The following is a 57671-nucleotide window of genomic DNA, read 5'->3' on the forward strand; positions in this document are numbered from 1 at the left end:
TTAAATTACGATAATTTGATTCGTTTTTCTGCACAGCCACAATTTGAACCCGAAGAAAATCGCACACTGACAACAGTTCGTTTGAGCTGGCGTAACGCCAATGAAAAACTTCGTTTTTCACTTTTTACCTTCTATTCTCCCTCAGATGAAGACACTTACTGGCGAATTCAATCCAGTTATCGACCGAATGATCGCTGGCTTTTTACTCTAGGAATGAATTGGTTTGATGGCGCCGCTGAAGATACTTTTTTTGGTCAACTCACGGACAATAAAAATGCGTATCTAAGATTGAGATTGAGCTTTTAACAAAGGGTTAAAATTGGCGCCACAATGATGATTTTTATGAAAATGGTGTTAATATAACTTCGGGGACTATATTAGAGTGAAGATAGACAATTATTGATTTAAACACTAGCTTAACTTAATAAATATCTTTTATTGCGCATTGATAGCTGCAAAAAATGAACAAAAAGCAAGGGCTAAAATCAATATAAAAATATAACGGTCTTCATATAACCCATAAAATATAGGAAGCTTGTTAAACTCAATACCAGACAGGTAAAGTGTGATGGAAATGCCAAAAGAAATGCCAAAACTACCTGAGGAAGATGCGGCAAAAGCTGCCGAATTTCTACGATCTTTGGCTAACGAATATCGACTGCTCATTTTATGCCGCTTGGCAGAGGGAGAAATGAACGTCGGTCAACTACATGAACCCTTCGATTTAAGTCAGTCGTCGTTTTCACAGCATTTGTCCGTGCTTAGAAAACAAGGCCTTGTTAAAAATCGTAAAGTTGCCCAAACCGTTTATTATTCTCTTAATGATCCCGATATCGAAAAAATCATGATGATCTTAAAAGACAAGTTCTGTCCGGATCTATAAGAACAGTTGATTAACTCTTCTGCGATTTAATCAGAGGGCAGAAATTGCAAACATAACTTTCAATTTCTTCGCAACTTCAATCACTTATTGTTATTGAAGTTGGCGGCACGTCCTTACATTGCTAGAAACTCAGGGTTGCTCCGAGTCTTCTTTAATAAATTCGCAGCTTCTATTTTTACTGAAAGAAATAACACCTGACTGATTTTTAAGGTAAAAATAGAAGTTTTTAACACTCTTTATTTTAACGTTGCGCGATTGCCTAAAAATAGATCGGTTGCCGATTCACATAATTTATTTATGTTTAAAAACAGTTATTCTCACAGCAGCAACAAACCTACTCGTGCTTTAACTTATCTTAAATTAACGAACACCAACATTTATTAGCCTGCAATAAATCGAACAACAAGTAATTTTCTAATTTCGGTTTTTCGCAATAGATTAAACCTCACAAAAAACCACAAAAAAATTCTTTTCGGTAAGCAGTTTGTAATAATTAGCTTTATATTTGAACAAACTTTACCCGACATAAATTGTTTTTTTAACGTCTTCTAATAGCATTTTTCAATAATTATAAAAATGACTTAACGTTTCTATTTTAATTAACCGGAATTTTTTGAACTATCGTCAAGATCACTTACGTCCTGTTCTTGCAGCCATACGTAAAACTCTAAATCTTCTTGTAATAAAGGAAGATCCTCATTTACAACCACTAAATTCAATTCATCCACTAGCTGGCTGGAGTCGTCTAGGCTGCTTGATGAGTTAAATACCACAGCCACGGCAACCACAAACATAGCCGCAAAAGCTGTTACACCGACTACCCAAGAGTTGTTTGATAGAAATCCAAAAAACTCACGGCTGGATTTATCCTGTTTAAAGTTCAACGCCGCATTACGTGCGACATTAAGTCGCACCTGAATGTGTGCTGGAAGAGCCTCTGCTTCTTGATCAAGTACGCTAGAAACTTTTTTAGTTAATTTTTTTTCCGCGTCAGAAGTTTTATCAAGCGGATTTTTTGGAGATTTCATAAGTCGCTCCCTAAGTGCGCGAGCTGATCTTGTAATGCCGATAAGGCTCTAGAGAAGTGTGTTTTTACGCTGCCTTGACTACAACCCATAATTTCGGCGGTTTCTTCGGTGTTATGTTCCCACCAGGCTCTCAAAACAAAGGCTTGTTGCTGACGTTTGGGCAGTTTTTTCAACGCGGTTAAAATGTGCTTTTTATATTGTGTATCTGCCAAAGATTGAACCGGTGTGCTTTGCTGAGTTGAACCTTCATCTATATCCAACTCTTCTTCACTTACCTCGTGCTGCTGCCACCAGAACATCACTTTACGAACCTTTTGACGTCGATACCAATCGCGAATGGTGTTTTGCAATATGCGTTGGAAAAGACCACCCCAGAGTTCTGGATCAGCATCGCGATAACTTTTTACCATTTTTAGCATCGATTCTTGCACGATATCTAACGCATCATCTTCGTTACTGACGGCAAGTTTTGCCGTAACAAAGGCACGGCTTTGTACGGCTTGGAAAAAAGCATCTAAGGGGCTATGGCGAGCACTCACGATATCAGTCCTTTACCATTGATAACGCAGTGATAGTTCTCCATACACAATGGATTCATCAATTGACGACGAACCCAATGCACCCATAGTCCAGGCATCTGACAGCGCGTAGTCAGCGCCAAGAGTAATGCTGGTTTCTTGTTCTTCGATGATGGCAAATTGATATTGGGAAACCTGTGAAAATAAGCCCCAATCACCCAGTACGTATTGAGCACCAGCGCTCACTTGCCAGTCGACTAAATCAAACAGTCCAGAAAGGTTTTGCTGAGCAACCAGCAACACAAATTGTCGCTGTGCTAGATTCACTGGAAACTCTTCGTCGTAGTCGTAAACAATACCGTCAATACTCGCACTGAAATTATTCCAATAGCGTACAAAGCGCAGTTGATAACCGGTGCGATCAAATTCTCGACTGCGACTGGGTAAGCGCTGGAATCGTCGCAGCACACCCTCACTGGTGATAGTTCCAATTGAAACGCCGAGCTCGGCAGACCAAGAACCGGGAAAATAACGAAGGTTAACACCAACATCTTCCGTTTCAACCGAGCTGTCGGACTTGGTTGTTGTGTAGTCGAGGCCAAATCCCCAGGTTTTTATGGGATCGGTGCTAAATCTGAGGTAGGTTCTTTCGCTGTGTTCGGATTGCTGAGCAAGGTCGAATTCAGACTCACTGTAGCTCGCCTCAAATAAGTGATAACCGGGCAATTCAAGGACTAAATCTGCGGCATACAAGCGCTGGTCTTCGGAGTCTGAGCCAATTCGCAGGGTAATATCGTTGTGTTTTGCGTCCGAACCCAACCATTCGTCGTCGGCCCAGCACAACCCCGGCAATAAACACAGCCATAAAAGGCGGTAGCGCATAATACAATTCCTATTGACGACGATTCTTTAGTTTCTGAAAAAGCTCTTGTCGTTGTTGTGGCGACAAGCTTTTAAAACGCTGTTTAAGTGCTTCACGTTTTTCGGGTGGTAGCGATTGAAATCGATGAAACTGCTTGCGAATTTTTTCTCGATCGCGCTCGGGTAATGCTTGAAATTTTTCAAAGCGTTCGCGCACGGCTTGCCGTTGCGGTTCGCTCAAGCTTTGCCACAATTCGCGTCGTTCTTGCGCTTGTGTACGCTCCTGTGGCGTCATTTGCTGCCAAATAGATGCTCCTTTTAAAAGGCGCTGCTTTTGTTCCTGTGAAAAACTCTGCCACTGGTCTTGTACCGCCGCAAGAGCGGTCTGTTGTTGCTCGTTGAGCTCGGCCCAGCTCTGCGCCTGTGCTTGGTTTGCGGTGAACACTAAGGCACACAAACATAAGCCATACAACGGTTGCAATAAACGATAAATAGTCATGGTTCTTTACTGCCCTGCGGTGTCGAGTCTGCCTCAGCTTGAGGCCCAGCTTGTTGCTTTTCGTAGTCTTCCAAGCCGTGGTACAAAATTACGTTGAAAGTTAGGTCGTCGGTACCGGAGAAGTCTGCTAAAAACTCCAATAACGCCTGCGACGGCGCCTTGGTTGACAAAGACTCCGAAGTTTTTACCTCACTGTCAGAATCATCCGCCCATACGGGTAATGGTGTCAGCGACAAGCACAAGAGTGCGTTAACTACCCGCATGTGCCGTTTTTTTCTGTCTGTCATGTATAAAACCTAGCGATCCAATCTAAGATGATATGCACCTGAATAACCTACTGGAAATGGACTGTTTTGATGGTCGACTCTTGCAGTCTTTCCGTGTTCGTAACTTAAAGGAACCTCTGATTAACTCATCCTTGATTTAATCAGAGGGCAGAAATTGAAAATGTGATTTCCAATTTCTTTACAGTTTCAATCACTTACAGTTCTTGAAATTGGCGACGCATCCTTGTGTCGCGAGAAACTCTAGGTTAATCAGAGTTTCCTAAAGCTTTAGTAAGCGACCGTTTTCTCTGCTTCAAATAATTCTGACGCTTTTACCCAAAAACCATTTGCGTTAAAAAAACCCTAATGATTTATTTAAAATGCATTTTTATTGTAAATGCAGGTCATCTACCTGTCAGACAGTTAACCATGCCAATCACGCAATCGGCAATACAGTCACTCAACCAGTAATACAGCCACACGACCAGCAACATAGCCTCACAATTATCAGCGGGATGATGAGCGGCGGCTTGAAAGCCAATCAACCACATTTACACCATGATCCACGTCTAACTAAAGAGCTCATAGCAGGGCTTTGGAAAATACGCTTTCTGATTTGCTCAATCTCTTAATGACTCGCAGGAATCGACGTCAACGTATCCGTTCTTGTATACCATAAAACTCGGGCAAATCAGCGTTGGCGGTAGGCGAATGCCAATGACATCAATAGAATCAATCTGATGATAAAGATTAAATATGAGGTTTTTCTAATAATGAGATCGGAAAAATAACAGGAGAGGAAACTTGAAAACAAGACGATTAAAACAGCAGTTGTTGGTTGATCGTCTTAAAAATAGAAAACTCCGACAAACCTAGAATTTTCAATGCAACTCGTTCAATGCAACTCGTTCAATGCAACTCGTTCAATGCAATTCATTCAATGCGAAAAAGATGTGTCGTCAATTTCAAGAACGATAAGTAATTGAAATTTTGAAGAAATTAAAATTCGCATTTTTCGATTTCTGTCCTCTGATTAAATCGTGAAGGAATTAATCAGAGGTTCGAATACGCATAAAACCAGAAACTTACATCATTAAATCAACGCCGCACTCAAGCTGCTCAAACCAATTCAAGAATTGTCTGACTTGGTCTTTACCAACAAAAGGCTTGCCGTGTTGAGGCAAAATCATTTCGATGTCTAGATTTCTAACACGATCTACCCATGCTCGACAGGCTTTGTTAGAGGCCATATAACGTCGATGAAATCCTTCCATTAACGGTACATGCTCTGCGAAATTAGTCACCGCCATATGATCTTGTCCCGGTGTTACCGCAGCACCCACATCGCCCGAGAATAAAATCTTTGAGATAGGATCGTAAAAATGGAAATTACCCACAGAATGTAGAAAATGCGCTGGAACCGCTTGTATGTGGGTTTTTCCTAATGGAATTTTGGCGCCTTTGTCTGGAAGCTCAATCATTCTATCGATTAAAGATTTATTCATTTTTCCAGATACGAAACCAGACACCAAGTGTGGTAAGAATCGTGCCCACAAACGCGAGGTTACCACCTGGCAGTCTGTGTGCATTAACCAACGTGGTAAAGACGAAATAATATCGGGATCTTGGTGAGACGCAAAAATTAACTTCAAGGTTTTCAGTGAAATATGTTTGCTTAACTCAATAGATAACGGGGTATAAGTTAAATCACCACCTGGATCAAATAAAGACGCTTCGCCATGATCCACAATCACTAACTGGTTACTTGGAATTCCCTCACCGTCAACGAGGCCAGTAACGAACAAGCATACATGCTCGTCTTGATCATAAACTCTAACCACTCGTTCAGACATAACTCTCCACCACCTGTTTCAAAAACACAGCCTGCCAATTTGATAGAAAAAATATAAATAGAAGCATCTTAAAGGAAGGATGCATAAAAACGATTCTTGCTATTTGCTCGACCTTTCTACAAAGGTTAGGCATTTAAGAATTTAAACATCGGCGGAAAAACAAATACATAAAACCGCTAAAAACGATGTTAATTATGTATTTAAAAGCTTGCTCATTGTTGTAAATAAAATCAACCCGCGAACATTACCGATAGCCCGAAAATATAACAGCCTATTTTTTCGGGGTCGGAATTGTAGAACATTAGAAAAAGAAATGTGACAAAAATTTTCTTAAACACCAACATAAACTCAGGTGTACACATTTAATTAAGGCAAATATTTGTCTTGATTAAAATAATACGTGCGAATTATTGTTTATTGTACAAACTCACCATTTTTTTGATTTAAAACAAATGTGATCGAATTATCGTCAAAACTTTACTGCTTTTTGGAACCGATTTAATCAAAGTGAATACTAACTGATAATTTTTCCGCCAAATTAATCAATTTTTTTGAAAAATACGATTAACGTCAATTTTTGCTCAAAAACTTGACTACAAAAACTTTTAAAGCGATTTAAGTTCACTATCAATAAAACTCTAAAATAATCAATTACGTAATAGAAACTTGGCTTGTTAAATTAAATTCAATGTTACGTTAAAGATTTATCTTATCTTATTTAGACTGAATAATTTTAAATTATAGATACATTTAATAATCTAGTTATTAATGCAAAGACTAGTGAATTAGAAAAAATTAATTTAACAATATAAATATAGCAAAGAAGTGTAATTGAGATAGGAGATATAAAAATTTATTCGAATTATACGAGGAGGATTCTTACGGCAACTCTGAGTTTGCTGAAAGTCGCCATCAATACAAAGACATGTCGTCAACGTTGATAAACGATTGTAATTGCCGGACAGATCTGAGCTTACAGAATCCGCCTCTGATTAAATCAAAGCTGAGTTAATCAGAGGTTTCTAAACAGAATCTTTTGTTGATTCAATTTAGCGAGATTACAAGGCGTCTTAATATTCCGCGTTGTGATAAACGTTTTGGACGTCGTCAACGAAGTTCAGCATATCGATAAACTTCTCGAACATTTCCAAATCTTCGCCTTCGATGGCGGAACGCTCGTGCGGTACGAATTGGATTTCGTCGACATCAAAATCGATGTCACCAAACGCTTCGGTTAACGCGGAGCGCGCTTTGGCGTACTCGGTATGAGGAACAAACACACTAACTTTTCCGTCTTCGGATTCGATGTCTGTAACTTCTACATCGGCTTCCATCAACGCTTCTAGGGTTGCTTCTTCCTCACCGGAAAACACAAAAACGCCACTGTGATCAAAACTGTGACCAACAGTACCTTGGGTACCGATTTTTGCTTTGCACTTGGTAAAGCATTGGCGCACATCACCAAAGGTTCGATTGGGGTTATCGGTTAGGCAGTCAACGATTACCATGATGCCACCGGGACCAAAACCTTCGTAGCGAGCCGATGAAAAGTCTTCGCCAGCCCCACCTCGGGCTTTGTCCAGCGCTTTTTCAATAACGTGACCGGGTACTTGGTCTTTTTTTGCGCGATCAATTAGGCCGCGAAGTGTTAGGTTCCCGTCTGGCTCAACGCCGCCCGCTTTTGCGCACACATAGATTTCACGACCGTATTTACTGTAAACCTTCGCTTTCGCATCGGAGGTTTTCGCCATTGACTCTTTTCGGTTTTGATAGGCTCTGCCCATTGCGTCCTCGTCGATCTTCCAAAAGTTGGCGATTTTAACTTCAGGCCGCGAATTAGTGAACCCATCTTATTAGTCAGATTTTAAATCAATAGAGATTTTATGGTTTATTGTGGATTATTGTTGAGCTTTACCGTAGGCCTCGACCTTACTCCACACTCGTAATAGGTTGCCGCTCCAGATTTTTTCGATGTCTTCTTTGCTGTAACCACGGTTGACAAGCTCTTCGGTGATTGCCGCACTTTGGCTGATGTCGTCCCAACCTTCAATACCGCCGCCGCCACCAAAATCAGAGGCAATACCGGCGTGATCGATGCCAACAAGCTTAATAACGTACTCAATGTGATCAACAAAGGTTTTTATGGTAGCTCTTGGCCATTGCGCGTTTAAAGCCGCTACCGCGTTTCGGAATTCACCCATTTGGGTTTGGGTGACTTTTTTGTACCAATCGGCACCCTCAAAACCCATTTTTGCTTTAATAGCTTCGATCTCTGCTTTGGCTTCATCGGGAAGCGCGCGTAAATAGCTATCAAAAGCTACCAGCTGAATTACGCCATCGTACTTAGCGATGGTTTTAATTTCTTCATCGGACAGATTGCGCGGATGATCAAACAGCGCCTTCACACCAGAGTGCGAAGCAATGACCGGAGTGCGTGAGAATTCCGCCGCTGCAAGCGTGCTTTCTTTTGAAGTATGGGAAACATCCACCATAATTCCCCAGCGATTCATCGCCGCAATAAGCGCTCTACCCTTCTCACTCAAACCGTGGTTAACGGGTTCGGCAACACCTTCTTGTTCGCCTTTGGGGCCAGAACTATCGCCAAAATCGTTGTGACCGAAATGTGTTAAAGAGATATATCTGGCGCCGCGGTCGTAGAATTCTTTTAAATGCTCGTAGTTAGAGCCAAGAGAAAACGCATTCTCAACACCAACGGCAACCGCAAACTTACCGTCGGCCACGGCCGCTTTTAGCTCCTCTGGGTTTCTCACCAAAGCAACATCGTTGGGGCTGTTCGCAACCATGCGCTCAATCGCGGTAAACTTTTGCTGGGCTTCTTCGTACGCGGTTGCATAACCTTGTTCAGACACCGGCCCTTGGGCAACATACACAATCAAAAAGCCCGCATCCAGACCACCAGACCGCGTCTTAGGCAGATCAACCTGCATGGGGCTTAGTTCGCGAGGATCTGCGTCATCAAGTCCAAGGGTAATGGGAATATCAATGTGCGTATCAATAGTCAGTAAAGACTGGTGCAGTTGTGAAATGTCGGCAGCATCAGCGGCCGATTCAGAAACACTTTTTGGTTCAGAAACAGTTTGTTCAGATGAATTCGTTTGTTGGACATTTTCTTCAGACGCCGGTTGTTTGGCATCACAACCCAATAATGCCGCGCCAACAATGCACATCGCCAACAACTTTTTTGGGCCCAACAATTTCTTCGAGCCCAACAATTTTTTCGAGCCCAACAATTTTTTCGAGCCCGAAAGCGGATTTGAGGCCAAAAACTGGGGAAAAATAACCGATGTGGATTTCATCAAAGCCTCTTTTTATTGCTTAACAAACATTTATTGATCGCCAAAACACTGAGTGCCTATGCACTCAAGTATGTTTAAACCAAATTTGCACAACCACGTTGAGAACAGGAAACTCTGGCTAACCTAGAATTTCCAGCAAGACAAGAATGTGTTGCCAATTGAAGAAACTATAAGTGATTGAAATTATAAAGAAATTAATAATTGCATTGTCAATTTCTGGCCTCTGATTAAATCATGGATGAGTTAATCAGAGGTTCTAATGTGATCGCGCGCCGCTGGTCTTAAAAAACCGCTGCGGCATCATCACCACGCTTGTCGGCGCCGGTTTCATAGGTGCCATCGGGTAGACGCAAAATCGCATCAACCTTACCAATAACCGGTGCTCGACCGCGGTTCACTTGGTAACCTTTTGCTTTTAAGCCTTCTAAAAGCTCCTCGCTAAAACCCTCGTTTTCAAACAACACTAAATCGGGCAACCATTGATGATGGAAACGCGGCGCATTAACCGCTTCTTGCATACTCATTTCAAAAGCTGTGACGTTTAAAAATGTTTGTAACACAGAGGTAATAATGGTTGAACCACCCGGCGCACCCAAGGCCATAAAAAACTCACCGTCTTTTTCGACGATGGTTGGTGTCATGGAACTCAGCATACGTTTACCGGGTTGAATGCTGTTGGCTTCGTTACCAATTAAACCAAACATATTCGGCACACCGGGTTTTACACTGAAGTCATCCATTTCATTATTAAAGAAGAAACCGAGTTCATCGCTAAACAGTTTTGAACCAAAACCACCGTTAATGGTGATGGTGGCAGCAATAGCGTTACCGTATTTATCGACGATGGAGTAATGGGTCGTTTCCATGCTTTCGGCAAAATTAATATCCCCGGCGCTAATGTCAGAAGATTTTGTCGCCTGATCAAAACTAAAATCGGCCATGCGATTTTTAAGATAATTAGGATTCAGCAATTTATCTTTAGGAATATCGACAAAATCCGGATCGCCCAAATATTCGTTACGATCGGCATAAGCGCGGCGCTCTGCTTCAACAATAATTTGCGTAGAAGGCAAACTATTGTGATCGTATTGACCCACGTCGTAGGGTTCGATCATGGTTAAAATTTGCTGTAAGGTCACACCACCGCTGCTTGGTGGGCTCATCGAAATAATGTCGAAGCCGTTGTAAGAAAAACGCACGGGTTCGCGCCAAACGGCTTTATATTGCGCCAAATCTTCTTCGGTAATATATCCACCTTTTTCTTGAATAAATTGGGCGATCTTCTTGGCCGTCTCGCCTTTATAAAATTCATCACGGCCGTTGGCGACGATTTTTTTCAAGGTTTCTGCGAGCGCATCACGCTTAACTATTTCACCCACCTGATATTCACGGGCAAATTTAGAATCGCTGCCACTGATTTCCGCAATCAAAGGACGACTGCTATCCAAACGGCTTTTTTGATATTCAGTAACAACCACACCTTTTTCAGCCAAATCGATAACGGGCTGTAAAAGCTCGGCAATGGGTTTAGTTCCAAAGCGTTCATGCATCGCAAAAATACCGGCGATTGTGCCAGGCACACCTGCCGCAGTTGCGCCGTTTCGGCTCATGCCCGAGATAACTTCGCCGTTCTCATCGAGATACATATCTCTGTGTGCCGCCAGAGGCGCTTTTTCACGAAAATCCAAAGCACCTACCGAACCATCTGCCTGACGATACACCACAAAACCGCCGCCACCGGGACTACCGGCAAATGGATAAGCAACCGCTAACGCCATTTCAACCGCGACCATGGCATCAAACGCAGTGCCGCCCTTTTTAAGAATTTCTAGGCCAACTTCAGAAGCTTCAATGCGTGCAGACACCACAGCGGCTTCATTCGCTATAAGACCGGTAGGTTTTGCATAAACAAAGCTAGAGCCTGATGAAACAGAAGATGATTCGACAATTTCGGTAACACTTGAAGAAGTTTCTGTGGAGCTGGTTTCAACGGGAGGCGTTTTTGCTTGATCGTCACTACAGGCAGTAATTGCCACGAACAAAGAGCACAGTAGAGGTAACTTAAGATTTGTCATTAATGTATTTCCTGGGCGAATTTCGCTTTGGGTACCATTTAAAAATAGAAATTAAAAAATTGAGACCGTTTTTAACGCTAAAAAAACTACCGTTAAAACAGATTTTGTCTAAGAAGCAGCTGCAATCAGGTAAGAATATGTAGCCGAAGTAGGTTTCAAAATAAAAAATATTTCATTAAACACTGATGCATTGATTATTTGCTAACACATTTATTTGCTGACATATTTGCTCAACTTCATCCGACCTAGACATTTTTATCAGCTCAGACGTTAAAAAAACTTTGTTCTTTATGCAACCGTAACAATACGCAATTTAACTTTTCAGAAATTGCACTACTGTCATTGCAGAACTTTTAACGCAGAGTATAGGAAACTCTGATTAACCTAGAGTTTCTCGCGACACAAGGATGTGTCGCCAATTTCAAGAACGGTAAGTGATTGAAATTGTGAAGAAATTGGAAATCACATTTTCAATGTCTGCCCTCTGATTAAATCATGGATGAGTTAATCAGAGGTTCCTATAGGGGTTATCCACTTTTGATACTCTGTTACCCATAGATAATTTATAGAGCATGCCTCAAATAAACCACGTTTTGAAACCTCCGATTAACTCCGCAATAATTTAATCGGAAGACACATCCTTGTGAGCTGGAAACTCTAGGTTAATCAGAGTTTCGAACGGTAAGAAACCAGTAGCAAATGCTATTCCTAGAAATGTTAAGAAGTTTTAGTGTTTAGTTTTTCCAATCGATCTAGCTCACGAGCAACGTGTTCCGGCGACGTTGTTTTTTTGGCGAGCAACTGATAAAAACCTGGCACCACATAAAGCGTTAACAGCGCAGCGAAGGCAACACCAAATAAAACCACAATGCCAAGTACATTACGACTCGCCGAGCCGGGACCCGCTGCCATTACCAATGGAATTGCGCCAACCACGGTAGACACTGTTGTCATTAATACTGGGCGCAATCGCAAACGGCAGGCTTGGGTTATAGCATCTTTGAACGCTATACCTTCGTCGCGCAGCTGATTAATAAACTCTACCAGCAAAATACCGTTTTTGGTTGCAATACCAATTAACATTAAAAAGCCAATTTGGCTAAAAATATTAAAGGTCGAATTGGTTACATACAAACCCAGTAAACCACCGGCAATGGCTAGAGGTACGGTAAACATAATCACCGTTGGATGCACAAAGCTTTCAAATTGTGCAGCCATTACCAAAAATAAAACTAACAGTGCAAAACCAAACACAAAGAACAAACTGTTGGTGGATTCTTTAAATTCTAAAGACTCACCTTTGTAATCAATTTGCGCCTGATAGGGCAGAGCCGATTTAACGGTTTCTTCTAAAAAGCTTAAACCCTGTTCCAAGGTAACGCCCGGAGACAAACCTGCGGTAATGGTTACTGCACGCAAGCGGTTATAGCGCTGTAAATTAGAAATGTCGGCAGTGTTTTCAATTTTTACCAAATTAGCCAAAGATATTAATTGACCACTGTTTGACGAACGCACATAGGTGTTAGAAATATCGTCGTTGTTATCACGCTGATTGGCTTTTACCTGCAAAATAACTGGATATTCCAAGCCGTCTTTTACGTAACGCGAAACTTCTTGGTCGGCCATTAATGCCTGTAGAGTTTCACCAATGGTTTCGATAGATACACCTAGCGCAGCGGCGCGGTTTTTATCCACCGATAAATGCACCTGCTGCTGTGTTTCTTTTAAGTCGGAATTAAGGCCGGTAAACATACCACTCTTACGCGCCGCTTCCATGACAATATCACGCCAAGCAATGAGGTTTTCGTAGCTATCACCTTGAATAACAAACTCGATGGGATTGTTACCGCCGCCACGACTTAAACCATTGGGTACGAATACACCGGCGCGAATACCGGGAATATCACGCCATTCCTGCATTAATTCTCTTTGAGTTTCAAATACAGACTTGTCGCGATTTTCCCAGTTGGTAAACGAAATTCGAGAAAACGCCGAAATGGGATTTAACGATCCAAACGATGGTGACACAAACAAAACCCGTGTTAATTCCCCAGACTCGACCCGGCTTTCTAAACTGCCATTGAGCTGATTAATGATTGAGCGCATTTTTTCGATACTGGTACCTTCTTCAGCACTCACGACGGCCATTAAGGTGCCTTGATCTTCCGAAGGCGAATATTCTTGTTCGACTTCGCCCATAAAAAAGTACACGGAAGCACCCGCGATAATACACAACAGAACTGGCAGCAGAACGAACTTCATTGAGCCACGCAGCGAGCTTTCGTAGCGATTACTCATGCGATCCATTGCCGAATTCATCCAACGAATAAAACCAATTTGTTTTTCGTTGGAATGCAATAATTTACTGCACATCATCGGCACGATGGTCAGCGCTAAAATCGTTGACGCGATAACAGCCGCCGAAATCGCAACGGCGAGTTCCGAGAAAATTTGACCGGTGTTATCGCCCAAAAAGCTAATAGGCACAAATACCGCCACTAAAACCACGGTAGTGGCAATGACCGCAAAGCCTACTTGTCGAGCACCATAATAGGCAGCAACCAAAGGCGGTTCGCCTTCTTCAACACGGCGGTGAATGTTTTCGAGAACAACAATCGCGTCATCAACCACCAAGCCAATGGCCAGCACCATGGCCAACAAGGTAATCAAGTTGATGGAATAACCAAACGCATAGAGAGCAACGAAAGATCCCAGTAGAGATAGAGGAATACACACCACAGGAATTAACAGTGCCCGCAAACTGCCGAGGAATAACCACAACACAAATGCCACAAGTAAAACTGTGGCACCGATGGTCCAGTAAACGCCATCAATGGCGGCTTGAATAAATTCAGAGGCATCACCCGAAGCAGTGATCTGTACCTCCGGCGGCAAGCTTTCGGCAATTTTGCGCAACTCTTCGTGGACACCTTCAAGCACTTCAACAGTATTGGCGTTGGATTGCTTAACAATACCAATAGCCATACTGTCGCTGCCATTGGTCAAAAAGATTCGACGGAGATTTTCGCGATCAATTACCACATCGGCAACTTCGCCTAAACGAACCAAGTGGCCGTTTTCACCGCGACGAATAACCAGTTGCTTAAAGTCTTCAGGGTTTTGGTAGTTACGGATAATTCGCACCGGAAACTCACGCGAGAAGGATTCGATGCGACCCGCGGGTAACTCTACGTTCTCGCGTCGCAACGCATCGACAATATCCAATACCGTTAAGTCACGGGCGGCGAGTTCTTGGCGATCAATCCAAATACGCATGGATGGATTACCACCACCAAAAATATTGACCGAAGAAACACCGGGTACAACGCTGAAGCGATCTTTAAGATAACGCTCGGCATAGTCGGTCAATTCCATGATCGACCAAGTATCGGAAACCAAGCTGATAAAAATAATCGGACGCGCGTCACCATCGGCTTTGTTAATCACAGGATCTTCAGCTTCTTCTGGAAGTCGCCGCTCAACCCGTGAGACGAAATCACGAACATCGTTGGCAGCCTGATCAATATCGCGATTAAGATCGAACTCCATGTTGATGGTCGAGCGGCCATCGATACTGGTCGAGCGAATCGATTTAATTCCTTCGATACCACTCACTTCGTCTTCAATAACCTGAGTAATACGATTTTCAACGATGTCGGCGGCGGCACCAGGGTATTCTGTACGAATGGAAATCTGTGCCGGTGAAATATCTGGGTATTCGCGAGTTGATAATTGCTGAAAAGAAAAGACACCGAAAACAGCCATCAACAATGCAATAACGGAGGCAAATACCGGTCGTTTGATACAAATATCAGATAGCGTCATAACCTACTCAAGCGACTGAAGAATCTGCGACAAATACGCAGACAGGAATAAATATTCGATGAGCCAAATTAAAATTTATCGGCTCACCGCGTAAGAAGATTTGTTTAGGATTTATCCCGATTGGGACCTAGCGAATTTCCCGATACTGATGATTGCTCATCTTCGACAGCGTGCACTTTGGCGCCGTGCCTTAAGTTAAGAGTACCATCGACCACAACACGATCGCCGGCTTTAACCGCGTCGCCAGAAATCACTACCTGTCCGGGAATGCGTTTTACTAAGGTCACCGGTGTTTGTTGCGCATTATTGTCTTGGTCAATAATAAATACTGAGGCACGACTACCGGTTTGTACCAGCGCACTCTCTTCTACCACCAAACCCAAATATTGACCCGAATAGAGCGTGACATTCATCAGCATGCCGGGACGCAATTTAAGTTCGGGATTGGGAATTTCTGCACGAACAGAGATGGCACGGGTAACAGGATCAACGCGAGAGCCCAAGGTGACTACACGACCAGAAAACTCCTGGTCTGGCCAAGCCGGGCTAATACCAGTGACGAGGTTTCCGGGTTGAACCTGAGCCAGATACACTTCGGGAACCGTAAAATCGAGTTTAAGGGTTTGAATATCATCAAGAGTAGTGATTTCAGTCCCCGGAGTCACCAAGGCACCAACACTGACCTGGCGAAACCCGAGTACGCCAGAAAATGGCGCGCGGATAATACGGTCGTCTAAACGTGCCTCTATCGCTTGTAGTCGTCCACGATTGGCATCAACCGCGGCGTGGGCAAGATCGATGTCAGACTGCGATGCTAAATTTTTGCCAATGCTTTCTAAGCGCTCAAGCTGGCGAACAGAGTCTTTTAAATTGGCACGAGCTTCGTCTAATTCTGCTACTTGCTCGTCACTGGTTAAGGTGACCAGAACATCACCCTCTTTCACCAATTGACCGTCTTTAAAATTGACCGATGAAACATTATCGGTCACCGACGAGCTGATCATGACTGATTCAAAGGCCTCCATGGTGCCAATGACTTCAATCTCATCAACTAAAAATTGCTCTTTGATTTCACCCAACACCACTGGCGTTGGAGGGCGGTCACCAGCACCTGGACGCAAACCGGTCTCTGGACCTTCTTTTGAACACGCCGACAAAGCCGTTATACAGCCCACCAAAATGATCTTACGGATATGTTGGGAACATAAAGAATTAACGATACGGGCTAAGCCCTGCACTAACATGGATAGACACTCGCATTAAAATCGGAAGGTGGTATCAACGAAACAATTCGATCTAAACCACAAAATCAAATTGGGTAATTATAAATAATAATCTTGATTTCTCAGTTAAAAAATAATTCCCGCCCAAGTAAATACTTACAGTATTTAACATGCAAGACCAGCAAAAACACCACCGGTAAGTTACACAACGAACAGTAACTAAATTCCCTGAGTGTATAAGAACTCTAATTAGCAGAGCTTCTAGTAATACAAAGATGTGCCGCTCATTTCAAGAGCTGTAAGTGATTGAAATTATGAAGAAATTAAAAATTGTATTACCAACTTCTCTCCTTTGATTAAATCATCCAGCAGTTAATCACATACACTCACCGTTCTCGAATTATTTTCACGGTCGCCGCTAAAGATATCTTGTATGAAAATTTTAAAATGCTGAATGGAATTAAAATACGCCTCGACAAAAGCTCCAGATGAATTACACATTGGAAAATTTTGCTCCAAATTAAGACATTATGGCTATAGGAACCTCTGATTAACTCATCCCTGATTTAATCAGAGGACAGAAATTGAAAATGCGATTTCCAATTTCTTGACAATTTCAATCACTTACCGTTCTTGAAATTGGCGACACATCCTTGTGTCGCTGGAAACTCTAGGTTAATCAGAGCTTCCTATAGTGCAAATATTAACGACCTAAGCAACGATAGATAGAAAACCTTTCTAACCCATACGAGCTTTTTATTCGTTAGATATAAAAAAGCCTTTCCAGAGGAAAGGCTTAACAGTCACGCATTGAGATTAAGATCAGTCAGCAGGGTTAAGCACTAACCCTGCTTAAGCAGAAATTAGAAGTCTGCTTTCAAGCGTAGGTAGTAGTAGCCACCTTGCCAATCAACGATGGTGTCAGATGGGTAGATACGACCGTTACCGTAGTCACCGATTTCGTCTTCATCTGGGAATTCATCAAAGATGTTACGACCACCCAAAGAAACCGTGAAGTTATCGTTTACGCGGTAGCTAGCTTCCAAGTCCACGAAAACAACTGGATCAAAGTCTTGATAAGTTAAACCGTTAGGATTATCCGCAGTAACTTCACCATTGTTGTTTGAGTTTTCAGATTCACCATAGTAGTTAGCACGAGCAAGTAGAGACAAGTCACCGATGTGATGAACAGCCGTCAAGGTTGCACGCCATTCTGGATCGAAGTTCTCGAAGTCGAACTGGTCTTCTGGATTTAAGAATTCGCTTGGGTCAGAATCGAATTCGGTTTTGTTGAAGTTAATAGACGCAGTGAAATCGGTAGATTGACCGTTGCTCCACTCGTAAGGCGCAGTTGCTACGATATCAACACCCGAAGTAATCGTGTCGAAAGCGTTTGCAAAGAAGAATACGCCGCCGATGGATTCAGCACCAACAACGCCTGCGTTTTGTAACGCTTGGAAGTTTGCAAAAGCGTCAGCATCAGTTGGATCGGTAGAAACGTTACGAGTTGATACCGCGAAGGTACGGTCTTCGATTTCGATACGGTAGAAGTCAACAGTTAAGCTGAATGCATCGTAGTTAGCGGTGAAACCGAAGGTGTAGTTCAAAGAGGTCTCAGCATCTAACGGAGAAGCACCCAATGCTTGTGCTACGTCACTGCTAGCTGGGAACAGACCCGTGGCAACTGGGAAACCGTTTGGCAAACGAGTTGATACGTTGGTGGTACCTTGCTGACCAGGAGTTGGTGCACGGAAACCGGTACCGATAGAAGCACGGAAGCCCCATACGTCGTTAATGTCGTATTGCGCAGCGATCTTACCAACAAGCTCGTCACCGAAGTCAGAGTAGTCTTCGTAACGTAAAGCACCTTGTAGGAATAGCTTGTCGGTGACGTCTTTGCTCACATCAACATATACGCCGTAAGAGTCACGGCTGTAGGTATCAGAGAAGTCCGGAGAGAAACCTGGGAAGCCGTTAGAACCAACACCTACGATATTGTAAACAGCATCCTCTGGGTTGTCACAATCTAGAGTTGAACCATTGGCAATAACTGCAAGACCTGCAGCAGTTTCGTTACCATTGTCATCACAGAAACCGAAAGGGTCGGCACTTGCGTAGGGGCCCGCTTCGTATGAACTCAGCTCACCGGTAGAAATATCGTATTCTTCATCTAAGTAGGTAGCACCGAACGCAACCACTAAGCCGCTATCGAATTCTTTAACAAAATCCGCTTGGATCTGGAATTCTTCGTTACTTAAAGAACCGGGTTTAAAAGAAGTTGGAGAATCTGGGCCCAAAGATGGGTTAATGGTGTTGCGAAGGGTGTACTCAATTTCGTTGTAACCGTAACGAGCGCTAAGATCGTAGGTAAAGGTAGAATCGAATTCACCTTTGATACCACCGGCTAAGGAGTAGTCTTCAATCTCACCGAAGAAGCGAGGAGTGAAACCGCCCGGGAAGATATCTAACGGGTTGTAAATATCACCGTTTTCGGTACGCAAATCTTCAACAGTGCCGTTGAATGGGAAACGGTAGAAGAAGCTGCCGTCACCTTCACTCTGGGTGTAGTTACCAAACGCATATACCTGAGTGCTATCACTTACGTCATAACCAGAGTTGAAGAACAACTTAGTGCCTTCAAAGTTTGGCTGCCCCCAAGGCTGTACAACATCGCCTTCCAAAGACGCGTTGCGTGATGCAGCAAGAAAGTCTGGATCTTGAGCTAGAGCAATACGAGCTTCTAAAACTGGATCATTCGTTGTGTCTTGGTTAATAAACGTTTCGTACAGAGGGTTAGAAGGATCTAAACAGAAGAATAACTCACAGTATTGCTCGCCACGAGAAGTCGCTTCGTTATCGGTGTATTCACCAGAAATACTTAAGAAGCCGTTTTCGCCCAGTGCAAAACCAATGTTACCCGAAAGAGTAGCTTGCTCGCCGTCGCCTTCGTAGTATTCACCGTAGTTAACAGAGAAAGAACCGCCTTCACTGTTGTCTTTTAAGATGAAGTTAATTACGCCCGCGATCGCATCTGAACCGTACTGTGCAGCAGCACCGTCACGTAAAACTTCAATGTTTTTCAACGCTTCAGCAGGAATGGTTGCAACGTCTGGACCTTGAGTACCAGAACCGCCAATTTCAACCAAAGACGCACGATGACGACGCTTAGAGTTAACCAATACCAAGGTTTTATCGGTTGGCAGGCCACGTAAGCTTGCTGGACGAATAAAGGTTGCACCGTCGGCAATTGGGCTACGGTCGGCAGAGTAAGAAGGAACAAGAGTTTGGAGAATGTCGTTGGTATCGCTGTAGGAGATTGATTCGATGGTTTCAGCGTTAAAAACATCGACCGGTACTGGAGAATCTGAAACTGAGCGAGGCTTACCACGCACACCCGTTACTACCACTTCCTCCAAATCCGAACTTTGCGCGTACGCAACGTTTGTGATTAAAGCACTTTCTGCACAAATTGCTGCTACAGCAACAGAAAGTAATTTTGTCTTAAAATGCTTCATATAATCTCCAAAGCTTATTCACCTAAGGTCTACAAATTCAAATAAAAGCGATACGGATCGCCGAAATCACGGCAACACCAATACATTCATAAAGTGTTAATCTTGATTTGGTAGCATGAACACATCATGCATTAAGTCACCTTAGAAATTTACTAAGGAACTAATGCTTTGCTACGCGTTCTGAAAACGTAGGGAGCAAAGCGCATACCATTTCCTGACTAATTTTTATTAGCCAGTTAGTTATAATTAAAAAAGTTCCTTATACCGGGTAAATTCAGATCAACCCGGCCAGAAAAAAAACGGTTTTTTTGGAAATAAGCAGAAATATTTTTCTCAACATTTCGTTCAAATTAAAATTGTGCTCTCAAAAAACACATCACACAGTACGCTAAAGTAAGGTACGCACTATACAAGTGCAGAGAAATAATCTTATTCAGAAATTCTATTTTCTTAAATAATTCCTTATGGTGAATAAAAATAAATCACCCAGCAAAATTATTCACAAAGCCCTATAAAAAAGATCGACACAAAATTATTTATTGAATTTATCTTCTAAAATCCAACACTTAGCGCACATCAACAACGGTAATTAACGAATTTTATTTTTATAAATAATCGTGCATCAGCCGCTTACCATGACCCAATTTAAACCATTCTACAATGCCGAAAAAAGTTTTTTGTGATAACAAAACTTAAACAAACTATTTATTTCGGTAATTTCATGCACACTAAGCAACTATTAAAAAAAAGCAAAAAGCCACCTATTTTAATCAAAGTGCTAATTCTACAGGGCCGTAAAACTTGATCGGAGTCTGAAAACACTTTTAAAGAATTCAACAAGCGAGGAGGAATAAACCGCCAATCGCCGCAAGATACAATTTCCTATTATTCGATCTTATATGTCACGGAGAGAAATTGATTGAGAAAACTGGGCGATAAATTAAAGTGAAGGAATAAAAATCTCAACTATATAATTGCCTGACACTTTTTGCGGTTGTATTTATGATCGGTAAATGACTTGGAAGAAAACTAACAGATACATCGAGGATTTATTCAGTTGTAAAATTTAACGATGAGTTTTTGGAAAATAATCTTTTACCAAATTACGGAAATTATTTTCAGTATTGAAAGGTAAAACTCTCTAACCAATGAAAATACTTTTTATTAGAAAAGACCAGAGTTGTAGACTTTGAATGGACTCGGAAACCGTCCAGGAGATCGGAAATTGCCGAAGAGCATAGACACAGAAGGTTCGCCGAGAAACTCAAACTAGTGACAATATCGATTAAGCTTATTGATATACTTTATATAGGTGAATTAAGCGCAACAGGTATCTATGAATGTCAACTTGAACTAGCCCAGCTTGCAGACAGCACTAACTAGAAAATAGAAGTTAATTTCCAATTAACCTAATTTAGGAACACCCAAAACTTTGCAAGTAAAAAAAGTCGCAGACATATCGGTCAGATCAGTAAAACAACGACACAGTAATTGCCTCAGACAACAGGGTAGCTCACCTGAACACAACTACCGCCATAAGAATATTCCAAACGTGTACATAAAGAGCGAATAATATCGAGCCCTCGACCAAAGCTTTCAGACTCGTCAACGTCCTTGGATTCATCAGTATTAAAACCCGCACCACTGTCATGAATTAGGATGTCCACGTTACCATCGACAAACGCAATTTTTATTCGTATCCAACCGTCAGTGAGCATTTCTAAACGCTCGGCCCTTGCGCTGTAGTACTCTAAAAAACCTTCGTCGGTTTTCTTAAGCTGCGAATCCAATCCGAGCACGCCATGCTCAAGCGCATTGCTGTAAAGCTCAGAAATAATCGTTGATAAAAAATCCTGATGAACATCTAACCCAATCGCATTAGATAGTAGGCGAATAATTTGCGGAGTAGGATTTAAAGACCGTAACTCTTTTGCCGTTAGATAAATATCTAAACTCCAAGGCAGGGCAACGGCTTGTTTGTCTCGCTGCTCAGACTCCAGCTCAGAACCCGTGTCGTCACATACCAATTCAACAAAGACCGAATCAGTGTTATCTGAACGCTGAGCGATTACCTGACACATACGCGAAAATGCGGTACCAATATCCGATTTAATGACATCCAGTAGATCGTTTTCGGTAAATGAGATACCACCGTCGATATTGGTTTGATCTAAGCTATCAGTATAAAGGTATACGCGATCACCCGACTTTAAAGAATAAACATTAACGTCTTGGCTAAAATCGATTTCCGACACAACGGTTAGAGGCGCATGTTTAGGAACAATTTTTTCACGAAATTCACCGGTTCTCGAAACAATTAATCCAGGAGGCATTCCACCAGACCAAACCGTAAGCCTATCGCGATGGCAGCTTAATTCTACTATACACACCGCCATTAACATATTGTCCGGCAACATTGTCAGCAAATTGCGATTCATCTCGGCAGCAATTTTACCGACCGGTAAACCTTTTTTTGCCATGGTACGAAACGTTGTAAATGTCGGTAATCCGCCGAGCGCCGCCGGTAAACCTCTTCCAGAAACATCCCCAATGACAATATAAATACTTCCGGTTGGCCCGGTTTGCGTAATAAGGATTTCGCCATTTAACATAGCTTTAGCAGACACATTGGTAAAAATGTTACCCTGCTCAATTAAATGCCGAGCACAGTGAGTATCAAATATTTTTTCGACAATATCCTGCTCTAAAATAATGTTTTGACGATATTCTTCATAAGAATTAATATCTTTGTTGGTATTAACAAATCGTTTTATTAATCTATTTTGCGCTGCCAATCGTGCCTTTAATAAATCCGGATATTGCGAGCGTAAAAATATGTCATCACCCACCGACAAAAAGCGATCCAAACAGTTAGACTCACAGTGCTGCTCAATAACAAAATTAATGATTACATAACGTTCATCGGCACGGCTGCGAACCTCTTTGGCTAATTCAATACAATCAACATCGGTTACATTATCGGCAATAACAACTAGAGTCGGCCAATCTTTATCTTGATCTAAAAATTGTAATAGCTCAGCACCGGTAGCCGCAACATTAACGGCCGCTTCTAGATGAGACAGTAGCTCCAACGAACGACAGCGTGATTGTTCGTTACTATCCACCAAAAAAATTGACATGTTATTTTATTTCAAATTTACGTTGAAAATTCGAGATTTTTAAGACTTTAAGAATTTGTGGCCGACAGTTAATCAATTTAATAGAGACGTTACCATCACCGAAGTATCTAAGCATATTTAACAACATGCCTAAACCAGAACTTTCCATATAGTCTGTATTGCGAAAATCAACTTGATAATTAACGCTTGGATTATTGACATAAGCACTACGAAATGAGTCAACCGACTCAAAATCAAAGCTATTACCCAATGTGATGGTAACAACACCATTGTCGTTACGGACAGAAATTGTCATTATAATTACCTTTACCGGTGACTTCTATCATTAACCAAAAACATTTATTGAAATTTTGATCTACCTTAAAACAGCTCGACTTCACCCTCGTCCATACTGTTTTGCTCGACTTTCTGAGCAAGGTTCTGCGCCCGAAAATCTTGTCGCATTTTATCCAATCGTTCGGCAACGCTGTGCAATTGTGGTATATCTTGGGCTTGCGCCATGTCAACGTGGCTGACCGAAGCAACCTCTCTAATATGGCCCAAACGTTGTTGAATATGATCAGAGAGCTGACTGATAATATCTTCAAACTGCAATGCGCGAATGGAATTATTGATTTCAACTTCAATTGAAGACGTCGCCTGGGTAAGATTACCTAACATTGCCTCCGTTTTACGGTTAAACGCTTCTATTTTTGTCAGCATACTATCGATATTAAGCCGTCCTTCAATGGCAGAGTTAATATCAAGTGATGCAATGGCCCCAACCTCAGCATTTACATCTGCCATGCTGGTTTTAGCCATTTGAATTTTAATACGAATTTCATGATTTAATGATGCCGAGGTCACCGATAAAGATCGAACCTCGTCAGCAACTACCGCAAAACCGCGCCCTACTTCACCCGCACGTGCGGCTTCGATCGCGGCATTTAAGGCTAAAAGATTAGTCTGCTCGGCAAGTTTTTGAACACTGTCAAGAATCGAAAACATGCTCTCCATATGCCGAGTCATATCATTAATTTTGTGAATAGCCGAGATACTTTTATCGCTAATATCCACTAATAGCTCGACATAGCCCTGGAGAATTTCGTCAACATGATTGACAAAGTTTTTAAAATTAAACGATTTTTCAGCATCATTTGCCGCTTCAATCTCTTGATTTTTACCTAAGCCTTCAACAAAACTCAAAGCCATATTCGATTGTGATTTTGTTTGGCTTACTACATTGGCAAAACTTTCCTGGAGAAGAAGCGTAGAGTCCTGAATCAAGCCGCGAATACGATTGATATGTTCATGCACGTGAGCGGATTCTTCATTTAAGATACTTTCAATTGCATCGCCGATTTTTTTCATTTCAGATTGAAAGGCAACATTCATATCGGCCTCAAAATCAGTATCCGATAAATTATTTCGCCCAGATGCATTGATAAAATAGATCGCGAGAAACCAAGAAAAGGTTGTAACAATAAAACCGCCAACCAGCAGCCATTGAGTCAAATCAATCATCAACAGTCCAAGAAACACGATGCTCAAGATCGCGGGTATTGCGATCTGTTTGACTATTTTCGAAGACAACATCGTCTCTCCTAAACCAACCTCATTTTCGTATTAATAAATACCGTAATAACAACAACGATATAACTATGAAAAACTCCAAATAAAATAAAGGAACTTTCATTAACCTTGAACTTTCTGCGGCACTATAAAGCGTTGCCAATTACAAAAAAGAGTAAATGATTTGCCAACATTAAAAATCATGTTTTCAATGCGTTCACCCAGATTAAATCATGGTAGAGCTAATCTGAAATTTTTAGAGTCTTCCATAACTCAATAAAAAATGTCTTTGACGTTAACCACAAATGCTCTAATTTGTATAACATTGGAGCTACGCCGAAAAATTCCGATCTGTCGTTTTGTTTATGATACTTAAACCTAAGATACATAGACCTAAGATACCTAAATAAAAAACTCCTAGAGCCAGCCTACAGAACAAAGCTGTTATCCTAAACTTCACCACTGAAGTAATAGACCAATTTTTTATTTACAACAAAAACGAATAAAAAATTTTCTGGCACACTTATCAAAAACTTTAGAAGCAGAACCTAAATTATGCAACGTATTATAAACTTGCACGATTAATTTGCTTTTAACAAAACATACGCTACGCACACCGGTCTACCAGAAACTGTGCTATTTTATTCAGCGGTAAAACATAATCGACGGCATCATTTTCAACAGCAACTCTAGGCATACCCCATACAACAGAGCTTGCCTCATCTTGCGCTATCGTCATCACACCTTTTTTCTTGAGGCGCAACATACCCATAGCGCCATCGGCGCCCATTCCTGTCAAAATCACACCAATAACTTGATCATTGCACCAACTGGCAACCGAATCGAACAGAACATCCACCGACGGTTTATGGCGATTTACCGGTTCAGTATCAACCGCTGAGCCTTTTAATCGACCAGCAATATTTTTCACCGTAAAGTGCTGATTACCGCGTGCGATATAAATGTGGTCTGGCTCCAAATCGCATCCGTCTTCACTAAATTCTTCTACAGAAAGCTCACAACAATTATCTAGCCTTTGCGCAAACGATGCCGTAAATCCTTCGGGCATATGTTGAACAACGGCAATAGGCGGCATACCTTTCGGCAGTGCGGTAAATACCTGTTTTAGCGCTAAGGTACCACCGGTAGAAGCACCTATTACAATGAGTTTGATATGACCCGATTTATTTGAACTACCTTTTATCACGGCTCTTTTAACCGGTTCTGCATCAATATAGTTTTCAAAGATTGCCGAATTAACGCGCGCAGCTTGTTTTATTTTCAGACAGATGGTTGCCGCCATAGCACCAAGGCGCTCACCAGGCATAGATTTGGGCTTGGGAATAAAATCTACAGCGCCAATTTCGAGTGCTTCTAAGGTAATGCCGGCGCCCGATTGAGTGAGTGTAGAAATCATGACAACCGGCAATGGACGTAAACGCATGATATTTTTCAAAAACGTAATGCCGTCCATTTTAGGCATTTCGACATCAAGTGTGATCACATCCGGGTTTAGCTGCCGGATTTTTTCCCGCGCTTCATAAGGGTCGTAAGCAATTCCCACCACATCAATATTGGGATCTTGAGAGAGAATTTCCGAGAGTATGCGGGTAATTAATTGTGAGTCATCAACAATAATAACTTTAATTTTTTTCATTATTAAAATAACTCGATATTGCCTTCAATAGGCGTATGCTCGATGTCGTAGCGATAACTTTGTTCACGCGCAACAATATTATCGTTATCGAGAGTACGAATTTTCTTCATTCGTGCCCGACCTGTTAAAGGATCAAAAAGCACTTTTCGTGGATATATATCCCCAAGATCTTCACTTAATAAGGTTATATTTTCTTGATGCAAATAGAGCCGTACAAATTCGGCATTGCGCGCGCCAACATCGTTACTCTGATTAAGCACGCAACCGCCACCAAATACCTTAGCGCGCAGATTGCGGCGAATACCGCCATTTTTTAAAATTTCGTTGATAAGATGCTCCATAGCGTAGTTACCGTAGCGAGTTGCATCGCTTGCAACATTACCCCAAGTCACTTTACTGGCTTCAACATCTGAAACCGGCAGCATAAAATGATTCATACCACCAACGCCGTTATTCTCATCCCAAATACAGGCCGACACGCAAGAACCCAATGTTGTAGCAATCAATTCGTTGTCGTATTTCGAGACATAAAATTCACCCGGTAAAATTTTGGCAATAAATCGCTTTTCACTTTTATCCAAGTAACGACGAATAGATTCAAATCCGTCTAACGCTGGGTACAGCTCTAATGCAGGTTCGTAATGTTTATTTTGCATAGTCGTACTAATTCTTCTCTGCATAAATTTCTGATGAATGCACAATTGCCGATCTAGATAGCTGCGCTTACATTATTTTTTAACGACGCCTTACATATATGGTTTTCCCACGACACTCAAGCTCATCGTAACCTTTGGCGATGCTCTCACTGTGCCCCAACATTAGTACACCATTTACACGCAATAAACCCATAAACTTACCCAACAACTTCGCTTGCGTTGGCTTATCAAAATAAATAAGAACATTGCGGCACATAATAACGTCGAACGGGCCTCTCATTGGCCAATCGTGCATCAAATTCAATTGCTTAAAGGTAATTAAATCTTGAAGATCTTGTGAAACCTTAACGTATTCACTGTTATCACCACTGCCACGTAAAAACCATTTTTTCTGAATTTTTTCGGGAATATTTTCAACACGTTCGAATTTGTAGATACCGTTGATGGCTGTTTCTAGCACTGTGGTATCAAGATCCGTCGCCAATATTTTGCAATCCCAATTGTTTATACGTGAGCCAAAATATTCTCGTAAGGTAATAGCAAGACTATAAGGTTCTTCACCTGTAGATGAGGCAGTTGACCAGATTCGCAGACGCTTGTCTTGTCCGTAGTCGCGTTCATGCTCAGGTAAAAAATCCGTTTTTAAATAATCAAAATGGTGATTTTCTCGAAAAAAACTGGTGAGATTTGTTGTAATTGCATTTAAAAAATTAGGTAATTCTTCGCTATTCGGATCAGAAATTAACCGAAAATATTCCGAAAAACTACCAATTCCAATGGCTCTTACTCTACGCATTATTCGTCGATACACCATTTCGCGTTTACTCTCGACAAGAACAATACCGGTATAGTCGTATACCATTGAACAAAGGTCTTCGAACTCCCGTTTATTTAATCTATGTTGATCGGCTCTTGCGGTTTCCACACAATACCCTCAAAAAAGGCGTTACCGATTTTTTTTAGTAACAGCGGTATCGATCTGAGCCTGGGTGTAACGGATAAATCGATTCCGTTATTTGTTGCTTTAATTGTGTATTAATGAGCGGTGCTCAATTAAATCTGTGAATAAATCACGCACCCAAGCCGGTTATTTTATTCAGTCTTCGCTGATGTAGTCTTAACGACCTCGATATTTCTGATCACACATTAATGCATTAACAGAAATACCGAGCGCTCTTTATATGCTTCTAAAACTCTTCCCACTCATCTGTTGAGCGAGTTTTTTGGGCTTTAACTGGTACTGATTTAGGTCGCGCGTTGGAGCGACTCGGTCCAGAACTGGCTCCATAGCTGGCATTTGCAACCTGGCCGGTATCACCACCGGAAATTTGGAAGTAACTGACCTGTTTTAGCAGTGTTTGCGCCTGCTCTTCCATAGAGCGACTGGACGCCGAAGCTTCTTCAACAAGTGCCGCATTTTGCTGTGTCATTTCATCCATTTGCGAGACGGCTTTGCTGACCTCGGTAATCCCAGCTGATTGTTCGCGACTGGCATTATCGATACTTGAAACCATGGCAACAACTTCTTTAACTGCGCCGACTAATTCGCCAAATGTATGGCCGGTATCATCCACTAATTTCGCGCCCTTAGTCACCGCATCAACACTGTCGTTAATTAAACCTTTAATTTCTTTAGCTGCCGAAGCACTGCGCTGCGCAAGATTACGGACTTCTGCGGCGACAACGGCGAAGCCGCGTCCTTGTTCACCGGCGCGGGCCGCTTCAACAGCAGCATTGAGGGCCAATAAGTTAGTTTGGAAGGCAATCTCGTCAATCACACCAATAATGTCGGCGATTTTTTTACTGGATTTATTAATGTCTTCCATGGCTGTCACGGCGCTTTGCACAACTTCGCCACCATTGGTTGCTTTTACCATTGCTTCGCCGGCTTTGCTTCGAGCCTCGGTAGCAGAATTCGCATTTTGTTGTACCGTTGCCGTTAACTCTTCCATTGCAGAGGCGGTTTCTTCCAAGTTTGACGCCTGGGACTCGGTGCGTTGACTGAGATCGTCATTACCTTGGGCAATTTCTCGCGCGGCCGAAAATACATTACTTGAGGCAGTGCGAATTTCAGTGACCAAATTATTTAAACGATCAATAACATCATTGAGCGAATCTGCCAGCAAGTTAAATTCACCTTCAAGCTTTTCGTCAACGTAATTGTTTAAATTTCCTTCCGATAGGGTATTCAATACCGATCTAATTTTGGCAACAGCACGTTTTTTACCGGTAATATCGGTTGCGTATTTAACAACTTTGAAAGGCCGTCCGTTTAGATCGAGAATTGGGTTATAAGAGGCAGAAATCCAAACATCATGACCGTGTTTATCAATGCGTTTGTATTCACCAGCGTCGTACTTTCCGGAATTAAGTTTATCCCAAAATTCACGATATTCGGCAGAACTTGCATAGCTTGGCTCTACAAATATACGATGATGACGACCTTGAATTTCATTTAATTCATAGCCCAATGTTTTTAGAAAGTTTTCATTGGCAGTAATAATTGTCCCATCTAACCCAAATTCAATCACGGCCTGAGACAAGCCAATGGCTTCTATTTGACCGCTAAAGTCTGCGTTTAATAATTTCTGCTCGGTGATATCTGCGGCGTATTTGACCACTTTAAAAGGCTCACCATTAGAATCAAGAATTGGATTATAAGAAGCCTGAATCCAAACCTCTTTACCATTTTTGCCAATACGTTTGTATTCGCCAGAGTCGTATTTACCACGACTTAATTTATCCCAAAACTGAGTGTATTCAGCACTATTGGCATAATTCGGATCAACAAGAATACGATGGTGCTTACCAACTATTTCCTCTGCACGATAGCCCAAAGTCGTTAAAAAATTTTCGTTAGCGCGAATTATTGTACCGTCGAGCTCAAACTCAATGACAGCATAAGACTTACCAATGGCTTCTACTTGGCCGCCATAATCTGCATTTTTCTGCTTTTGTTGAGTAATATCAGATGCGTATTTTACAACTTTGTACGGTTTACCCTTTAGATCGAGAATAGGGTTGTATGAGGCTTGAATCCAGACCTCTTCGCCGGATTTTTTCAATCGTTTAAATTCAGCGGAAAAAAACTCCCCTGACCTTAATCGTTTCCAAAAATCATTGTATTCAGAAGATATGGCATAGTCTTTATCGACAAATAAGCGATGATGTTTCCCTTGGATTTCCGGCAAAGAATACCCCATTGTCGTTAAAAAATTGGGGTTGGCCGTAAGAATATTACCGTCTAAATCAAACTCGATAACCGCCAACGAGCGATTTATCGCGTTTAATTGCCCCGATAGATCTGCAAGTTTGACCTGCTCTTCAGTAATGTCGATAGCGTATTTGACTACTTTATAAGGCACACCGTTGGCGTCGAAAATAGGGTTATAAGAGGCTTGAATCCATACATCATCTCCCGATTTATTGTGGCGTAAAAACCGTCCAGATTTAAATTCACCCTTGGCCAGTTGTTTCCAAAACGTTTTGTATTCATTACTCTCGGCGTAATCTTCGGAAACAAAAATTCGATGATGTTTGCCCTTAATTTCATCGATTTTATAATCCATCGTCGCTAAAAAATTATCGTTGGCCGATAAAATATTACCGTCCAAGTCGAATTCGATGGTTGCGAATGATCGAGAAGCAGCGTTAACAATGCTTTGACTATCGTTATCCGCAAATCTAAGGTCGGTAACATCCAACCATTCCATGGAGACCTGATCAGAGTCTGGTAGCTTACATACAGAGACCGAAAATATTCGATTTCCGAAATTGACATCTGCGACTACAGATTCTTCATTAGCTGAGGAAAACAGTTGCCCGAGATTTTTTTCATGATCAATAATTTTCTTGAGATTTTGACCTTGCAGGGCAGTACCATCGAAATTTTCATCCAACGACTGAAATAATTTTTTGTTTTTAAAAAATAATTTCTCTGCGCTTCGATTAGCATAGTCAACGGTTCCATTTGCATCCGTCACTATGACACCGGAACGCAAGTTATTGGCAATTTCAGAAAGTTGATCTTGTTTATCGATAACTTCTTGTGTAGTCATGGCGAAAACTCAAAATAAAATTTAGAAAATTGAACATCATGAAAAAATATCGACTTCCGTTTAAACCGTTCAGATTAATCAATGGTCGATACTGTACATAGTAAAAAATACTTAAGGAACCTCTGATTAACTCATCCATGATTTAATCAGAGGACAGAAATTGAAAATGTGATTTCCAATTTCTTCACAATTTCAATCACTTACCGCTCTTGAAATTGGCGAGACATCCTTGTGTCGCGAGAAACTCTAGGTTATTCAGAGTTTCCTTAAATCTAACGTGTTTATTCTGAGAATAACTCTTCGTTTTACGACAATTCGAAGCTAAATGCATATACAAACGTCGTAATTAAAACTCTTCCCATTCATCAGAGCTTCTTACCGGACGAGCTGTTGCACGTTTTGCCGGTGCCGGTGAACCTTGGCGAGGTCTCCTTGTCATTGTGGGCATATCACTGTTGCCAGCTAATTTAAAGAAGCTCATCTGTTTTAATAACTCTTCGGCTTGCTCTTCCATTGATTTGCTGGATGCCGAGGCCTCTTCAACTAATGCGGCATTTTGCTGGGTCATTTCATCCATTTGTGAGACAGCTTTACTGACTTCAGTAATGCCTGCGGATTGTTCGCGACCTGCGGTATCAATATTCGATACCATAACCACTACTTCTTGCACCACGTTAATCAAATCATTGAAGGTTACACCGGTATCATCAACCAATTTTGCTCCGCGAGTTACCGCTTCAACGCTATCGTTAATTAAACCTTTAATTTCTTTAGCAGCCGTCGCACTGCGTTGGGCCAGATTTCTAACCTCAGCTGCCACTACCGCAAAACCACGCCCTTGCTCTCCAGCCCGCGCAGCTTCTACCGCCGCGTTTAAAGCCAACAAATTAGTTTGGAAGGCAATCTCGTCGATGACACCAATAATATCGGCGATTTTTTTGCTGGATTTATTAATCTCATCCATCGACGCTACAGCGTTACCCACAACCTCCCCGCCGCTTCTGGCACGGGCCATGGCGCTGTTGGCCTTCTCAGTTGCCTCGGTGGCTGATTTTGCGTTCTGCTGCACAGTTGACGTTAATTCTTCCATCGCCGATGCAGTTTGTTCTAAGCTCGACGCTTGACTTTCTGTGCGTTGGCTTAAATCATTATTACCTTGTGCAATTTCGCGAGCTGCATTAAATACGTTGCCTGATGCCGAGCGAATGGCCTCAACCATTGACGCCAAATTGGTTAACGAATCGTTTATCGCTTCAGACAATTCAGAAAATTGTCCACGATATTCACCATTCATTTTTTCTTCCAAATTACCTTCTGCCAGGCCTTTGATAACCGATATGGCTTCATCGAATGGTTTTACAATCTCGTTCATTAGAGTGTTTATACCTTCACCCAGATTGCGAATAAACCCTTGATAACCACTGACATCGATTCGGTGTGACAAATCGCCATTGATTGCCGAGTTTATTAACTTTTCGATTTGACGTTGTGCAGTTCTCTCGTCGCTGACATCGATCCATTGCACGGCTATTCCCAAACTTTTACCCTCTTTATTCTTTAGAGCCACCGCGGTGAGATTAAACCGCAAATCACCTACCGATATTTCGGTATTTAAAGGGAATTTACTGGTATCAGCGAGCAGGTTACGCTGATGAGATGGATTTTTATGGAAGATATCTATATTTGCGCCAACAATGGTGCGTGTATCAAACGCAGGAAGTATTTTTTTAATTTCGGCTTCACGCCGTTCTAACATAGCTCTTACGGAAGGATTTAAATAAACAATAATTCCGTGTTCGTCTGCCATCATTAAATTGGTCGTCATGCCTTCAACAGCGGAATTTAAGCGACCTACTTCTATTTCTCGATTGCGTATCTCGGTAACATCCTGCCACTCTAGTGCGTTGCCAATATATTCGCCCCTTGAGTCATTGATAGCGGTAACGTTGAGCTCGAAGGTTAAGTGCTCTATTTTAATATCGGTTTTATAGGGTAGATTATTTTTGTTGGCTAAAAATTGGCGTTGATGCTGCGGATTTTTATGAAACATATCCACACAGGTGCCAATTAATTTCTCGGGATCGGCCCGAAAGCTTGGCCATTTTCTCTGAAATGTAGATTCATGCTTTTTTAATAATTCGAAGGTCGCCTTGTTAGCATGAGTAATCATAAAATCGCGATCAATCATAATGGAAGCAGTTAATGACTGCTCAATAGCCCCGGCCATTTGCACTGCGCTATTTTTGAAACTTCTGTTTTCGGTAACATCATACCATTCAAGCGTATTACCAACGTAGTTATTATTAGCATCCACAATTGCCGAGACATTAAGCTCAATCGTTAAGTCAGCTATTTTTATATCGGTTCGCAATGGCAACTTGGATGGGTCACTCAGTATTTTGCGTTGATAACTGGGATCTTTGTGGAAACCGTCAATGCATTTTCCCATCAGATAATCTTCGGACGCAGAAAAATCCGACCAGACCGTTTTTAATTTATCTTCTATACCACCGAGCAAATTGAGTGTTGCTTTATTAATGTACGTTACATTAAAATCTCTATCCACCATCATGATAGCGGTAATCATGTTATCCAGCGCATTAACGCAGCGTTCTTTTAATTGATCTAACACTTCTGGGCTTTGCTCTGTTTGCATAAATATGGCTCCTGAGTTTTAAACTCAAGCTCAGTGAAATTATTATAGAATATTTTTCTTAGAAAACCCTGAACACTCTAGAGCTTTCAACACTACAACGATGCACTACCAGTTTTTGTAAAAAACTATCGGAATTGATAAGAATCGAAAATCAGACTTCGACTTATGACCTCAAACTTCAAGAAACAACCAAAACTTTAAAACCCGATTTACAACCGTTTTTTACAACAACTTTTACAGACCCTTGCTTTAATTATGTCGATCATTCATCAATTAACTTTAATAAATTAGCGCTGCTTGGCAATAACTTTTTATAGAAACATTAAATTAGTTATAAAGACATTAAATTAGCTCGCGATAGGCTCACCAATTTTGGGACGAACATGAGAAACTACACTGTATAAATCATTCACATTTAGCAGTTTCTTTGCATCAAGCAAAATAATAATTTTGTCGTCCACAGTTGCCATTCCAAAAATAAAGCGACTGTCTATTTGATTACCAAAATCCGGTGCTTTTTTGATATTAACGGGATCCACTTTATAGACTTCCGATACCGCATCTACCACGATACCAACAACTACACCAGAATCGCTTTCGCTGGTTCGCAACACAATAACAACGGTAGTATCGGTATATTCTACCGGAGCGCGGTTGAATCTCTGACGCATATCAACAATAGGGACTATGACGCCGCGCAAATTAATCACACCTCGCAAATATTCAGGTGTTCCGGGAATCGATGTTACCGGTGCCCAAACCATAATTTCCTGGACACGTAAAATATCGACTCCGAACTCTTCGCCATCCAGCAAGAATGTTAAATATTCTTGAGATTGATTACTCATAATGCAAACCTTCATCATCTAACTTTAATAGCTGCTCGACATTTAGCAGTGTCACTACATCTGCGCCGACATTCACCAAACCCTGAATGTATTGAGGAGCAACTAAGCCACCAAAGCTTGGGGCAGATTTAATATCTTGCGAATTGGCATTGAGCACATCGGAAACGGCATCTACCACAAAACCCATTGTGCATTTCATGCGGTCATTTTTTACCGCTAAAACAATAACAACGGTTGTGGGTGTATAACTGGCCTCACCAATTTGAAATCGAATACGAAGATCTAAAATTGGCACGATAACGCCGCGTAAATTAATCACACCTTTAACATAGTTCGGAGAATTGGGAATCAGTGTAGGTTCATCCCACCCTCTGATTTCGGTCACCGATAAAATATCCACACCGTAGTGTTCTTCGCACAAACGAAATGTTAGGTATTGATTACCGCCGGAGATAAAATCGATTCCTTCTAATGAGATATCGTTTTTATCGAGTCGATTAATCTCTGCAACTTCTATTATGGCATCCATTTAACTCACCGTTTATGCTGCACGCGGACTTACATTTCTTCGACGCGAACGCGAGGCGTTGGTAATTATACCGGGAATATCAAGAATCAATGCCACCGAGCCATCACCAAGAATCGTCGCGCCAGATATACCGTCAACACGTTTATAATTTGTTTCTAAGCTTTTAATAACGACTTGTTGCTGAGCCAGTAAATCATCAACCAGTAAACCAATTTTACATCCCTCACCTTCAACAACCACGAGCAAAGCATTATCTAAAGCAGTATTATCGGCTTGAATATTAAATTCTTTGTGAATGGGAATAATCGGTACGTTATCTTCTCGCAGGCGATATAAAACCATGTTACCGGAGACGCGATTAACTAATTCGGATTTAATTTGCAACGATTCAACGATTGCAACCAAGGGAATTATGTAGACTTCTCGTCCGACTCGAACTAACTGCCCATCCAAAATGGCTAAGGTTAATGGTAAATGTACATAAATTTTGGTTCCACGCCCTACTTCAGAGTCAATTTCTATACGACCACCAAGTGCTTTAATATTGCGTCGCACCACATCCATGCCCACACCACGCCCAGATAAATCGCTGACTTCGGCGGCTGTAGAAAAGCCTGGCTCAAAAATTAAGTCGTAAATTTCTGCTACAGAAAGCTCCGCTTCTGCGTCGATGACACCCTTCTCAACCGCTTTTGCACGAATTTTTTCGGGGTCCATACCGCGGCCATCGTCAGAAATTTTTATAACGATGTTTCCACCTTTATGCTCGGCATTTAAATGAATTTTACCGGTTTCATTTTTTCCTGCGGCACGTCGTTCTTCGGGCATTTCTAAACCGTGATCTATGGCATTACGAACAAGGTGCACCAAAGGATCGCCAATTTGTTCCATAACGGTTTTATCAAGTTCGGTCTGCTCACCTGACATGATTAAATCGACTTTTTTACCGGTTTTATTGGACAAATCGCGAATCATGCGCGGAAATCGATTAAATGCGAAACTGATGGGTAGCATGCGAATTCGCATTACATTTTCTTGCAATTCGCGCGTATTTTGTTTGAGCTGTTCTAGTCCGTGTGAAAGCCGCTCTAATTTTTCTAAATCAAAATTATTGCCCAATTCAGAAAGCATCGATTGCGTAATGACCAGCTCGCCGACTAAATTGATGAGATTATCAACCTTGTCGATTCCCACGCGAATGGAAGTGGTGCTACTTTGTGCAGATTCGGGCGCGGTTACTTTTTTGTCAGCAATTGCTTTGCTTTCAGAGATTGCTTTTGCAGATGTAGATTTGGCAGCACTGGGCTCTGGTTTTTTAGCGGTAGTTTTTTCGGGGATAACCTTGGCTGCGACAACACTTGCCGATGCACGAACAAACTCTAGATCATCACTTGCAGATTCGCCGTAGTCGTCTTCGGCGGTAATTTCATCACCGCGGTTATCGAGGTTAATGTGATCCTGCTGTAGACGAGTCTCAGTATTAACATTGTCATCGGTATCGACCGTATCATCGTCACCGCTTTCTGAAAGTGTGATGTCTAAATCACACTCATCAAGAACCCAATCAAACGCTGATTTGATCTCGTCTTGATCAACATTACTGGTTAAAAATAACGTCCAATGAATAAAGCATTCGTCGAGAGTGATCTGATCAAAATTTGGAACTTGATCGGTGTGCGCATGAACCTCGAGATCGCCCATGCTTTCTAATTCGCGAAAAATTCTAAGTGGTTCGTTCCCAGTTAATAATATTTGCGGTTCCGGTTTAAATACGATTTTCCAGCGTTTTTCGCCATGATCATCATTCTGCTCACCGTCATCACCCGAGAAAAATGTTTGGGTAATAGCATCTTGTGCAGAGCTGATCACTGTTGCGTCGGAATCATCGAGATTTTTTTGAACCTCTTTCTGCTGCGGTTCGGAAACGGCACTTTGACCACTATCGTTTAACATCGCCTCGAAGGCGTCTAGCAGCGGTTTACTGTCGTTGACATCGATCGGCGTCTCTTGCTCTAGGCAATGCACCATGGCTCGAAGTGCGTCGCACGACTGCAATAACAAATCAATGGATTCGGCTGTCAACTTTCTTTGACCTTCACGCACCTCGTCTAACAGAGTTTCGAGTACGTGAGTAAAACTGGCGATTTCACCAAAACCTAAAGTTGCACTGCCACCTTTTATGGAGTGTGCGGCTCGAAAAATTGTATTAATTAATTCCGGATCGGTTTCGTCTTCATCACTGAGTGCAAGCAGTGATTGCTCCATTGAGTCTAAGCCTTCGTAGCTTTCGTCAAAAAAGGCTTGATGGAATTGCTTTAGGTCGATGCTCATTATTTTCCGCCAATGTCTATCCTAAAACTTTTTTAATCGTTTCTAATAATTTCTCTGGATTAAAAGGCTTAACTAACCAACCCGTAGCACCAGCAGTTTTTCCGAGGCTTTTCTTATCCATAGAAGATTCTGTGGTTAACAGGAGGATTGGTGTGTATTTGTAATTAGGAATCGCTCGAAGCTGTTTTGTGAGATCAATACCATTCATCACGGGCATGTTGAGATCGGTAACTACAGCATCGAAGCGATCAGCTTTAGCAACAGCTAATGCTTGCTGGCCATCTGCCGCGTCTTTAATTTGGTGACCGGCCGATTGCAGCGTAGCGGCAACCATGTTGCGCATAGATGCCGAATCATCAACGATTAAAATGCGAGCCATTAAATACTCCTTGAAGCAATTCGGTGTTGAAAATGTAAAATTTATCGGATGGTAAATTAATTAATGTCTAAAACTTTTGATAAACCAAGTAATTTTACTGCGTTGATGAGTGCATCACTCGGTGATCGCCATATAATTTTCCCGCCGGTACCAGAGATTTCTTTTTGCAAGCTAACAAATAATTGCAGTCCGGCTGTATCAGCTTTAACAACCTTGTCTGCTTTTAACTCAATAACAGAAGCCTTCGCTATCGCCTTTGATAACCTAGCGTGCAAAGATGCGACTTGTGTAATGTCTAAATGCTCACCACAAGAAAAGGAGGTTTTCTCGCTCATCGTAATTCCGAAAATTTGAAATCTACTAAAAATGCCTTAATATCAGCACAATTTCTGCTGGACCCTGACGTTTTGAGTTACAGCTATCGACGCATAAAAGAAAAGCTTTAGATTATGGCGGTTTTCCACAGTCCTCTAAGACAAGGTCTATCCTACCGAGAAACAAGAGGTAAACCCGCTGTTTTCTCGTAGACTAATGTTAGTCTCAACTAAGCTATTTTGCCTAAAAAGGATGAAACTAAATCTTAGAAAATTTGACTTACGATAATGCTTATAACTAAGTGTTAGAGTAAAAAAGATAATTATTTACATCAGTATATTCTGCTATAAATTAACTGCGCATCAACTCGGATCAGCCGTGGGAATCTAAGCAGTCTTGCTGACTTACAAACCATTTGTGACTAAAACGTTATTAAATTGCAAATCGTATCTTTAACTTTCTGTGCTTAGATTAAAACAGAAATATGTCTATGAATAATTTCTTGCGGTTAGACTCTCAATTCATACTTACATAAGTTTTTTTGGTTTAATCGATATATTTACAACAGCTAATACAACGCAGTGCAAACCCATACCGATATAAGTCAATAATTTTTCTATTCAGAAATTAACTGAAAAAATAATACATTTTTTGCAAATATCGGAACCGGCCATATTTAAAGTAATTATTATTGACAGCCCATAGGCACGCGTCTAAATCTTAACTAGGCAATAAAAAAATATACGCGCCGAGATCGGTTGAACATTTTGATAAGCTGATAGATCCAAATCGCATTTTTGGCAAATATTTTAGGCACAACTTTCTGATTCTTTAAAATAACTATTTATATAAAGGAAACGTTGGCAACAACTATTATTGGCACATGAGTTTATTACCAGGGCTTTCTATTTTTTTAGCCGCTGATAAAGAGCATTCTCAAGTTCTAAGAAACATGCTTGTATCGGTGGAAAAGCAGTGCGATAGCAACTCGCTCATTAAAATAGAAGAAACTCATTCACTATTTGAATTAAAACCACTTCATACACATCATTTTGATTTAGTTTTGGCGTATTTCGGCGAAAACAATTGGAGTGAAGACGCGTTATCTCACCTTGTCAAACATTCTCACAACAGTTTTGTTATTTTAATAGTTGCTGACAGTTTAGAGCTAGAAGTTAAGTCTTTTCTTAAAATTGGTATTTGTGATTACTTAATAGAATCGGAACTAAACGAACGAGCATTCCAAAGATGCATTCGTTTTGCGTTTGACCGACGCGAATACCAAAATCAATTTTTGCAAATATCCAATATTGATCCGGTTACTGGATTACCCAACCGCCGTGGTTTTCACAGGTATTTAGAGCGAAAATTGGATGAAGCCAAACGTTTGGATTTATACATTGGTTTGCTCTACATTAATGTGGACAAGTTTAAGCTTATTAACGATACCTGTGGCCAAAAAAAAGGTGACGATTATTTGTCACGCCTTGCGGTATTAATACGCTTAAACATGCGCAGCAGCGATTTTTTGGCGCGACTTGGTGGCGATGAATTCGCAGTTGTGCTCACCGCTAATTCTACCAAACTATCGACGTTTTCATCGATTGCCGAAAAAATTCTCCGATCTCTACATCGCGGCGTTACCTTATCAAGTGGTGAGATACTGGAAGGTAAATGCAGCATTGGAATTACTCAATATTTTGGAAATCATCGCCACATCAATACCGATCATCTGTTATCTCAAGCACAAGCAGCAATGCTTTCTATGAAAAAACGCGGCGGTGATGGTTTTACATTTTTCGACGAAACTCTAGCCGTAAAAGCAATCCGCAGAATTCAGCTGCTAAAATGCATTCGCATTGCCTTTAAAAAAGGCGAGTTTTATTTAAATTATCAACCCATTATGGAGGCATCAACCGATCGAGTACGCGGTTACGAAACACTTCTACGCTGGCAGCGAGAAAACGGTGAAATTGTACGTCCCGATGAGTTTGTACCTATTTTAGAAGAAACCGGTATGATTCACGTATTGGGTGCGTGGGTTTTACAAAAGGCGTGTGAAGATTTTTCTCAATGGTTAAGCAATGGCGATGTCGATGAACGCTCGTGGATCAGCGTGAATCTTTCGCCGGTGCAATTGTTGGATATCTCGTTAATTGACCGGATTAAAGAAGTTATCGCCCACAATGGACTAGACGCTCATCAATTGCATATTGAAATCACCGAATCTTCATTAATGGAGTACAACGAGTACACCTTTGATTTACTGGCCAAAATAAAGAGATTGGGTTGTAAATTAGCACTGGATGATTTTGGCGTTGGTTATTCGTCTATGAATCATCTCAAACAGCTACCCATTGATACACTTAAAATCGATCAGTCGTTTATTCGTCACTACCGTAACGATCCATCTGATCAAGCGATTATTCGAGCCATGGTGTCTTTGGCTCAGAATTTAGGGAAAACCGTTGTCGCTGAAGGTGTAGAAACGCAAGCCAGCGCGAATTTTTTAAAACAGCGTCGCTGTGATTATCTGCAAGGTTTTTTATACGCAAAACCCATGTCTTACGAAGCAGTAATACAATTTACTCGAATGCAAAATCGTAAAATTTCCAATCACTAGCGGTTTATCATCGCTGCGCTCTTTCAATTTTTTTTCAAGTTGCTTTTCTTGCTGTTATTCTTCTTACCGTGGTTTTACTTGGAGAAACTCGTATTCACCGGCGAGTGGTGCCACACAGAAAGTGATTTTAATTTCGATAAATAATTGAAATGGGTGAGAAACCATCTTGAAATTACAAATTGTAATTTCAAGATGGTCCACCGATTAAGTCAACAAAGATTAATCGGTGGATTGCAGAGATGTTATCTAGCCTTTTTCGATGGTTTGATGAATTTCTTGATGATGATCGGCAACATCTGGATGCGGCGGAGTCATTTTAGAAACAACCACAATTGCTAATGATGAAAGCACAAAGCCTGGTACGATTTCGTACAAATCAAAAATTCCACCACTGACCTGTTTCCAGAGAACAACAACCACACCGCCTACAACAATACCAGCCAGCGCGCCGTATTTACTCATTTCTTTCCAGTACAGGCTAATTAATAAAGCCGGGCCAAACGCCGCACCAAATCCCGCCCAAGCATAGGAAACCAAGCCAAGTACAGAACTACCCGGAACTAATGCAAGAGACGTTGCAATCACCGAAATAGCCAGTACCGAAATACGACTGACCCAAAGTACTTCGGTAGGGCTCGCAGATCGACGCCAGAGTGCTTTGTAAAGATCGTTAGCAAACGCCGAAGATGAAACTAGCAGTTGTGAATCAGCGGTACTCATAATTGCAGCTAAAATGGCCGCCAGTAAAATACCAGCGACAACCGGATGAAAAACCGCAGAGACCAAAACCATAAAAATAGTCTCGCTGTCTTCTAATGAAGTGCCTTGTTCGGTGGTGAAAACAAGACCCACTAAACCCACCGATAGCGCGCACAACAAGGCGATAAAAGTCCAGCCAATTGCAATTCTACGTGCGGGTTTTATATCGGCTGCGGTTCTTACCGCCGCAAATCGCGTTAATATATGTGGTTGTCCAAAATAGCCTAAACCCCAAGCAAGTAGTGATGCAATTGCAATAAACGTCAGAGGTGTTCCCTTATTATCGGTAAAGGGATTGAGCAGTTCGGGATTAATGGCATGTACGTGGTCGGAAATATTTCCTGCGGGTAAATCGGTCCATACAATAATGGGAACTACTGCTAAGGCCGCTGCCATTAATAATCCTTGGACAAGATCGGTCCAGGCGACGGCAAGAAATCCGCCAAATAATGTGTAACCAACAATGCACAAACAACCGATTATCACCGCCCATTCATAACTAAAACCAAAAACCGTGGAAAATAATTTGCCACCGGCGACCAAGCCCGAACTGGTATAAAATAAGAAAAATAATAAAATAAAGATTGCCGAAACCCACTGTAACAAACGACTGGTATCGTGAAAGCGGTTACTAAAATATTCTGGCAGCGTAATCGCATCGCCCAGACGCTCTGAATAAACTCTTAAACGTTTTGCAAGAATTCGCCAGTTCAACCACGAACCAACGATAAGGCCAATGGCGATCCAAGATGCTTCTAAACCCGAGAGATAGGCGTAGCCGGGTAGGCCTAAAAGCAACCAACCGCTCATATCGGATGCACCGGCACTCAGTGCCGCAGGCCAAGGTGATAGCGATCGACCTCCTAAAAAATAATCGGCAGAGCTGTCGGTTTTTGTCCAAGCCCAGTAGCCAATTAACAGCATACCTACTAGGTAGACAATAAACGTAATAATTAAACTGATTTGATCTGAGGTATTGAGCGTATTTGTAATCACGGTTTCGATGTTTCCATTGGCAAATCTGTCTCTGGTAAGACACACGTTAATTGGGCATTTAAAACGACGTTGATTCTCTCGAAGCTTTTATCAATTATTTTATTTTTTGTATTTAGAACAATGCTGTATTTTTATGATGGAAACTCTGATTAAATTAAAAAATGGGGTACTCAAAAGTACCCAAACATTTTGAACAACTTTCTACAAACGGATATTTAATTACGCTTAAATACCGGCTTCAGAATATTATGCAGTTGTCACTGATGAAATTTTGAATTATTCAAAGCTTCCTTTAAGTAACAGATGCTTTACAGGATCGATTACTTCATTCGTTAAATACGATGCTCAGTTTACCGTATTATGACGGACAAAATTGGATGTTTACGAAACAAATTATTTCACAGCGCCGGTGATTACGCTTTTTTCAAGGAGAAATCTGTGATTCCAGATTCACTTAAGGATTTTTATCTTTCACATGTAAACGCACAAGTGGCTATGGCAGAGTCTGCTTTGAGTTCTGGTGAGTTTGATAATTTGGTGATTTACGGTGGCGGCTTGAGCTATCGGTTCAGAGACGATACCAGTTATCCTTTTCGTATCAATCCTTACCTAGCACGTTTTGCTCCGTTGCAAGCATTCACCGATTGCTGGTTAATTCTTGCCGATGGCCGCCCAAAGTTACTGGTTCGCCAATCTCGCGATTTCTGGCATAAACAGGCAGAATTCAATGATTCGGTGCTGAAGGATGCTTTCGATATTGAAGTGTACGACGAAGCTCAAAAGGTCATTCAATCGCTGAATAGTTTAACCGGAAAAACTGCGGTAATTTCTGAAAAAACACCCGACGTCTTTGAACAGCTAAATCAACTTGAGCTATTTTCATTAAACCCAAGTACGGTTTTAAACTACATTGATTTTCATTGTGCGATTAAAACCGAATACGAAATTGCCTGTATAAAAGAAGCAAGCGATCTGGGTGCTGTTGCACATACTCAAGCGTTGCGTTCATTTGAGCAAGGTAAGAGCGAGTTTCAAATTCATCTCGATTATCTGCAATCAATTGCTGTTGAAGCCCACGAGCTTCCTTACGATAACATCATCGCGCTCAACGAAAATGCTGCGATTTTGCACTACACCCATCGGTCTAGAACCGCTCCGCAAAAGCCGCTGTCGATGCTGATTGATGCTGGCGCCTGTTATTTGGGCTACAACAGCGACATCAGCCGAACCTACCTATATCCTTCTGTGCAAAGTTCTGCGGCTCGCGATTGTTTTCGGGGAATGTTGTCGAGTTTAGATCAAGCGCAAAAAACACTCATTGATGACATAAAACCCGGTGTTAACTATCGTGATTTGCATCTGCGTGCGCATCAAAAAATCGCGCAAATTTTAGTGGATGTAGGCTTGGTAAACGCTTCTGTTGATGCAGCTTGGGCGACCAATATTACTTCTACGTTTTTTCCGCACGGTCTCGGCCACTTTTTGGGCTTACAGGTTCACGATAAAGGCGGCTGGCTAGCTAACGATCAGGGTGAAACCAATCCACCACCAAAAGAGCATCCTTTTTTACGGTTAACTCGACCCATTGCGGCCGGTCAGGTTTTTACCATAGAACCCGGAATCTATTTTATTCCTATGCTGCTTGAGCAAGTAAAAGCAACCTCAAACGCCAAACTTGTAAATTGGTCACTACTGGATGAGCTGCTGCCCTACGGTGGTATTCGCATTGAGGACAATATCGCCGTCACCGAGACCGGTTCACAGAACCTGACTCGCGTTGCGTTTGCAAACATTTAATGTGAATTGGATTGGAGCCCAAGCAACTCAGGCAATCAGAAGGTAGAGTAACGACTGTACTCTGAGGTGGTGATAATCGGTTGGTGAAGAGTTTGTTTAATCAATTTCAGGAAGGGTAAGTCATTGAAATTGTGAAGAAATTGGAAATTGTATTGTCATGCTTTTCTCTGATTAAATCATGGATGAGTTAATCAGGGGTTCCAATAGATCTTTATCGCGAAGACTCTTCTACGGATTCGAGATTGTAACCGTATTCCACTCGGTTACGGCCGTTGTATTTAGCGCGATACATGGCGCGGTCTGCCTCGTTCAACAGCTGCTCAATGGTTCTGCGACGAATTGAAATAGCAACGCCAACACTTACCGTCATAGATAACTGAATACCATTAGCATTAATGGGGGTTTCTTCGACGGAGCGACGAATACGCTCGGCCGTGCGCAAAGCGCCAGCACGATCGGTATCGGGAAGTAAAAATCCAAATTCTTCACCACCAAGGCGACCCACCATATCGGTACCTTGACGTACTAATTCTTCAAATTGAATGGCTAGCGCTTTTAAAACTTCATCCCCAATTAAATGACCGTGCTCGTCGTTAACGCGCTTAAAGTGATCGATATCTACCAATAAAATCGCTAAAGATTGGCCACTGCGTTCGCTGCGTTGTAACTCTTTATTAACTTGCTGGGTGAAACAACGGCGGTTGGGTAAATCGGTGAGGTAATCCGATAAAGCTTGGTGCTCTAACTTTGCCGCTAATGCTTCGGTGGCTTCGACTTGCTTTTGCAGCTCTTCGGTTCGTCGCGCTACGGCAAACTCTAAGTGCTGTTTTTGCATATCCAAGTCGGCGATGGCTTGGTCACGACTCAACCGCATGGAGTGCAATACCATGCACGAGCCCATAATTATCGCTGCGTAAATTTGCAAGGCAACAAAAACACCGTCGTTAAAATCCACCACCAGCAATGTCGTCATGGCTAGGCATCCGGTCAGAACGATTACCAGACAAATGGTTGCCAAAGCGGTATTACGGCGCATTCCTAACCAAAGACAAATCGGTAAAGACAGCAGAATTGCTGGGTATTGGCCTAAAGACTGAAATAATTCAGAGCGAATTAAAAACCACATAAATACTAGCGTAATAATCGCGACGATTACTGGCAGTACTCGCTCTTTAGTGGCGGTGTAATCCGCAATTTTAGATTGCGACACCGCCAATAATAGCGGGCAGAACAAGACGTTGCCAGTGATATCGGAAAATAACCAGCGACCAAAGATCACTTGCAACTCAGATAAATCTAAAGAGCGAACCGTGGCCAAAGCCACACAACCAACCAGCGCTGAAAATAGGCTCTGAACGGGTGTTGCAACCAAGGTTAAGCTCAATATTGATCGCAAACTGCTGACGTTGTGGTAACGGCCACCAAGATAGAAATAGGCTAACGCCCCCAGCCATGCAGCGGCGGTATTATTGAGGGTCATCCAGGTGAAAAGAGGTTCGTAGGGCAAACCGGCAATGATGTGATAAAGCTCTTGCCCAAGAATAACCGGAAAAACTGCTAAGCGGCCATAGCGGATAAACAACCACATTGAGAAGGCGCCGGCGGGCCAGATGACGGTAATTTCGTAGGTATCGTGTTCGAGGGCGTGCGAGCTGGCAACGGCCAAAATGACCAAGGCGGTAGAATACAGTAGCCAAAATAAATTAGCACTGATTCCAACTTTTCGAACAACGTACGAATCCATCTTGAGAGCGCGAAACCTGAAGAACTACCTGAGACAATTAGAAACTATGAACATGCAACAAAAGATGAACGTAATAATAAAGGTTCAATCAACTTCATCAGGCTTAACGATGAAGTATTTAAACCCCGCACTGATTACTAATGCGTGATTGAACTTTAATTAAAGCCCATGCGGCACAAAAATGTTAGTACTTTCAGTATTTTTGTATAATCTAATGCCAATAGTATTACAGACGTACTTATAACAAGCTTGTGTAGTAGATACAAAATGTTTCTTATAGAACCTGATATCACTTGGTAGTTGTTATAAAAAAATTGAGTAATGCCAGAAAACAAACAAACTTATATCGATTATTAAAATAACGCGCCTCCATAGAAGCGCGAAAGATAGGGTTATTAAGACGGGTAATTAGCTCGAAAACGCTTGAGCAACCAAAGCCTGAGCGTCTTTTTCTAATTCAGTAAGATGTTCTTCACTGACAAAGCTCTCAAGATAGATTTTGTAGATGTCTTCGGTTCCAGAAGGTCTGGCTGCAAACCAACCATTTTCGGTTTCGACCTTCAAGCCACCGATGTCTGCATTGTTACCCGGAGCTTTAGTCAGTACTCGCGTAATGGTATCTCCGGCTAAACGATTGGACTTTACGTCGTTTTCCGAGAGCGAACTGAGCCGCTGCTTTTGCTCTTTAGTGGCAGGTACGTCAATGCGGCGGTAGATAGGCTGACCAAATTTTTCCGTCAGTGCTTGGTAATGTTGAGCGGGATCTTTACCGGTAACAGCTAGTATCTCAGCGGCTAATAACGCCAAAATAATTCCGTCTTTATCGGTACTCCAAACCTTTCCGTCTTTTCTTAAGAAAGATGCGCCCGCGCTTTCTTCGCCACCAAAAGCCAATTGACCGTTAAATAAACCATCTACGTACCATTTAAAGCCAACCGGAACTTCACAAAGTTGACGCTGCTGACCGTTCACCACTCGATCGATAATGGCGCTAGATACTAGGGTTTTGCCAAACCCCAACTCAGGCGACCAATTAGGGCGATGATTCATTAAATATTCGATGGCAACGGCTAAATAGGCGTTGGGGTTCATTAATCCAAAACCCTTACACACAATGCCATGACGGTCATAATCTGGATCGTTACCAACGGCGATATCAAAATCGTCTTGCAACGCCAATAGATTCGCCATGGCACACGGAGATGAGCAATCCATACGGATTTTGCCGTCTTTGTCGAGCGGCATAAAACTGAAACTTGGATCAACTTTGGTATTGACCAAGGTGATGTTTAATCCGTAACGTTCAGCCATTGGCTGCCAGAAAGCAATGCCAGAGCCACCCATTGGATCAACACCAATTTTTATGTTGGCATCAGCAATGGCCTTCATGTCGATCACTTGATCAAGCTGACTAACATAGTGCTCAATGTAGTCGAACTCTTCAACAAACCCCTGCCCTTGAGCCTCCGCAACCGTTATACGCGCCACGCCCGCCAAATTGGCTTTGAGCAACTCGTTAGCGCGCTTGGCAACCCAATTGGTGATGTCGGTATCCGCAGGGCCACCCATCGGTGGGTTGTATTTGATGCCACCGTCTTCGGGCGGATTGTGAGAAGGTGTGATAACAATGCCATCGGCTTTGCTGGTGTGAGTATCGTTGTGCGTCAAAATCGCGTGGGAAATCACAGGCGTTGGCGTGTAACCACCGCCGGATTGAACTCGTGCGGTTATACCGTTGGCACATAGAACTTCTATAACCGATATAAATGCCGGCTCGGACAAGGCGTGCGTGTCTTTACCCACGTAGATTGGGCCATCAATACCTTGCGCTTTACGATATTCAGCAATAGCTTGGGTAATAGCGAGAATGTGATGTTCGTTAAATGTGGTTTTAAGAGCACTGCCGCGATGACCAGAAGTACCGAAACTCACCGCCTGAGCGGGATTATTTTCGATATCGGGCTGGCTGCGGTAATAACAAGAAACTAAATGAGGGATGTTACAAAGAGAGTCACTGGGTGCGGGTTTGCCCGCTAGAGGATGTAATGCCATGGTATCCTTCCGCGAAGTGTTAATCCTAGATTGGGACTAAGCCAAATTGAGCCTAAGCCAAAATTTTAGCCAGCCTATCATAATTACCTCTTTTATAGTGACGAACTGGAGATATTTATTGCAACAAATTGTTCGAGTAAAACAAACAAAACAGCTCAAAATACAACCAAAAAGCACGCTACTTTTAGATCTATAACCATCTTTCTTTTCCAAATACGTACAGAAAGTAAACGGTCATGGTTTAGTTTGCTTTACTGTATCTATATAATCCGCCCCCTCATTTTTTAGGTCGTAAATTTTGGCCTCACTATTACAGACGACATCGAGTATCTATTTAATTAATTGGTAATAGGCTAATTAGTAATAGGCCGAGAGTCGGAAGTTAACGTCAATCTACTTTGTCGAGGAACACCCATGGAAAAGGTCGCAATTGTAATGGGCTCAAGCAGTGACTGGCCAACGATGCAAGCTGCCAGCGAAATACTGACCGAACTTGGCGTAGGTCATCATGTGGAAGTGGTTTCTGCACACAGAACTCCCGATAAGATGTTCCAATTTGCAGAATCTGCCGCCGACAAAGGAATTGAAGTAATTATCGCGGGCGCCGGTGGTGCTGCGCATCTCCCGGGTATGATTGCCGCAAAAACTCGCTTGCCAGTATTGGGTGTTCCCGTACAAAGCAAAGCGTTAAGTGGCCAAGACAGTTTGCTATCGATCGTACAAATGCCAAAAGGTATTGCCGTGGGCACTCTCGCCATTGGTACTGCTGGAGCGTTCAATGCCGGACTTTTCGCAGCGCAAATTCTCGCCAACCACGATCCTGCACTTGCCAAAGCCATTGAAGATTTCCGAGCCAAACAAACTCAACAAATCCTCGATAACCCAGACCCTCGTTCCTGAGTAATTTAGAGCAATTAACGCCATGACAAATGACGTAAAACCACAAAAAATATGGGTCTTAGGCGATGGTCAGCTTGGCGCCATGCTAAAACATGCCGCTATGCCGTTAAATTTAACGGTCGAACCCATCGACATTAACGCTACCGAGCTGCCAAACCTTCAGCCTCTAGATCGAGTTACTGCCGAGCGGGAACAATGGCCGGACACTCCAGTTACTCAGGCACTCAGCGAGCATCCGCATTTTTTAAATAAGAATACCTTCTCAACCTTGGCCGATCGCGCCTCCCAAAAAAGCCTGCTCGACGAATTAAAAATCAGCACAGCACCTTGGCAAAAAGTGGAAGTCTCGACGATCGAAGCAACACTGCATGAGCAACTTGGCCCGCGCGTTTTGCTGAAAAGACGCACCGGCGGATACGACGGACGCGGACAACATTGGTTGAAACAAGCAGAAGCTTCGAAAATTCCCGCAGACTGGCACGAGCAAGCCATCGCCGAAGCCGCGATCGATTTTGACGAAGAAGTATCGATCATTGGTGTTCGTGGTAAAAACGGTGACTGTTTTTTCTATCCGCTCACGCTAAATCTAAATACCGATGGTATTTTGATGGCCACTGTGTCGCCTACTGAATGCCTGTCACACCTACAAGCCGCAGCCGAAACCATGCTAAAAACGCTACTTGATCATCTCGATTACGTCGGGGTTTTGGCAATCGAGTTGTTCCGTCTTGGCGATACTTTAATGGTCAACGAGCTAGCGCCACGCGTTCACAACACCGGACACTGGACCCAAGCGGGCGCCAGTATTTCTCAGTTTGAGTATCATGTTCGAGCAGTTGCCGATCTACCATTAACGGCAGCGACCATAAAAGCGCCTAGCGTAATGGTGAATTTGATTGGAACCGAATGGGATGAGCGCTGGTTGGGTGTTAAAGGAGCTGAAGTTTATTGGTATGGCAAATCTCATCGCCCCGGCAGAAAGCTCGGCCACATCAATATTTGCAGCGGCGACAAGAGTCTACTGCGCGCCAGTTTAGAAGAGCTGCGTGGCTTACTTCCTGAGAATTATGCGCCTTGTCTGGACTGGGTGCTCAAGAATATCTGATGACAAGATAAGTCGATCAAGTAAGCTCGAATGAACTCTTGATCGACGCTACCCCAATTTTTATCAGCGCTAGAAAAAGCGATTAAAGCACCAGTGATTCTGAGCTAACACTCTATAAATCAATCTAACTAATGAGTGTAAACACTCACTAGCGAAGTTTTATATAGTGTGTTTCCCGGCTTTCTTGACGCGCTTTTTCTTCGGCACACAAGTCTGCCGTCGGTCGCAACAGCAAGCGGCGTAAACCGATGGGTTCACCGCTGATTTTGCAGTATCCGTACTCGCCCTCTTCGATCTTTTTCAAGGTTTTAACAACCTTGTGCATCAACTTAGTTTGCCGATCCGCCATGCGCAGGCGCTGCCGGTTTTCTTCTTCGGTTAATGCACGATCCAACTCGTCGGCTTCGCGCTCTTGCCCAATAATCTGAGTGCGTATGCCTTCCAGTTGCTCTTCTATTTCAGCTTTGTTTTGCAGCAGCAAATTCCTAAAGAATGCTAACTGCTCCTCGTTCATGTACTCTTCTTCTGGCATAGCCAGTAACTGCCGCTCGGAAATCATCAAATTCTCCCGTCAACAAAAGCAATCACAACGATCAATATCGGCGGCAAGCATATAGCGAAGTTTTGGCAGTTCTATGACAATAAGCCGCAAAATATCGGCAATTTTGCTGATTTAAATGCCATTTTTGATAAGATTCGCCTTTTTAGCGTTTACGTATTGAGATTAAATCATGACCCAGTTTCGCCCTTGCATCGATCTCCACCAAGGACAAGTAAAACAAATCGTTGGTGGCACTTTGAACGATGAAGGCGCGACCACGAATTTTGTCAGTGAATACGACGCAGCCTATTACGCCAATCTTTATAAAGATCACAACCTATTGGGTGGGCACGTTATTGGCCTTGGGCCAGGCAACGAAGAACAAGCGAAGCTTGCCTTATCGACCTGGCAAAAAGGTTTGCAATACGGCGGCGGCATCAATCTTCAAAACGCTGAAGATTACCTCAGCGCTGGTGCCAGCAAGGTTATCGTTACTTCTTATTTGTTTGAGAATGACCAACTGAGCTGGGAACGCGTAGAAAAACTCAATACGTTGGTCGGCGCTGAACAGTTGGTATTGGATTTAAGTTGCCGACGTGTTTCTGAAGGCTGGGCCATCGCCACCAATCGCTGGCAAACCGTCACCAGTACATTAATTACCGCAGATAGCCTAAAAACGTTATCGCAGTATTGCAGTGAGTTCTTGATACACGCCGCGGATGTGGAAGGCCTACAACAAGGCATTGACCAAGAATTAGTAGCCTTTTTAGGTGAACACTGCCCTATCCCGGTAACCTATGCCGGAGGCGCACGCAGTATCGAAGATCTGGAACAGGTCTCTACTCTGTCTCAAGGTCGAGTCGATCTTACCATTGGCAGCGCGCTGGATATTTTTGGCGGCAACGGTGCGAAATTTTTAGATTGCGTGGCTTGGAATCTACAACACCAATAGCGTTGTGTATTACCAAACGGTGATACACCAACAGACCTAGATTAATACGTCTGTGATTTAATCAGAGAACATAAGCCAGCAATGCGATTTACAAACTCTTCACGATTGCAGTCACTTACCTTTCTCGCACTTACCATTCATGAAATCGGCAACACATTCTTTTATTGCCGGAAGCTCTGGGTTAGCTGGAGTTTCCGACAATATTCTTACATCCGAAATCTCGTTACCTACGTACTGGCTACCGAGTAACATAAGAAATCATGCCTGCCGTAAAAACTCAATGACTTTAGAGCATGCATGAACAGCCTAATAAAGAACCGCGTCAAGCAGTTCTTGCTGAAAAGGCTCATCAATTATTGACTAGATTGCAGACTCCCGCTTTTTTAGCATCGAGCAACTCTGCGGTTTAAATTATGTTTGTCGGTGGAGATATTTGTTGTGAGACGATTTTCAATCCGTGATTTAGCCACAAAAAGTGTCGATAAAATTATTGTTCACAGTCATGGAAACTTTCTTTATACGATTGAAGTACTGGTGGGTGAAGAGTTCTTCTCACTGTCCGATAACAACGGTCGAACCGCTCGATTTTACAACACGGAATCAGCCCGACAATTGTTTAAACAATACCAACAAAATCTCGATAACGCTTTTTTGGTACAGACCGCAACCTACGGTGAAATGATTGGTTTAGAAGAAGTCGCCGTAGAACCTATGCAAATTTCTCTACACTGGAACAAAGCGCATTACGACGAGCTACAAGAGTGGTAAAAGTGCAGCAAAACACAACGACTCACCGGCCGTTATTCACAACGCTAAAATCATCAACTCTGGTTAACCCAGAGTTGCCAGCCATACAAGGATTTTCCGCCGGTTTCTAGAACGGTAAGTCATTGAAATTGTGAAGAAATCGAAAATCGCCTTTCCGATTTTCGCCGCTGCTTAAATTGCAGATAAATCACAAGGTTTTTTCTGTAAGCCAGACCGAAAACTTACCGACCTCTAATTAAGGTTTTGCTTAACAGCAACTCATTCATTGTCTATTGATGTCTTTCCATCAATGTCTTTCTGTTGTCTTTCTGTTGTCTTTCGGCAATTTATCCAAATAACGATTTAAATTATTCGGTTAATGATTTTAGCGCCTTTATTTTTATTTGTTTGCACAAGCTGTAGGTAAATCTGTTTTTCTCGATAAAATACGAAAGAAGATTCAAGATCCGACTTTAGTGCGTAAAACCAACTCAAATTTCGATTAGCAAGCCAATTCTTGATCTTGTTTATAGCTATTTCTACTAGGCGACACTACAAATTTTTTGTTGTAGTTTTTAAACCTCGATTTATTAGCGTTAAATTTAGAAATCCATGATAAAAACTTATAAAAACGTGAATATCTGACCGCCAGTTTTGGCGTGAATGATATTAAAGCGTAACAATTAAAAATCTTATATTGGCAGCTAATAAATAGGTTTTGCGTTTTTTAAATCAGGCAAAACTAATACAGATAAGTCTAGAGTAATCATTTTTCGTACAAAATATTCACCTAATGAAGTGTATTAAAGCGCTTACCAGCCGAAGCATAGATACACTGTTTTGATTACGCACAAACCGCCGAAATAAATGGAAGTCATCCTCTGTAAAAGGTTAACACTGGGCTGTTAATATATAGACGTAATAACATCCCAAAGTCTCTGAGCAGCATTAAGCTACTGACAGACGACTTAAAGATCTCTCGACCGAGAGATACATAAGGTTAGTAAAGCCAGCAAAGTGGCGTCTAACCGCAAAACCAAGGAAATAGCAGGTATCGAGGAATTATAGACAGGGCTCGTCTTCACTAGGCAAAATCATGAAACATCAAAGATATACCCATATTTTTTGTAATGTTTCTGAGAGCTCGATCTTATATCTAAGTAGAAAATATGGATAAGTGGCTTTTTTTATAACTAAAGGTCGCTAAATCAAATTTTTTATTATTTAATAACCATCCTCGATCGCTAAATGGATATAATCGCTGCGCAAGTGATGCGCTAACCTGCAGAATCGAAGCCCGTGACCGACTCAATCAGCCCAGCCAAGAGCTTTCTAAGCTTAAAATGGCAAGCCGTTATTAGCGTGAGCCTAGTACTCATCTTCAGTTTTGGCCTGCTCACAATTAATGGCCGTTCCAACCTCGAACAAACGTTCGAAAGCGAACGCGAAAGGGTTTTCTTCGACCGTCAAAAAGCGGTCTCAGCATCACTCGATACCATCAAGCTGCAATTGCAGCGCCTGGCCGGCCATATGCAAGGCCAAGCCATCCTTATTAAAGACACCACTCGCTCCCAAGCCTTAATTCAAACCATCGCCACCCACTGGGACCAGCTCAATTTCGACTGGGGCGTTGACTCTATTACCATTTTAAGTCCAAGCAATAATGTGAGTGGCCATTGGGGCCAAGAAATTGGCCTAGAAACCTTTCCGGTAGATTGGTTAGAAACGGCTCGTTCAACAGAGGCAACCGTCAGCCAAGTATGGTGCCCAACCATTTGCACTCAAGTTGCCATTGTTCCGGTGATTTTAGAACGCGGCTCTATTGGTTTGATGATTTTATCGAGCTCACTTGCCGACGCGGTGTTGTACTTCCAAACCATTACCGACGCAGACATTGGCATTTTAGTTGACCATCAACGTCAAACAGAAAGTGCCGATCATCAGCTAATCAGCTGGCGATACGATCTTGCCGCCTTAACCGGTGCGCCAACGACCTACGAAGTGTTAAAAGAACTCTCTAAAGAAAGAAAATTCGCCGAGGTTAAAGATCAGCGCAATATTCGTCAGTGGAATTGGCAATTTTACGAAGTGAGTTTTATTCCGTTAACGGCATCACTCGATGAAAATATTGCCCAGCTGGTGGTGATTGACAATGTCACTACCGAAATGAATCGACTAGATACGACGCTACGGTATTTAGTTATCGCTTCGGCCATCGCCCTGATTTTAACCGAGGCCGTACTGCTGGCAATGCTTTGGTTGCCGATGCTACGCCTGCAAAAAGTTTCCCAGGTGTTGCCTTTATTGGCCAACAATACCCACCGTAAAATCAACAAGCTGCTAACGCCTAGCATTGGCAAGGCTGTAATTCGTAACGAAATTCACGAACTGTACGACTCCACGATCTCTCTTTCTCACACTCTTGAAGAACTCGACAAGATGGTTGAGTCGAGAACGTCCCGACTGAAAAATCGCAGCCAAGAATTACTGCAAGAAAAGAACTTTGTTACCAGCCTTCTGAACAACGTTCATATTGTTATCTTGACCCAAGACTACAACAGCAACATAAAGCTATTAAACTCCGAAGGCAAACGCATTATCGATTTCGACGAAGAGAGTGAAAAAGACTTTAAATTCGTCAATCAATTGGAAGACGAAGATAAGGTTAAATTCTTTGATGGCTTAGAAAAGCTTAATAACGGCACCCTAACCGAATTCCGACATGAGCTAGATTTTGTTGATATGCACGGTAATCCGTTGCATATGGAGTGGTTCCACAGCGTGTTGCCCAAATCACTTTCTGAAGGCGATTTAATTCTCTCGGTTGGTTTGGATTTAACTGCTCGAAAAATTGCAGAGAAAAACCTCGCTTGGCTCGCCGACCACGACCCTCTTACCGAACTGTTCAACCGCAGACGTTTCCAAAAAGAATTCGAACGTGTTCTTAAATACGCCAATCGCAACAACAAAGCGGGCGCATTAATATTTTTCGATATCGATCAATTTAAAGCCGTAAACGATACCAGCGGTCACCCAATGGGTGATCAGTTGTTACGCGAAATCGCCAAAAAACTCAAAAGCAGCGCCAACCCCCGAGACATTATTGCTCGTCTTGGCGGCGATGAGTTTGCGATTTTATTGGAAGAGTGCGGCAGTCCTTGCGCCATTAAATTTGCTGAAGATTTTTGCGATGCCATTAAGCACACCAAAATTTCCAACAACGGTTCCACACATCGCATCAGCTTAAGTATGGGCATTGCGGTATTCCCAGACCACGGCAAAGCCGCCGATGAATTAATGGCCAACGCCGACCTCGCCATGTATCGTGCAAAAGCAACTTCAAATGCGCGCAGTAACTGGGAACTCTACTCCAGCCAAACCCAAGATAAAGAAGAGCTTTATCATCGCATTAACTGGAAACAACAAATCGAACACGCGCTAGAAAATGATCGCTTTGTCTTGTATTTCCAACCTATTTTAGATATTCGCAGCGGCTATATTTCCCATTACGAATCTTTAGTGAGAATGATCGACGACTCGGGCAAGATTATCCCGCCAATAACCTTTATTCCCGTCGCCGAGCAAACCGGATTAATTTACGAAATTGACGTGCATATTGTGCGACTGGCAGTGAAGGCGTTAAGAGCTTTTCATCAATACGATCCCGATATCAGTCTTTCGGTCAACTTATCAGCCCGCGCACTGAGCAATAAACAATTTATCAACCTTGTCGAGCAGTGCGTAAAAAGCTCGCCTCTTGAGCGTTCTAAATTATTATTTGAACTTACCGAAACCTCGGCACTTGAAGATGTTGATGCCGCAGCCCAAGAAATCGAGCGCTTCAAAAAACTTGGCTATCGTTTTGCCATTGACGACTTCGGCGTTGGTTTCTCGTCTTGGTATTACCTGCGCCAACTGCCTGTAGATTACGTAAAAATTGATGGTTCATTTGTTCGCAAACTTTCGAGCAATATGGAAGACCGATTGTTTGTAAAAGCCATTAATGATGTTGCCCAAGGCCTCGGCAAAAAAACCATTGCAGAATTTGTTGAAGACCAATACTCGTTAGCACTACTTTCAGCCATGGGTGTAAATTACGCTCAGGGTTACCAAATTGGTAAACCACAACCGCTAGACGTTACGCTGGAATCTTTCGCAGAGCCCCTCAAACAATAAAATTAATGGCCGCGAAGACATGTTTTATTTTTATTCATTGTTATTCAAAATTGCTCACACGTTGTATGCAGGCAATGTGTTTAGGTTGAATGTGAAAAAACTTATTTTTCGAACCTTTCTATTAGGATTTATGCTTTCGGCTATGGCTAATTTAAGCTTAGCTCAAAGCTTAGACGAAGAAAACGCAGCTGATGACGGCGACCTTCACCCTAATAGAATTACCATCATTGCGAATAAAGATGTCGATACTGAAAGTTTATCGACGGTGGATGTGCGTTCGATTTTCGCGATGCGGCAACGTGTGTGGCCAAGCGGTGAAACCATAAAAGTGTTTGTTTTCTCCGATAATAATCCCACACATGTGCGCTTCACCAAACAAATTTTAAATACGTTTCCTTATAATCTACGCAGAATTTGGGACCGCCGAGTTTTCTCCGGTATCGGACAATATCCAACTCGCCTTAACACTGAACAAGAGATGATAGACGCCATAGCTAATACCACAAACGCAATTGGCTATATTCAACACGAATACCTAACGGATGAAGTCAAAGTTTTGGTGGTCAATAATGACTAAAATCCAAAAATCCAAAAAACCGGTCATCGCACTGTTGTGCCTGTCATCATCCGCTATCACCTTAGCCGACGAAGGCAGCCTCATGCCTGGCAATATTGCTTTCCACGGCTTTGCGACCCAAAACTTTGTTCACTCCTCCGATAACCAGTTTTTCGGTGATAGCGAATCGGGCAGTTTTGAGTTTTTTGAAGTTGGTGGTAACGCACTTTGGAAAATCAACGAATCTCTGTCGTTTTCGGCGCAACTGGTTGCTCGCGATGCTGGTAAAACCGATGACGGCGACCCACGCTTCGATTACGCATTTTTAGACTATCAGTATTTTAAAAATGATTGGACCTCAGCCGGTTTTCGCGTTGGTCGTGTTGTTCAGGCATCTGGCCTGTATAATGAAACCCGAGATGTAGCAGCAACTCGCCCAAGTATTATTTTGCCGCAGTCGGTGTATTTCGACACACTAAGAAATCTCGCGCTCTCTTCTGACGGAATTTCTTTTTATAACGATTTTTTCCGTGGTCAACACGAGCTTTCTACTCAGCTTGTTATCTCCGAACCCAGAGCCGAAGATCCAGATTTAGAACCAACCGTATTCTCTCAGGCTCGTCCGGGTCGCTTTGATGGCTCTGCCAGCTGGATTGGAAGAATTCTCTACGATTACGATTTCGGTCGCCTGAAATTCGGCATTACAGCCGCCGAGTTAGACATTGCCTACAAAGAACGCG

Annotated in this window: 41 protein-coding genes (2 of these 41 cut by a window edge); 11 read left to right on the plus strand and 30 right to left on the minus strand. The window is 42.3% G+C overall.

The features are described 5' to 3' along the window. Window positions 1–306, plus strand: the 3' portion of a protein-coding gene (locus tag ACYQ28_RS14080; protein WP_460051100.1) for a hypothetical protein. Its footprint begins 1008 nt before the window's first position; the window shows 306 of its 1314 coding nt (coding positions 1009–1314); the start codon falls outside the window, past its left edge; the stop codon is at window positions 304–306. A gap of 262 nt (window positions 307–568) precedes the next feature. Further along, window positions 569–883, plus strand: coding sequence for an ArsR/SmtB family transcription factor (locus ACYQ28_RS14085; RefSeq protein ID WP_460051098.1), 315 nt, complete (start codon window positions 569–571; stop codon window positions 881–883). A gap of 599 nt (window positions 884–1482) precedes the next feature. On the opposite strand, the gene ACYQ28_RS14090 is transcribed toward ACYQ28_RS14085, so the two are convergent. The 25 genes from ACYQ28_RS14090 to ACYQ28_RS14210 all read right to left on the minus strand — a co-directional run bounded on the left by ACYQ28_RS14090 (window position 1483) and on the right by ACYQ28_RS14210 (window position 38003). Next, the gene (locus ACYQ28_RS14090) at window positions 1483–1911 is read right to left on the minus strand and encodes a DUF3619 family protein (protein WP_460051096.1); all 429 of its coding nucleotides are present in this window, start codon (window positions 1909–1911) and stop codon (window positions 1483–1485) included. Continuing rightward, window positions 1908–2450: an RNA polymerase sigma factor gene (locus ACYQ28_RS14095; protein WP_460051094.1), complete on the minus strand. Its 543-nt coding sequence runs from the start codon at window positions 2448–2450 to the stop codon at window positions 1908–1910. The genes ACYQ28_RS14090 and ACYQ28_RS14095 overlap by 4 nt, the downstream gene beginning before the upstream one ends. Window positions 2451–2462: 12 nt before the next feature. Next, entirely contained in the window at window positions 2463–3311 is an 849-nt protein-coding gene (locus tag ACYQ28_RS14100) for a hypothetical protein (protein WP_460051092.1), read from the minus strand. Between the two features lie 10 nt (window positions 3312–3321). Further along, a complete protein-coding gene (locus tag ACYQ28_RS14105) occupies window positions 3322–3789 on the minus strand; it encodes a DUF3106 domain-containing protein (protein ID WP_460051090.1) in 468 nt (155 codons plus the stop codon). Further along, window positions 3786–4076, minus strand: a complete 291-nt coding sequence (locus ACYQ28_RS14110) for a hypothetical protein (protein ID WP_460051089.1) — start codon at window positions 4074–4076, stop codon at window positions 3786–3788. Before ACYQ28_RS14110 ends, ACYQ28_RS14105 begins: the two co-directional genes overlap by 4 nt. A 1064-nt stretch (window positions 4077–5140) precedes the next feature. Then, window positions 5141–5908, minus strand: coding sequence for an oxygen-binding di-iron domain-containing protein (locus tag ACYQ28_RS14115; RefSeq protein ID WP_460051087.1), 768 nt, complete (start codon window positions 5906–5908; stop codon window positions 5141–5143). A 1070-nt stretch (window positions 5909–6978) separates the two neighbouring features. After that, window positions 6979–7692, minus strand: a complete 714-nt coding sequence (locus tag ACYQ28_RS14120) for a YebC/PmpR family DNA-binding transcriptional regulator (protein WP_460051085.1) — start codon at window positions 7690–7692, stop codon at window positions 6979–6981. A 114-nt stretch (window positions 7693–7806) separates the two neighbouring features. After that, window positions 7807–9225 (minus strand): dipeptidase, encoded by a 1419-nt coding sequence (locus ACYQ28_RS14125; RefSeq protein WP_460051083.1) that lies wholly within the window; start codon window positions 9223–9225, stop codon window positions 7807–7809. A 281-nt stretch (window positions 9226–9506) separates the two neighbouring features. Beyond that, on the minus strand, window positions 9507–11300 hold the full coding sequence (gene ggt, locus ACYQ28_RS14130) for a gamma-glutamyltransferase (protein WP_460051081.1): 1794 nt from the start codon (window positions 11298–11300) through the stop codon (window positions 9507–9509). 717 nt (window positions 11301–12017) lie between these two features. Further along, window positions 12018–15125, minus strand: coding sequence for an efflux RND transporter permease subunit (locus ACYQ28_RS14135; protein WP_460051079.1), 3108 nt, complete (start codon window positions 15123–15125; stop codon window positions 12018–12020). Between the two features lie 104 nt (window positions 15126–15229). After that, window positions 15230–16369: an efflux RND transporter periplasmic adaptor subunit gene (locus ACYQ28_RS14140; RefSeq protein WP_460051077.1), complete on the minus strand. Its 1140-nt coding sequence runs from the start codon at window positions 16367–16369 to the stop codon at window positions 15230–15232. Between the two features lie 842 nt (window positions 16370–17211). After that, on the minus strand, window positions 17212–19863 hold the full coding sequence (locus ACYQ28_RS14145) for a TonB-dependent receptor plug domain-containing protein (RefSeq protein ID WP_460051076.1): 2652 nt from the start codon (window positions 19861–19863) through the stop codon (window positions 17212–17214). 1496 nt (window positions 19864–21359) lie between these two features. Next, window positions 21360–23003, minus strand: a complete 1644-nt coding sequence (locus ACYQ28_RS14150; RefSeq protein ID WP_460051074.1) for a SpoIIE family protein phosphatase — start codon at window positions 23001–23003, stop codon at window positions 21360–21362. Window position 23004: 1 nt separating this feature from the next. After that, window positions 23005–23298, minus strand: a complete 294-nt coding sequence (locus ACYQ28_RS14155; RefSeq protein ID WP_460051072.1) for an STAS domain-containing protein — start codon at window positions 23296–23298, stop codon at window positions 23005–23007. A 65-nt stretch (window positions 23299–23363) separates the two neighbouring features. Then, window positions 23364–24578: a methyl-accepting chemotaxis protein gene (locus ACYQ28_RS14160; RefSeq protein WP_460164720.1), complete on the minus strand. Its 1215-nt coding sequence runs from the start codon at window positions 24576–24578 to the stop codon at window positions 23364–23366. 583 nt (window positions 24579–25161) lie between these two features. Then, window positions 25162–26211, minus strand: a complete 1050-nt coding sequence (locus tag ACYQ28_RS14165) for a protein-glutamate methylesterase/protein-glutamine glutaminase (protein ID WP_460051068.1) — start codon at window positions 26209–26211, stop codon at window positions 25162–25164. A 2-nt stretch (window positions 26212–26213) separates the two neighbouring features. Then, the gene (cheD, locus tag ACYQ28_RS14170) at window positions 26214–26867 is read right to left on the minus strand and encodes a chemoreceptor glutamine deamidase CheD (RefSeq protein WP_460051066.1); all 654 of its coding nucleotides are present in this window, start codon (window positions 26865–26867) and stop codon (window positions 26214–26216) included. Between the two features lie 79 nt (window positions 26868–26946). After that, the gene (locus ACYQ28_RS14175; protein WP_460051064.1) at window positions 26947–27792 is read right to left on the minus strand and encodes a CheR family methyltransferase; all 846 of its coding nucleotides are present in this window, start codon (window positions 27790–27792) and stop codon (window positions 26947–26949) included. A 262-nt stretch (window positions 27793–28054) separates the two neighbouring features. Beyond that, window positions 28055–30925 (minus strand): methyl-accepting chemotaxis protein, encoded by a 2871-nt coding sequence (locus ACYQ28_RS14180; RefSeq protein WP_460051062.1) that lies wholly within the window; start codon window positions 30923–30925, stop codon window positions 28055–28057. Window positions 30926–31271: 346 nt separating this feature from the next. Continuing rightward, window positions 31272–33581 carry a methyl-accepting chemotaxis protein gene (locus ACYQ28_RS14185; RefSeq protein WP_460051060.1) on the minus strand — a complete coding sequence of 770 codons (2310 nt, stop codon included), beginning with the start codon at window positions 33579–33581 and terminating at the stop codon, window positions 31272–31274. Between the two features lie 347 nt (window positions 33582–33928). Continuing rightward, window positions 33929–34429 (minus strand): chemotaxis protein CheW, encoded by a 501-nt coding sequence (locus tag ACYQ28_RS14190; RefSeq protein WP_460051059.1) that lies wholly within the window; start codon window positions 34427–34429, stop codon window positions 33929–33931. Beyond that, complete coding sequence (locus tag ACYQ28_RS14195; RefSeq protein WP_460051057.1) at window positions 34422–34958, minus strand: chemotaxis protein CheW; 537 nt, start codon at window positions 34956–34958, stop codon at window positions 34422–34424. The genes ACYQ28_RS14190 and ACYQ28_RS14195 overlap by 8 nt, the downstream gene beginning before the upstream one ends. A gap of 12 nt (window positions 34959–34970) precedes the next feature. After that, a complete protein-coding gene (locus ACYQ28_RS14200; protein WP_460051055.1) occupies window positions 34971–37289 on the minus strand; it encodes a chemotaxis protein CheA in 2319 nt (772 codons plus the stop codon). 16 nt (window positions 37290–37305) lie between these two features. After that, window positions 37306–37668, minus strand: a complete 363-nt coding sequence (locus tag ACYQ28_RS14205) for a response regulator (protein ID WP_460051053.1) — start codon at window positions 37666–37668, stop codon at window positions 37306–37308. A 56-nt stretch (window positions 37669–37724) separates the two neighbouring features. Beyond that, a complete protein-coding gene (locus tag ACYQ28_RS14210; protein ID WP_460051051.1) occupies window positions 37725–38003 on the minus strand; it encodes an STAS domain-containing protein in 279 nt (92 codons plus the stop codon). A gap of 863 nt (window positions 38004–38866) precedes the next feature. Between ACYQ28_RS14210 and ACYQ28_RS14215 the strand changes: the two genes are divergently transcribed. After that, a complete protein-coding gene (locus ACYQ28_RS14215) occupies window positions 38867–40606 on the plus strand; it encodes a two-component system response regulator (protein WP_460051049.1) in 1740 nt (579 codons plus the stop codon). Window positions 40607–40852: 246 nt separating this feature from the next. Here ACYQ28_RS14215 and putP read toward each other — a convergent pair whose 3' ends face one another. Further along, entirely contained in the window at window positions 40853–42361 is a 1509-nt protein-coding gene (gene putP / locus ACYQ28_RS14220; RefSeq protein WP_460051047.1) for a sodium/proline symporter PutP, read from the minus strand. Between the two features lie 438 nt (window positions 42362–42799). On the opposite strand from putP, the gene pepQ reads away from it, so the two are divergent. Next, window positions 42800–44158, plus strand: coding sequence for a Xaa-Pro dipeptidase (gene pepQ, locus ACYQ28_RS14225; RefSeq protein ID WP_460051045.1), 1359 nt, complete (start codon window positions 42800–42802; stop codon window positions 44156–44158). A 211-nt stretch (window positions 44159–44369) separates the two neighbouring features. On the opposite strand, the gene ACYQ28_RS14230 is transcribed toward pepQ, so the two are convergent. Continuing rightward, a complete protein-coding gene (locus tag ACYQ28_RS14230; protein WP_460051043.1) occupies window positions 44370–45902 on the minus strand; it encodes a sensor domain-containing diguanylate cyclase in 1533 nt (510 codons plus the stop codon). Between the two features lie 408 nt (window positions 45903–46310). Continuing rightward, a complete protein-coding gene (gene pgm / locus ACYQ28_RS14235) occupies window positions 46311–47954 on the minus strand; it encodes a phosphoglucomutase (alpha-D-glucose-1,6-bisphosphate-dependent) (RefSeq protein ID WP_460051041.1) in 1644 nt (547 codons plus the stop codon). A gap of 414 nt (window positions 47955–48368) precedes the next feature. On the opposite strand from pgm, the gene purE reads away from it, so the two are divergent. Together purE and purK are read left to right on the plus strand one after the other, a co-directional pair. Next, window positions 48369–48854 carry a 5-(carboxyamino)imidazole ribonucleotide mutase gene (gene purE / locus ACYQ28_RS14240; RefSeq protein ID WP_460051039.1) on the plus strand — a complete coding sequence of 162 codons (486 nt, stop codon included), beginning with the start codon at window positions 48369–48371 and terminating at the stop codon, window positions 48852–48854. A gap of 22 nt (window positions 48855–48876) precedes the next feature. After that, window positions 48877–49959: a 5-(carboxyamino)imidazole ribonucleotide synthase gene (purK, locus tag ACYQ28_RS14245; protein WP_460051037.1), complete on the plus strand. Its 1083-nt coding sequence runs from the start codon at window positions 48877–48879 to the stop codon at window positions 49957–49959. 148 nt (window positions 49960–50107) lie between these two features. Here the strand turns inward: purK and ACYQ28_RS14250 are convergent, their stop codons facing one another. Beyond that, entirely contained in the window at window positions 50108–50518 is a 411-nt protein-coding gene (locus ACYQ28_RS14250; RefSeq protein WP_460051035.1) for a TraR/DksA family transcriptional regulator, read from the minus strand. Between the two features lie 172 nt (window positions 50519–50690). On the opposite strand from ACYQ28_RS14250, the gene hisA reads away from it, so the two are divergent. After that, window positions 50691–51452, plus strand: coding sequence for a phosphoribosylformimino-5-aminoimidazole carboxamide ribotide isomerase (gene hisA, locus ACYQ28_RS14255; RefSeq protein WP_460051033.1), 762 nt, complete (start codon window positions 50691–50693; stop codon window positions 51450–51452). A gap of 111 nt (window positions 51453–51563) precedes the next feature. On the opposite strand, the gene ACYQ28_RS14260 is transcribed toward hisA, so the two are convergent. Beyond that, a complete protein-coding gene (locus tag ACYQ28_RS14260; RefSeq protein ID WP_460051031.1) occupies window positions 51564–51704 on the minus strand; it encodes a hypothetical protein in 141 nt (46 codons plus the stop codon). Between the two features lie 186 nt (window positions 51705–51890). Between ACYQ28_RS14260 and ACYQ28_RS14265 the strand changes: the two genes are divergently transcribed. From ACYQ28_RS14265 to ACYQ28_RS14280, 4 genes are all read left to right on the plus strand, one after another. Next, the gene (locus tag ACYQ28_RS14265) at window positions 51891–52220 is read left to right on the plus strand and encodes a DUF6482 family protein (RefSeq protein WP_460051029.1); all 330 of its coding nucleotides are present in this window, start codon (window positions 51891–51893) and stop codon (window positions 52218–52220) included. A gap of 1278 nt (window positions 52221–53498) precedes the next feature. After that, window positions 53499–56375 (plus strand): bifunctional diguanylate cyclase/phosphodiesterase, encoded by a 2877-nt coding sequence (locus ACYQ28_RS14270; protein WP_460051027.1) that lies wholly within the window; start codon window positions 53499–53501, stop codon window positions 56373–56375. Window positions 56376–56517: 142 nt separating this feature from the next. Next, window positions 56518–56952, plus strand: coding sequence for a hypothetical protein (locus ACYQ28_RS14275; protein WP_460164721.1), 435 nt, complete (start codon window positions 56518–56520; stop codon window positions 56950–56952). Then, window positions 56945–57671, plus strand: partial view of a hypothetical protein gene (locus ACYQ28_RS14280; RefSeq protein WP_460051023.1) — the 5' portion only. 470 nt of this gene lie beyond the right edge of the window; only the first 727 of its 1197 coding nucleotides appear in the window; it begins with the start codon at window positions 56945–56947; its stop codon lies beyond the right edge, outside the window. The genes ACYQ28_RS14275 and ACYQ28_RS14280 overlap by 8 nt, the downstream gene beginning before the upstream one ends.

The organism is Sessilibacter sp. MAH1 (assembly GCF_054658315.1).

Coding starts and splice junctions, on each gene's coding strand:
- ACYQ28_RS14085 (WP_460051098.1), top strand. CDS start 569: ATGGAAATGCCAAAAGAAATGCCAAAACTACCTGAGGAAGATGCGGCA.
- ACYQ28_RS14090 (WP_460051096.1), bottom strand. CDS start 1,911: ATGAAATCTCCAAAAAATCCGCTTGATAAAACTTCTGACGCGGAAAAA.
- ACYQ28_RS14100 (WP_460051092.1), bottom strand. CDS start 3,311: ATGCGCTACCGCCTTTTATGGCTGTGTTTATTGCCGGGGTTGTGCTGG.
- ACYQ28_RS14105 (WP_460051090.1), bottom strand. CDS start 3,789: ATGACTATTTATCGTTTATTGCAACCGTTGTATGGCTTATGTTTGTGT.
- ACYQ28_RS14110 (WP_460051089.1), bottom strand. CDS start 4,076: ATGACAGACAGAAAAAAACGGCACATGCGGGTAGTTAACGCACTCTTG.
- ACYQ28_RS14115 (WP_460051087.1), bottom strand. CDS start 5,908: ATGTCTGAACGAGTGGTTAGAGTTTATGATCAAGACGAGCATGTATGC.
- ACYQ28_RS14120 (WP_460051085.1), bottom strand. CDS start 7,692: ATGGGCAGAGCCTATCAAAACCGAAAAGAGTCAATGGCGAAAACCTCC.
- ACYQ28_RS14125 (WP_460051083.1), bottom strand. CDS start 9,225: ATGAAATCCACATCGGTTATTTTTCCCCAGTTTTTGGCCTCAAATCCG.
- ggt (WP_460051081.1), bottom strand. CDS start 11,300: ATGACAAATCTTAAGTTACCTCTACTGTGCTCTTTGTTCGTGGCAATT.
- ACYQ28_RS14135 (WP_460051079.1), bottom strand. CDS start 15,125: ATGACGCTATCTGATATTTGTATCAAACGACCGGTATTTGCCTCCGTT.
- ACYQ28_RS14140 (WP_460051077.1), bottom strand. CDS start 16,369: ATGTTAGTGCAGGGCTTAGCCCGTATCGTTAATTCTTTATGTTCCCAA.
- ACYQ28_RS14145 (WP_460051076.1), bottom strand. CDS start 19,863: ATGAAGCATTTTAAGACAAAATTACTTTCTGTTGCTGTAGCAGCAATT.
- ACYQ28_RS14150 (WP_460051074.1), bottom strand. CDS start 23,003: ATGTCAATTTTTTTGGTGGATAGTAACGAACAATCACGCTGTCGTTCG.
- ACYQ28_RS14155 (WP_460051072.1), bottom strand. CDS start 23,298: ATGACAATTTCTGTCCGTAACGACAATGGTGTTGTTACCATCACATTG.
- ACYQ28_RS14160 (WP_460164720.1), bottom strand. CDS start 24,578: ATGTTGTCTTCGAAAATAGTCAAACAGATCGCAATACCCGCGATCTTG.
- ACYQ28_RS14165 (WP_460051068.1), bottom strand. CDS start 26,211: ATGAAAAAAATTAAAGTTATTATTGTTGATGACTCACAATTAATTACC.
- cheD (WP_460051066.1), bottom strand. CDS start 26,867: ATGCAAAATAAACATTACGAACCTGCATTAGAGCTGTACCCAGCGTTA.
- ACYQ28_RS14180 (WP_460051062.1), bottom strand. CDS start 30,925: ATGACTACACAAGAAGTTATCGATAAACAAGATCAACTTTCTGAAATT.
- ACYQ28_RS14185 (WP_460051060.1), bottom strand. CDS start 33,581: ATGCAAACAGAGCAAAGCCCAGAAGTGTTAGATCAATTAAAAGAACGC.
- ACYQ28_RS14190 (WP_460051059.1), bottom strand. CDS start 34,429: ATGAGTAATCAATCTCAAGAATATTTAACATTCTTGCTGGATGGCGAA.
- ACYQ28_RS14195 (WP_460051057.1), bottom strand. CDS start 34,958: ATGGATGCCATAATAGAAGTTGCAGAGATTAATCGACTCGATAAAAAC.
- ACYQ28_RS14200 (WP_460051055.1), bottom strand. CDS start 37,289: ATGAGCATCGACCTAAAGCAATTCCATCAAGCCTTTTTTGACGAAAGC.
- ACYQ28_RS14205 (WP_460051053.1), bottom strand. CDS start 37,668: ATGGCTCGCATTTTAATCGTTGATGATTCGGCATCTATGCGCAACATG.
- ACYQ28_RS14210 (WP_460051051.1), bottom strand. CDS start 38,003: ATGAGCGAGAAAACCTCCTTTTCTTGTGGTGAGCATTTAGACATTACA.
- ACYQ28_RS14215 (WP_460051049.1), top strand. CDS start 38,867: ATGAGTTTATTACCAGGGCTTTCTATTTTTTTAGCCGCTGATAAAGAG.
- ACYQ28_RS14230 (WP_460051043.1), bottom strand. CDS start 45,902: ATGGATTCGTACGTTGTTCGAAAAGTTGGAATCAGTGCTAATTTATTT.
- pgm (WP_460051041.1), bottom strand. CDS start 47,954: ATGGCATTACATCCTCTAGCGGGCAAACCCGCACCCAGTGACTCTCTT.
- purE (WP_460051039.1), top strand. CDS start 48,369: ATGGAAAAGGTCGCAATTGTAATGGGCTCAAGCAGTGACTGGCCAACG.
- purK (WP_460051037.1), top strand. CDS start 48,877: ATGACAAATGACGTAAAACCACAAAAAATATGGGTCTTAGGCGATGGT.
- ACYQ28_RS14250 (WP_460051035.1), bottom strand. CDS start 50,518: ATGATTTCCGAGCGGCAGTTACTGGCTATGCCAGAAGAAGAGTACATG.
- hisA (WP_460051033.1), top strand. CDS start 50,691: ATGACCCAGTTTCGCCCTTGCATCGATCTCCACCAAGGACAAGTAAAA.
- ACYQ28_RS14260 (WP_460051031.1), bottom strand. CDS start 51,704: ATGTTACTCGGTAGCCAGTACGTAGGTAACGAGATTTCGGATGTAAGA.
- ACYQ28_RS14275 (WP_460164721.1), top strand. CDS start 56,518: ATGGCTAATTTAAGCTTAGCTCAAAGCTTAGACGAAGAAAACGCAGCT.